Origin of the sequence: Flavobacterium panacis (assembly GCF_024649945.1) — a bacterium.
In the GTDB taxonomy this organism is placed as follows: Bacteria; Bacteroidota; Bacteroidia; order Flavobacteriales; family Flavobacteriaceae; genus Flavobacterium; species Flavobacterium panacis.
On the sequence record NZ_JANKMS010000004.1, the window covers coordinates 1 to 57,671 of the forward strand.

Annotated in this window: 51 protein-coding genes (1 of these 51 running past the window's edge); 35 read left to right on the forward strand and 16 right to left on the reverse strand. The window is 32.3% G+C overall.

The features are described 5' to 3' along the window. Positions 1–180: 180 nt before the first annotated feature. The 3 genes from NQQ59_RS10210 to NQQ59_RS10220 all read right to left on the reverse strand — a co-directional run bounded on the left by NQQ59_RS10210 (position 181) and on the right by NQQ59_RS10220 (position 10,366). Entirely contained in the window at positions 181–972 is a 792-nt protein-coding gene (locus NQQ59_RS10210) for a 4'-phosphopantetheinyl transferase family protein (protein WP_186296635.1), read from the reverse strand. Beyond that, positions 959–4,969, reverse strand: a complete 4,011-nt coding sequence (locus tag NQQ59_RS10215; RefSeq protein WP_144219040.1) for a non-ribosomal peptide synthetase — start codon at positions 4,967–4,969, stop codon at positions 959–961. Before NQQ59_RS10215 ends, NQQ59_RS10210 begins: the two co-directional genes overlap by 14 nt. 81 nt (positions 4,970–5,050) lie before the next feature. Beyond that, positions 5,051–10,366, reverse strand: a complete 5,316-nt coding sequence (locus tag NQQ59_RS10220) for a polyketide synthase (RefSeq protein WP_144219041.1) — start codon at positions 10,364–10,366, stop codon at positions 5,051–5,053. 992 nt (positions 10,367–11,358) lie between these two features. Here NQQ59_RS10220 and NQQ59_RS10225 point away from each other — a divergent pair. The 5 genes from NQQ59_RS10225 to NQQ59_RS10245 all read left to right on the forward strand — a co-directional run bounded on the left by NQQ59_RS10225 (position 11,359) and on the right by NQQ59_RS10245 (position 15,716). Continuing rightward, complete coding sequence (locus NQQ59_RS10225) at positions 11,359–11,781, forward strand: T9SS type A sorting domain-containing protein (RefSeq protein ID WP_186296636.1); 423 nt, start codon at positions 11,359–11,361, stop codon at positions 11,779–11,781. A 14-nt stretch (positions 11,782–11,795) separates the two neighbouring features. Continuing rightward, the gene (locus tag NQQ59_RS10230) at positions 11,796–12,524 is read left to right on the forward strand and encodes a hypothetical protein (protein WP_144219043.1); all 729 of its coding nucleotides are present in this window, start codon (positions 11,796–11,798) and stop codon (positions 12,522–12,524) included. After that, a complete protein-coding gene (locus NQQ59_RS10235) occupies positions 12,521–14,701 on the forward strand; it encodes a hypothetical protein (RefSeq protein ID WP_144219044.1) in 2,181 nt (726 codons plus the stop codon). Before NQQ59_RS10230 ends, NQQ59_RS10235 begins: the two co-directional genes overlap by 4 nt. Positions 14,702–15,204: 503 nt before the next feature. Further along, positions 15,205–15,435, forward strand: a complete 231-nt coding sequence (locus tag NQQ59_RS10240; RefSeq protein ID WP_144219045.1) for a helix-turn-helix transcriptional regulator — start codon at positions 15,205–15,207, stop codon at positions 15,433–15,435. Between the two features lie 77 nt (positions 15,436–15,512). After that, a complete protein-coding gene (locus tag NQQ59_RS10245; protein WP_144219046.1) occupies positions 15,513–15,716 on the forward strand; it encodes a helix-turn-helix domain-containing protein in 204 nt (67 codons plus the stop codon). An 89-nt stretch (positions 15,717–15,805) separates the two neighbouring features. Here the strand turns inward: NQQ59_RS10245 and NQQ59_RS10250 are convergent, their stop codons facing one another. Further along, positions 15,806–16,273: a UpxY family transcription antiterminator gene (locus NQQ59_RS10250; RefSeq protein ID WP_144219047.1), complete on the reverse strand. Its 468-nt coding sequence runs from the start codon at positions 16,271–16,273 to the stop codon at positions 15,806–15,808. Positions 16,274–16,886: 613 nt separating this feature from the next. On the opposite strand from NQQ59_RS10250, the gene NQQ59_RS10255 reads away from it, so the two are divergent. From NQQ59_RS10255 to NQQ59_RS10380, 26 genes are all read left to right on the forward strand, one after another. Beyond that, positions 16,887–17,321, forward strand: coding sequence for an adenylyltransferase/cytidyltransferase family protein (locus tag NQQ59_RS10255; RefSeq protein ID WP_109194230.1), 435 nt, complete (start codon positions 16,887–16,889; stop codon positions 17,319–17,321). Continuing rightward, positions 17,311–18,312, forward strand: a complete 1,002-nt coding sequence (locus NQQ59_RS10260) for a mannose-1-phosphate guanylyltransferase (RefSeq protein ID WP_144219048.1) — start codon at positions 17,311–17,313, stop codon at positions 18,310–18,312. The genes NQQ59_RS10255 and NQQ59_RS10260 overlap by 11 nt, the downstream gene beginning before the upstream one ends. 22 nt (positions 18,313–18,334) lie before the next feature. Next, the gene (locus NQQ59_RS10265; RefSeq protein ID WP_144219049.1) at positions 18,335–19,288 is read left to right on the forward strand and encodes a GDP-L-fucose synthase family protein; all 954 of its coding nucleotides are present in this window, start codon (positions 18,335–18,337) and stop codon (positions 19,286–19,288) included. Between the two features lie 103 nt (positions 19,289–19,391). Next, positions 19,392–20,516 (forward strand): GDP-mannose 4,6-dehydratase, encoded by a 1,125-nt coding sequence (gene gmd, locus NQQ59_RS10270; RefSeq protein WP_144219050.1) that lies wholly within the window; start codon positions 19,392–19,394, stop codon positions 20,514–20,516. 53 nt (positions 20,517–20,569) lie between these two features. Next, positions 20,570–22,015 carry a UDP-glucose 6-dehydrogenase gene (locus tag NQQ59_RS10275; RefSeq protein WP_144219051.1) on the forward strand — a complete coding sequence of 482 codons (1,446 nt, stop codon included), beginning with the start codon at positions 20,570–20,572 and terminating at the stop codon, positions 22,013–22,015. An 18-nt stretch (positions 22,016–22,033) separates the two neighbouring features. Then, positions 22,034–23,338 carry a lipopolysaccharide biosynthesis protein gene (locus tag NQQ59_RS10280; RefSeq protein WP_144219052.1) on the forward strand — a complete coding sequence of 435 codons (1,305 nt, stop codon included), beginning with the start codon at positions 22,034–22,036 and terminating at the stop codon, positions 23,336–23,338. Positions 23,339–23,468: 130 nt separating this feature from the next. Then, positions 23,469–24,581, forward strand: coding sequence for a glycosyltransferase family protein (locus NQQ59_RS10285; RefSeq protein ID WP_144219053.1), 1,113 nt, complete (start codon positions 23,469–23,471; stop codon positions 24,579–24,581). Positions 24,582–24,593: 12 nt separating this feature from the next. Then, entirely contained in the window at positions 24,594–25,184 is a 591-nt protein-coding gene (locus NQQ59_RS10290; RefSeq protein WP_144219054.1) for an acyltransferase, read from the forward strand. Then, positions 25,172–26,422 carry a glycosyltransferase family 4 protein gene (locus NQQ59_RS10295; RefSeq protein WP_144219055.1) on the forward strand — a complete coding sequence of 417 codons (1,251 nt, stop codon included), beginning with the start codon at positions 25,172–25,174 and terminating at the stop codon, positions 26,420–26,422. Before NQQ59_RS10290 ends, NQQ59_RS10295 begins: the two co-directional genes overlap by 13 nt. 22 nt (positions 26,423–26,444) lie before the next feature. Next, positions 26,445–27,761, forward strand: a complete 1,317-nt coding sequence (locus NQQ59_RS10300; RefSeq protein WP_144221577.1) for a hypothetical protein — start codon at positions 26,445–26,447, stop codon at positions 27,759–27,761. Next, positions 27,758–28,903, forward strand: a complete 1,146-nt coding sequence (locus NQQ59_RS10305; protein ID WP_144219058.1) for a glycosyltransferase family 4 protein — start codon at positions 27,758–27,760, stop codon at positions 28,901–28,903. Before NQQ59_RS10300 ends, NQQ59_RS10305 begins: the two co-directional genes overlap by 4 nt. Next, entirely contained in the window at positions 28,900–29,565 is a 666-nt protein-coding gene (locus tag NQQ59_RS10310) for an acyltransferase (RefSeq protein ID WP_257698195.1), read from the forward strand. Before NQQ59_RS10305 ends, NQQ59_RS10310 begins: the two co-directional genes overlap by 4 nt. Positions 29,566–29,594: 29 nt before the next feature. Beyond that, a complete protein-coding gene (locus NQQ59_RS10315; protein ID WP_144219059.1) occupies positions 29,595–30,677 on the forward strand; it encodes a glycosyltransferase in 1,083 nt (360 codons plus the stop codon). A 7-nt stretch (positions 30,678–30,684) separates the two neighbouring features. Next, the gene (locus NQQ59_RS25265; RefSeq protein WP_288251372.1) at positions 30,685–31,224 is read left to right on the forward strand and encodes an LbetaH domain-containing protein; all 540 of its coding nucleotides are present in this window, start codon (positions 30,685–30,687) and stop codon (positions 31,222–31,224) included. Positions 31,225–31,270: 46 nt separating this feature from the next. After that, a complete protein-coding gene (locus NQQ59_RS10325; protein ID WP_144219060.1) occupies positions 31,271–32,089 on the forward strand; it encodes a glycosyltransferase family 2 protein in 819 nt (272 codons plus the stop codon). Between the two features lie 44 nt (positions 32,090–32,133). Beyond that, entirely contained in the window at positions 32,134–33,015 is an 882-nt protein-coding gene (locus NQQ59_RS10330; protein WP_144219061.1) for a glycosyltransferase family 8 protein, read from the forward strand. A gap of 47 nt (positions 33,016–33,062) precedes the next feature. After that, a complete protein-coding gene (locus NQQ59_RS10335; RefSeq protein ID WP_144219062.1) occupies positions 33,063–34,007 on the forward strand; it encodes a UDP-glucuronic acid decarboxylase family protein in 945 nt (314 codons plus the stop codon). Positions 34,008–34,251: 244 nt separating this feature from the next. After that, entirely contained in the window at positions 34,252–34,998 is a 747-nt protein-coding gene (locus NQQ59_RS10340; protein WP_144219063.1) for a glycosyltransferase family 2 protein, read from the forward strand. A 233-nt stretch (positions 34,999–35,231) separates the two neighbouring features. Continuing rightward, on the forward strand, positions 35,232–35,999 hold the full coding sequence (locus tag NQQ59_RS10345) for a polysaccharide biosynthesis/export family protein (protein WP_257698196.1): 768 nt from the start codon (positions 35,232–35,234) through the stop codon (positions 35,997–35,999). Positions 36,000–36,092: 93 nt separating this feature from the next. Next, positions 36,093–38,432, forward strand: a complete 2,340-nt coding sequence (locus NQQ59_RS10350) for a GumC family protein (RefSeq protein WP_144219065.1) — start codon at positions 36,093–36,095, stop codon at positions 38,430–38,432. Positions 38,433–38,470: 38 nt separating this feature from the next. Continuing rightward, positions 38,471–38,887, forward strand: coding sequence for a VanZ family protein (locus NQQ59_RS10355; protein WP_144219066.1), 417 nt, complete (start codon positions 38,471–38,473; stop codon positions 38,885–38,887). Further along, positions 38,871–40,271: an exopolysaccharide biosynthesis polyprenyl glycosylphosphotransferase gene (locus tag NQQ59_RS10360; protein WP_144219067.1), complete on the forward strand. Its 1,401-nt coding sequence runs from the start codon at positions 38,871–38,873 to the stop codon at positions 40,269–40,271. Before NQQ59_RS10355 ends, NQQ59_RS10360 begins: the two co-directional genes overlap by 17 nt. Positions 40,272–40,330: 59 nt before the next feature. Beyond that, positions 40,331–40,534, forward strand: coding sequence for a hypothetical protein (locus NQQ59_RS10365; protein ID WP_144219068.1), 204 nt, complete (start codon positions 40,331–40,333; stop codon positions 40,532–40,534). A 623-nt stretch (positions 40,535–41,157) separates the two neighbouring features. Continuing rightward, a complete protein-coding gene (locus tag NQQ59_RS10370) occupies positions 41,158–41,610 on the forward strand; it encodes a hypothetical protein (protein ID WP_144219069.1) in 453 nt (150 codons plus the stop codon). Positions 41,611–41,856: 246 nt separating this feature from the next. Further along, on the forward strand, positions 41,857–43,035 hold the full coding sequence (locus NQQ59_RS10375) for an MFS transporter (protein WP_144219070.1): 1,179 nt from the start codon (positions 41,857–41,859) through the stop codon (positions 43,033–43,035). An 82-nt stretch (positions 43,036–43,117) separates the two neighbouring features. Beyond that, positions 43,118–43,939 carry a phospholipase A gene (locus NQQ59_RS10380; protein WP_144219071.1) on the forward strand — a complete coding sequence of 274 codons (822 nt, stop codon included), beginning with the start codon at positions 43,118–43,120 and terminating at the stop codon, positions 43,937–43,939. 19 nt (positions 43,940–43,958) lie between these two features. On the opposite strand, the gene NQQ59_RS10385 is transcribed toward NQQ59_RS10380, so the two are convergent. Then, positions 43,959–44,156, reverse strand: a complete 198-nt coding sequence (locus NQQ59_RS10385; protein WP_144219072.1) for a hypothetical protein — start codon at positions 44,154–44,156, stop codon at positions 43,959–43,961. Positions 44,157–44,198: 42 nt separating this feature from the next. Continuing rightward, positions 44,199–44,468, reverse strand: coding sequence for a hypothetical protein (locus tag NQQ59_RS10390; RefSeq protein WP_144219073.1), 270 nt, complete (start codon positions 44,466–44,468; stop codon positions 44,199–44,201). A gap of 121 nt (positions 44,469–44,589) precedes the next feature. Here NQQ59_RS10390 and NQQ59_RS10395 point away from each other — a divergent pair, with 121 nt between their 5' ends. Both NQQ59_RS10395 and NQQ59_RS10400 read left to right on the forward strand, forming a co-directional pair. After that, positions 44,590–44,919 carry a helix-turn-helix domain-containing protein gene (locus tag NQQ59_RS10395; RefSeq protein ID WP_144219074.1) on the forward strand — a complete coding sequence of 110 codons (330 nt, stop codon included), beginning with the start codon at positions 44,590–44,592 and terminating at the stop codon, positions 44,917–44,919. A gap of 170 nt (positions 44,920–45,089) precedes the next feature. Then, positions 45,090–46,193, forward strand: a complete 1,104-nt coding sequence (locus NQQ59_RS10400; RefSeq protein ID WP_144219075.1) for a fatty acid desaturase family protein — start codon at positions 45,090–45,092, stop codon at positions 46,191–46,193. Positions 46,194–46,204: 11 nt separating this feature from the next. Here NQQ59_RS10400 and NQQ59_RS10405 read toward each other — a convergent pair whose 3' ends face one another. After that, complete coding sequence (locus NQQ59_RS10405; RefSeq protein WP_144219076.1) at positions 46,205–46,774, reverse strand: hypothetical protein; 570 nt, start codon at positions 46,772–46,774, stop codon at positions 46,205–46,207. Between the two features lie 81 nt (positions 46,775–46,855). Next, positions 46,856–47,386 (reverse strand): hypothetical protein, encoded by a 531-nt coding sequence (locus NQQ59_RS10410; RefSeq protein WP_144219077.1) that lies wholly within the window; start codon positions 47,384–47,386, stop codon positions 46,856–46,858. 206 nt (positions 47,387–47,592) lie between these two features. Here NQQ59_RS10410 and NQQ59_RS10415 point away from each other — a divergent pair, with 206 nt between their 5' ends. Further along, positions 47,593–48,240: a M15 family metallopeptidase gene (locus NQQ59_RS10415; protein WP_144219078.1), complete on the forward strand. Its 648-nt coding sequence runs from the start codon at positions 47,593–47,595 to the stop codon at positions 48,238–48,240. Here NQQ59_RS10415 and NQQ59_RS10420 read toward each other — a convergent pair whose 3' ends face one another. From NQQ59_RS10420 to tsaD, 8 genes are all read right to left on the reverse strand, one after another. Continuing rightward, entirely contained in the window at positions 48,241–48,807 is a 567-nt protein-coding gene (locus NQQ59_RS10420; protein WP_144219079.1) for a hypothetical protein, read from the reverse strand. It lies immediately after the preceding gene. A 3-nt stretch (positions 48,808–48,810) separates the two neighbouring features. Next, positions 48,811–49,989 carry a class I SAM-dependent methyltransferase gene (locus NQQ59_RS10425; RefSeq protein ID WP_144219080.1) on the reverse strand — a complete coding sequence of 393 codons (1,179 nt, stop codon included), beginning with the start codon at positions 49,987–49,989 and terminating at the stop codon, positions 48,811–48,813. Between the two features lie 2 nt (positions 49,990–49,991). Continuing rightward, positions 49,992–51,083, reverse strand: coding sequence for an AI-2E family transporter (locus tag NQQ59_RS10430; protein WP_144219081.1), 1,092 nt, complete (start codon positions 51,081–51,083; stop codon positions 49,992–49,994). Between the two features lie 108 nt (positions 51,084–51,191). Next, positions 51,192–52,151 (reverse strand): zinc metalloprotease, encoded by a 960-nt coding sequence (locus tag NQQ59_RS10435; RefSeq protein WP_144219082.1) that lies wholly within the window; start codon positions 52,149–52,151, stop codon positions 51,192–51,194. 297 nt (positions 52,152–52,448) lie between these two features. Beyond that, entirely contained in the window at positions 52,449–52,946 is a 498-nt protein-coding gene (locus NQQ59_RS10440; protein WP_144219083.1) for a TrmH family RNA methyltransferase, read from the reverse strand. A 10-nt stretch (positions 52,947–52,956) separates the two neighbouring features. Then, the gene (locus tag NQQ59_RS10445; RefSeq protein ID WP_144219084.1) at positions 52,957–53,595 is read right to left on the reverse strand and encodes a DUF4159 domain-containing protein; all 639 of its coding nucleotides are present in this window, start codon (positions 53,593–53,595) and stop codon (positions 52,957–52,959) included. Between the two features lie 42 nt (positions 53,596–53,637). Next, positions 53,638–54,342 carry a 16S rRNA (uracil(1498)-N(3))-methyltransferase gene (locus NQQ59_RS10450; RefSeq protein WP_144219085.1) on the reverse strand — a complete coding sequence of 235 codons (705 nt, stop codon included), beginning with the start codon at positions 54,340–54,342 and terminating at the stop codon, positions 53,638–53,640. A gap of 2 nt (positions 54,343–54,344) precedes the next feature. Next, on the reverse strand, positions 54,345–55,367 hold the full coding sequence (gene tsaD, locus NQQ59_RS10455) for a tRNA (adenosine(37)-N6)-threonylcarbamoyltransferase complex transferase subunit TsaD (protein ID WP_144219086.1): 1,023 nt from the start codon (positions 55,365–55,367) through the stop codon (positions 54,345–54,347). Positions 55,368–55,562: 195 nt separating this feature from the next. On the opposite strand from tsaD, the gene NQQ59_RS10460 reads away from it, so the two are divergent. Beyond that, positions 55,563–57,671: the beginning of a translocation/assembly module TamB domain-containing protein gene (locus tag NQQ59_RS10460; protein ID WP_144219087.1), read on the forward strand. 2,427 nt of this gene lie beyond the right edge of the window; the window shows 2,109 of its 4,536 coding nt (coding positions 1–2,109); the start codon lies at positions 55,563–55,565; the stop codon falls past the right edge of the window.

The window sequence follows — 57,671 nt, forward strand, 5'->3', positions numbered from 1 at the left end:
ATCCTGCTTCTGAAAACAGAACATTCAAATATACCTAAGACTGCGTTAGTGATGGGAGCGGCATCCTTTTGCGGGCGCACAAAACCTCTTTTTATCCCTGAAACCTTATCCCGCAAAAGATACAGCGCACAGCACGACCCGCAGGGGAACGCCATAATCAAAATTATCTCTAAAATTAGGTTAGTTTCTTTTGGGAGTCATTTCAAGAAGTTCTTCCATATTGTTGGGAATGGTATATAACATTATGTTTTTAGAAATTTCTGGCAGATCTTCGAAAGCTACAGCTCCTAGATAGTTTTCTGCAAAATCAAAACTGTAAACCTGCCAGTTTTGAGTGTTTCGTAGGAGAGTTGAATCTATATGATATTGTCCGTCTAAACTGGGTAGATTTTTAAAATCTTCATCAATTCCTTTTCCTAGTGCTTTTACAAAGGCTTCTTTACGTGTCCAAGATGTGTAGAACGCATGCTTTATATTTGCTGAATTTTGAATTTGTAGCACTTCATTATCTTCAAATACATCAGGAAGAAGAGTTGTAAATTTGAAATCATTTGACATATATTCAATATCCAAACCTACTTTTTTTCTCGATATTGCTATAGCTGCAAAGTCTTCAGAATGGGAAACATTAAAATGCAACCACGGATGAGAGATTAAGTATGGTTTTTTATTAAAATTATAATCAAAATATACATCCTTTATACGTAAGTTGGAATGAGCTGCTAAAACAAACTTTAAAATTGCTCTATAGGTTATAAAACGATTTGTGTCCGTTTCCTTGTAATAACGCTTTGCCTTTTTTATTTCTTTGTCGCTAAGAAATTTTGATAATTCAGATTTTAAATCAGTGAAATCGGGTAAATAAATAGTATATATAATGATGTCATTACTGTCTAAAAAAAACTTTTTATCAGGGATCGATTCTGCACTTTTTACATTTGAAAAAGAAATAGATAGCTTAGATGTTTTCATGCTTCTCATCTAAAATGTCCTGAATTAATCTCGCTAATACTATGTCATTCGGTGGTGCTACAATGTCCAAATGATTTCCTGAAATATTATGAACGATAACACCTCCTAAAGCAGCTTTTCTCCAGCCTAGGTGAGTTGGGTCTAATTTGTAGTTTTCATCATCTTTTGATCTAAATAAATCTACCTCAAAATTCTGTGGTTTAAGATGATAGCGATCTACGATTTTTTTAACCATACCGTCTGCTATTATGAATTCTTTAAGGGCAAGTTCTTCTTGTTCTGACATTATTTTTTTCTTACCAAAATGTCTTTGTAAAATGTATTCTTTTTTTCCATTAATTCTCATTTTGAATGCTTTCCAGCTTAATAACATTTCTTTTAAGAAATCTAATCTTCTATAAGTGACATCCATATAACGAACGAGTTGTTTTCGTCGATAATTTCCATAGTAATAAGAAGAATCTAAATAAGAATCTAATAATGCCGTTAGACTTACTATTTTACCTTGTGCTTTTAGTTGTCGTGTCATTTCAAATGCAACAATTCCGCCAAAAGAGAAACCTGCTAATGCATAAGGGCCTTTCGGATTTACCTTGATAATAGCATCTATATAGTGTGCGGCCATAGCTTCTATTGATTCATACCATCCGTCAAAACCTTTTGGTTTAGTACCTTGGATACCATAAACAGGCTGATCTTCATCAAAGTGTTTACTAAGATTGATGAAATTTAGCACATTGAGTCCTGCGCCATGAACTATAAAAAGAGGCGGTTTGTTTCCTGTTGGTTTTATCGGAACTAAACAATCGGAATAAATTTCTGTACCTGTATTTAATAATTTAGCAAATTTTTCGACTGTAGAATATTTGAACAATGCTGATAATGGAATTCTTTTACCAGTATGTTTTTCTATCTCAATCATAACCTTTACACCTTTGATTGAATGACCACCCATTTCGAAGAAGTCACTGAAAATGTCAATGTTTTCAATATTTAAACTTTCTTTCCAAATAGTTGCGACTATATTTTCTTCTTCAGTACGTGGTGCGGTATATGTTATTTTTTTATTGACTTTGTATTGAGATAATGCTTTACGGTCTATTTTTCCATTTAGAGTTGTTGGTATCTTTTCTAATAGATTAAAATCATGTGGAATTAGTTGTGCTGGTAATTTCGCAGCTAGACTTTCACGCCATAACGTAATTTTTGTTTGTGCTTCTTCTATTGCTGAATCTGGTACAATATGAGCAATAAGGAAATTTTCATCAGCCAGTACAACAGCTGATTTTATACCCTCTAGAGAAAGAAGAGCTTGTTCTACTTCACCTGGTTCAATACGATGTCCTCTAATTTTTACTTGTTGGTCTAATCGTCCTAAACATTCTATTTCATTATTAGGGAGTAATTTTCCTAAATCACCTGTTCGGTAAAGTATTTCTTTTTCGTCGTCGGAGAATTTATTTTTGATGAATTTTTCGGCTGTCAACTCAGGTCTGTTCCAGTAACCTTTGGCAACACCATCACCTCCAATTGTAATTTCTCCTATGTTTCCTGGTGGAACAAGTTGGCCTTGTTCGTCCACAATATAAATTTGTGTATTTCCAATTGGTTTACCTATAGTAATTGTTTTATCATCGGCATTTATTTGTTTTAAAGAAGACCATATTGTTGTTTCTGTCGGACCATAAACATTCCAGAGTGTGTCGCATTTATTTAGAAGCTCTTTAGCTAGGTCAACTGGCATTGCCTCACCACCGCATAATGCTTTAATTGGCAATTTTTCAGACCATCCAGAATCTAATAGCATCGACCAAGTTGTTGGCGTAGCTTGTAAGAAGTTTATTTTTTCTTTTTTTACTAAATCAAGTAAAAGTCTACCGTCTCTGGCAGTTTCATGATCGGCTAAAATTAATGTTGCTCCTTTTATTAAAGGTAGATATAATTCTAATCCTGCGATGTCGAACGAAATCGTTGTGATAGAAAGAAGTCTGTCATCTTGCTTTATACCTGGTTCGATAGCCATACTGCACAAAAAGTTGACTAAGTTTTTATGAGTGATAGGTACTCCTTTTGGATTACCTGTTGATCCTGAAGTATAAAGTATATAGGCATTGTTTTCGGCGCTAAGAGTAAAAGGAAGTGGTGCTGTCGAATATTGATTTAATGACTCGATAATGTCTTCTATAAATAGCATTTGTGACCATGATGGTAAGGATGCAAACACCTCTTTACTAGTTAGTAAAACTTTTGCGGATGAATCGTTTAACATGAATTCTAAACGTTCTTTTGGATATTCTGGATCTAACGGTAAATAAGCAGCTCCACATTGCATAATGGCTAACAATGTATAAAGCAATTCAGGGCTTCTTGGGAAAGAAACAGCGATAAAATCACCCGATTGAATACCTTGTGCCTTTAAGTAATTTGCATATTGGTTTACTTTTTCTTGTACTTCGAAATAAGTCATTTTTGAATCGTGAAACTCTACTGCAATGCTTTCGGGCGTTTTTTCTGCCTGTATTTTAAATAATTCCGTTAAGGTAACATTTGGATAAGGCATTTCGGTATTATTCAACTCTGCGTAATCTGTTAGATAATTGCCTCCGATTAAATCAGATAGTGGATCGTTTGCGTTAGCTATTACATCTTTAATTATTCCTTCAAACGAAGTCATCATCTGACTGATAGTTTCTGGTTTAAAGAGTGTTGTGTTGTAGGTCCATTGAAATTCAGGACCATCTTTAGCTCTAAAAATATGAAGTTGAATTTCAAAAGTTCCAAATTGCCTTGGATTTGCATTAAAACTATGTGTAAGACCTGTATATGAAAAATCATTTTCTATAGTTCTTGCTAAATCAACCGTTAATATAACTGGTACTAAAGGAATTCTAGACGGATCTCTTGCAATGGCAAAGCTCTTTAAAAGATGTCCAAAACTAACTTGTTGATGTTCGTACGCATCAAACAATTCAGAATTTCTTTGTTTTAAATATGCTGCAAAACTAATGTCAGGAGTAATTTTACTGCGTAATGGAAGCAGGTTAACGCAATCGCCAACCAGCTGTCTCATATCGTATAATGTATTTCCTGAAGAAGGAAATCCAACAACTAAATCATTTTGCCCTGTAGTTTTGCATAAGAAAACTTCAAATGCTGCCAATAGCGTAGTAACCAGACTGCATCCAGAATTTATACCTATGTTTTTTAATTCATTTATGATACTGTCGTCTAACGGAAAATCAATTCTGTCACTATTGTAGGTTCGTAGAGCAGGTCTTGTGTAGTCTAGTGGTAATTCAATTGTTGGAACTGATTCTTTATAGATATTAATCCAAAAATCTTCTAGAGTTTTATATTCACTACTTTCCATAAATGAATTTATCCTTTCGGCAAATTCGCTAAAACGTTCTGGAGTTGGTAATTGAGGTTTTTCATTTTCGAAATAGGCAGAATAAAGTGTACCAAGCTCTTCTAGAATAACGTCAATACTTAATCCGTCTCCAATAATGTGATGGATTGTTAAAGTTGCAAGATGCTCAAAATTATCAATTTTAAGTAGGTTAACTCTAAATAATGGACCATTTACAAGGTCAAAAAGTTTGTTTACCTCTTCTTTAACTAATATGTCTATTGCATTTTTTTTGTCAATAACAGAAAGGTTAGAAAAATCATTATGCGAAATTTCGATTTTATAATCGTTATAGATGCACATAAAACGCCCGTCTGGACTAAAAACAGCTCGCAAACCCTCATGACGTTGTACTAGAGTATTTAGTGCTGTTTCGAAAATATCTACTGCTAAGTTGCCTTTGAATTTAATAGATACTGAAAGGTTATAAGCCTTGTTTGCATCGCTGCCTCCAAAAATGCAATCTGACCATATTTCCTGTTGGGAATTAGTAGTATGGATTACTCGTTCGATTTCAGGGGAAAATGGATTAAATTGAATTTCAGTTTCAGTTTCCATTTCTGTTTGTATTTGAGGTTGATTTTTCATTATTTTCCTATTTTAAATGTGATTGAACAGTTTTTTAAATGACAATTTAAAATATTAGTTATCTCTTGTGTGTGTCTGTTTTTACAGTTTGATCTTTATCAAATTTCCATTTTGATTAGGGTCTTCAATAAACCATGCTGGATTTCCATTTTCGTCCCGTCCTAGTTTACTGCCTTTTGTTGGTGGTTCATCTGCTTTTATCGTATATTTTTTTTCAGAAGGCTGTTTGTCGTTAACTTTTGAAGAATCAAGCAGCTGTTCTTTTTTCAGAAAACCATTAGTTCCATTGATATGTCCGTTAGCATGATTTATTTCTGTGTTTTCAGTAAGCTTAATGGAGTCAAAATGTTCCGCTTTTAAATTTGTAAATGAACCATTTCCATTAACTGAAGTAGTCTGGTAATTTTGCAATTGATCTACTTTCTGACTCAAAAGTTGGATCTGACGAACAATTTGCTCTAACGAAATCTGATTTTGATTGGATGATAATTGAATACTGGTTGAATTAATAGTTTGAACAGAAGTTACTTCAGGTTCTGTAATTGGTTCAGCTATTTGTTCTTCAGGAAGATTTGATTCAATATAATCAGCTAAAAGTGATGGTGTAGAATATGCTTCATTAAGTTGTCTAAAAGTTATTGGTAAATCGAACTCTTTTTTCAGTTTCCCTGATAATTGTGTAAGGGATAGCGAATCCAAACCTAATTCCAAGAAAGTATTATCTATTGCTTCAAATTCATAAGTTATTCCAGAAGCATTTTTTATGATCTCTGAAATCTTAAGTAATACAGAATCTTTTCTAGAATTGGTTGTTTTAGTGCTTACATTATCATTGTTTTGAGTATCAATTGAAGAAAAATCAAGATTGATAGGCTTTTGAATGGCTACGGTTTCAATAACTCCTAAAGGTTCAATCCAGCAAGGTTTACGGTCAAAAACGTAACTTGGTAGTTCAATTTTTTGTCTTTGCTCTCCATTGTAAAAAGCTTTCCAATCTGGATTTACTCCTCTTGCCCATAGATCACCCAAAGCATTTAAAAGGGTAGAATATTCATTGTCCTGTTCATTCTTAGGAAAATTTAAACTTGGAAAAACAGGAATTATTTTTCCAGCCGCTTGTTGACGAGCCAAGGTTGTTAATGTTTGTCCTGGACCAACTTCTAGTAAAATAAAATCCTCTAGCTCAAAAGCAGTATCCATAGCGTCTGCAAATCGAACAGTATTTTTAAGTTGGTTTACCCAATATGTTGTACTTGTAGCTTCAGTATCTGTAAGCCATGTTCCAGAAGCGGTAGAAATAATTGGTAATCTAGGAATGTTAAGTTTTACTTTTTCTAATTCATTTTTGAAATCCTCTAAAATAGGTTCCATCATAAAAGAATGAAAAGCATGACTTGTATTTAATAATTTATTTGGAATTTCTTTAGCATCTAATTCTTGATTGAAAGCTGCAATATCTTCTTTTGTTCCTGAAACAACGCAGAATTGGGTTGAATTTATAGCCGCAATCGAAATTGTACTTGGTAGCAATTCATTTAGTTGGTCAATCGGAACACGTACAATCAGCATAGATCCGCCAGGTAGTTCACTGATTAATTTTCCTCTAACTGTTACGATGTGCAATGCATCTTTTAAATTTAGGATGCCAGCCAAATGTGCAGCGGCAAATTCACCAATACTATGACCACATAAAAAAGTTGGTTTTATTCCCCAGCTCATCCATAATTGGGCTAATGCATATTCTGTGACAAATAAAGATGGTTGTGTTAATCGAGTGTTTTTTAACTGTTCTTCGGCTTCAGGACAATCATCTTTTGGGTATATGATATCTCGAATATCAAGCTTTAAATCGTCCATTAATAATTCAGCACATTTGTCTACGGCTTCACGATATACCTTTTCGTTTTCGTAAAGTGTTTTACCCATCTGTACATATTGAGATCCTTGTCCAGGAAATAGGAAACCTATTTCTGAAGGAGAACTTTTTAAAACTGAAGACTTAGTGGTTTTAGCTTTTAGACAAAGTAGTTTTTCTGCAGCATCATCTGTAGAGTTTGAGATCAGAAAACTTCTATGGTTAAAATCATCTCTTGTCATGTTTAATGAATAAGCAATATCTGCCAAAGGAATCTCTCTTGATTTATCAATAAAATGACCTAAAGCATTTTCGTATCCTAGTAAACTGTTTTGATTTTTTGCTGACCACATTAAGAGTTGTGCTGGCCTTGAAGTTGAAGATGGGGCAGGAGTAGCTTCATATTCTTCAATAATAGCATGAACATTTGTACTTCCAATACCAAATGAACTTACACCAGCTCTTCTTTTTCCATCTGCATTCCAATCGATTAAAGTATTGTTGACGTAAAAAGGACTATTGTCAAAGTCAATATTTGGATTTGGTTTTTCAAAATTTACCATTGGAGGTATCTTTTTATAACGCATAGCCAATAAGACTTTAATTACACCTGCAACACCAGCGGCAGCTGTAGTATGTCCCATATTACTTTTAATAGAACCTAAGGCACAATAGTTATTTTTCTCTTGTTTGCCATAAGCTATTTTAAGACCTTCAATTTCTATTGGATCGCCAATAGGAGTGGCAGTACCATGAGCTTCCATATAACTAATGGTAGAAGGTGATATTTGTGCATCATTAAAAGCATTGATTATAGCACCAGCTTGTCCTTTTGGACTTGGAGCCATGAAGCTTCCTTTGTCACCTCCGTCATTGTTTACACCAACACCTTTGATTACTCCATAGATAATATCTCCATCTTTTTCTGCTTCTTCCAATCTTTTAAGGACAACTACACCGGCTCCGTCACTAAAAACAGTTCCTTTTCCAGAAGCATCAAAAGATCTGGTAGAACCGTCAGGACTTTTAATAAATCCATCATCATAAAGATGTCCACTATTTATTGGCGCCGTTACACTTGATCCTCCAGCAAGGGCAATGTCACACATTCCAGTTCTTATTGCTTTTACAGCTTCGGCTATTGCCAATAATGAAGTTGAACAAGCTGAATGTACACTAACAGATGGTCCTTTAAGGTTTAAGTGATACGAAGTACGAGGCGCAATAAAATCTTTTCCGTTAACGGTGTAGATTTGTAAATCGCCTACAGAACTTTTTAATTCTTGGTTTGAAAAGATGTTATTTTCATAGTAAGAATTGATTTCACTGCCTGAATATACAGCAATGTTTCCTTTATAATGTTTTGGTAAATGTCCAGCTTGTTCTAATGCCTCGTATGAAATCTCCAGAAATATTCTGATTTGAGGATCCATTGCAGCAGCAAGTTGCGGATTTAATCCAAAGAAGGCGGCGTCAAATGTTTTTGCAGATGGAAGAATTCCTCTCGCGCCAATATAAAGAGGATCATTACGAAGACTTTCTGGTAAACTACTGTCTAATTCTTCTTTAGTAAATAGAGAAATGGTTTCTTTTCCATCTCTAAGATTTTCCCATAGCTCGTCTATAGTATCCGAGCCCGGAAATCTTCCTGCCATACCAATTATGGCAATATCTTGTGAGCTTGCTTGGTTGTTTGTATTTTTAAATGAAAATACGTCTTCTTTAATTGTATTTTCATTGTTGCTTTCTTCTAAAGTAATTGCTAATTCTCTAATTGTTGGATGAATGTAAATTTTTGAAACAGGTACCTCTTTTGATAACTGCTGTCTCATCAAGGTTGTTACTTTTTGGGCAAGAACCGAACTTCCTCCCATATCAAAAAAGTCATCATCGATACCAATACTTGCTATTTTTAATTCTTCACTCCAAATTTTAGCAATGTCCTTTTCTAATTGTGTTGTTGGTTTTTTGAAAAGAGGAGCAGAATCAGGTCGATTATATTCGGGAACAGGTAAATTCTTTTTATCAATTTTTCCGTTTGGAGTTATAGGGAATTCATCTACCCAAATATATTTTGAAGGCAATAATATTTCTGGCAACACCTTAGAAAGTGAATCATGAATTTGTTTTTCATCCTGTAATTGATCATCAGATTTTAGATAAGCTACAAGTTTATCTTCATTTCCAAGATGACGGCTTACAATAACTGCAGATTGTTTAACCCCAGATAATGTATTTAAAGTAGCTTCAATTTCACCCAATTCAATACGATGACCTCTAATTTTTACCTGATGATCGATTCGTCCTAAGCACTGTAACTCTCCATTTGGCAATAATTTACCCAAATCACCTGTACGATAAAGAGTGGCGTTTGGATCTGTTGAAAATGAATCAGCAATAAATTTTTCAGAAGTAAGTTCTGGACGTTTCCAGTAACCTTCTGCGACTCCGTTTCCGCCAATAACAATTTCTCCAACGGTTCCAGATTCAACAGTTTGACCCTTTTCGTCTAATAAATAAATCTGAGTATTAGCAATAGGAAAGCCAATTGTAATCAATTCATCATCACTTTTAATCTCTTTAACAGCAGACCAAATTGTGGTTTCAGTTGGGCCGTACATGTTCCAAAGTGATTCACATTTTGAAGTTAGTTGTCGCGCAAGATTTAGCGGCATAGCTTCACCTCCACAAAGCGCTTTTAAAGTTAATGGTTTTTCCCAACCCGAATCAAGCAACATTTGCCATGTAGTAGGAGTTGCCTGTAATATTGTGATTTCTTTTTCTTGTAAAAGTTTTAATAGAAGTTGTCCGTCTCGGGTAGTTTCATAATCTGCAAAAACTACTGAAGCACCTGTTAGTAAAGGTAAAAATAATTCTAAACCAGCGATATCAAAAGAAATTGTAGTAATAGACAATAATTTATCTTCTGGATCAATACCTGGCTCAATCGCCATACTGTACAAAAAGTTTACTAAATTTTTATGTGTAACAGTTACTCCCTTTGGTTTTCCTGTTGATCCCGAAGTGTACATCATATAAGCAACAGATGTATTACTAACTTCTATAGATATAGGTGAATTAGGATATTGGTTAAGTGAAGACAATACATCTTCTATATGTATAGTTGCAGAACTTTTTGGTAATGATGTTGAAAGCGATTTAGTCGTTAATAAAAAACTAGCTTCAGAATCTTCAAGCATAAACTCTAAACGTTCGCCAGGAAATTTTGGATCTAATGGCAAGTAAGCAGCTCCACATTGTAAAATCGCTAAAAGAGAAGCAACTAAATTAGAGTTTCGCTCCGTAGATACCGCTACAATTTGTCCAGGACATAAACCTTTATCTAAGAAATAATTTGCCATTTGATTTATGGTCTCAGACAATTCCTTATAGGTGAATTTTTCATTTCCAAATTCAAGAGCTAGTGAATCTGGAGTTGTTTCAGCTTGTCTTGTAAAAATCTCGTGCAATGCATTTTGAGGATAACTCATGTTTTTCCAATTTACCTCGTTGTCTAAACTATTTTTATTAGGTCTTTTCATTTTAAGGGAATTAAAATTAAAGTTGAGCAAAATAATGTGATAAAATCAGCGTTAAACTAAAAACAGAATCTTCTGTAAGGTTTTGTTATTTAGTTTGTTAGTGATAGATAATTGTCTTCTTTGTTTTACAATTAACAGCTTTGTCAATAAATTGGATGTAAGAATTTTAATTGGTTCTGGCTTTTATTTTGACTCAGTATTAAAATGGTATTTATTGCTTATTCTTCAATAAGCTGATCAAAAAAAGGAATTTTTTTTCAGTAAATCTTGCATATTCTATATAAAGCTATTATTCTCGATGAACAGCATATTTTAAATTATATAAGGCAAGTTTTATGAAAAAAATGATAAAGAATTTTTTGAAGTAGTTTTAGATTTTTAATACAATTTCGTTCAATAAAGTTTGTTTTTTGTCAAAATAAGTTCTGTTATGTTTAGAGATTGTAAAATATTTAATTAATTTTGCAATCTCTATGTCTTTGACTAATAACAAGGTACATTTTTGTTGATTAGGAGTGAAGGATCAATTATTAAAGCCCCTTATAATTGAGAAATAGAAAAAATATACAGCCCTGTATTGAAGATTAAATAAAAAGTTTATCGCAATGTAATTTCTAAAATAAACAGACGTTATTTTAGTAGTACAAATTTGTTTAGACCAAAGCCAAAAATATTTAATCTTTACACTTTAAAGTAATAATATACTATAGATATATTTTAAGTTCTTTTTAAGAATTTAAAAATAATTTTAACATTTTGAATGTAAGTAAAAAGTTATTAAAACAATGCTTTTCAGGTAGTTAATCGGAATTATAATTATTTTTATCGATTATTTTTTGAGATTAAATATTTTTGCAGTATTAAAAAATAGAGAATAAAATACGACTGTGAGGTATCTGAAATTAAAAAATATAAACCTACTAATAGTAACTATGTTATTGATTCCTTTTGTAGGAATTTGCCAAGCCAATCCCCCTAGTTCTCATGAAATTATGGAAACTATAATTCCTTCTGGAAGTAGTGCAACTGGTAGTTCTGGAACAGTAACTTATTCTATTGGACAAGTTTTTTATACCTATATAGGAGTAGAATCTGTTTACAACGTAGCGCAAGGGATACAGCATCAGGAAAATCAAGATAACTTAGGAACCCCAGATATCGAAAAACCTACTACAGAAATATTTGCATTCCCAAATCCAACAATTGATTTTGTTACCATAAGTATGACCGGATTAGAGTTAGATGGGCAAAAATCCTATAAACTTTATGATATACAAGGCAGGCTTTTGAAACAGAATGTAATAAATCAGACAGAAGCACAAGTCAGCTTCAATTATCTCAGTCCGTCTATTTATATACTAGTCGTATACAATGGCAGCCAAATTTTGAAATCATTTAAAATCATTAAAAATTAAAAAATAAAAATCTAATGAAACTTGCATATACCCTTTTATTATTGTTTGTGACCATTACGTTCAAGGTATTTGCACAATCACCTGAAAAAATGAGTTATCAGGCAATTATTCGAGCACAGGATAATAGTTTGGTTGTTAATTCTAGAATTAGTCTTAAGATTATAGTACATCAGGGTACTGCAACAGGAACTAATGTTTATCAGGAAACACATTCTGTAAATACAAACGCCAATGGCCTAGTTTCTCTTGAAATTGGAACCGGAACAATTATTACAGGTGAATTTAGCAAAATTGCATGGGACAAAGGTCCTTATTTTATAGAAACACAAGTAGATGTAAAAGGAGGAACAAATTATAATATCACAGGTGTTACTCAGCTTTTGAGCGTGCCATTTGCATTGTATGCCAAAACAGCTGGTTCGACAACCACAACAGCTGCGAGAGCGACAATCGTTTCCTTTACTTCTTCAAGAAATATTGCTGTTGCAGACATAAACAATACAATAGAATGTACAACATCATCTACCTTAACCTTAACTGCTGATTTTGGGAACATGCTTGTAGGAGAAACTATTAATTTAGAAGCTCACAACGGTGCAACACTTACTATTCAGGCTGCTTCTGGGGTAGCTATTAATTATACTGCTGCAGGAAGTGCAAAATTTGCAAGTACTGCAGGAAATGTGAGGTTTGGGTTTCTAAGAAAAACAGGAACAAATTCCTATATTATTTCAGGACAATGAAACATCTAATTTATTTTTTACTCTTTTCAACAGCAGTTTTCTCTCAGAACTATCAGTATGCAATAGATGAAGCTCCTGTGAAAACTACTCCGCCAGTAACTCCAGGTGTCAATAATCAAAAAGAAGAAATTGAATATTTCAATGCGTATTTATTGCCAGTAACTCAAAAAGCTACTATTCAAGCCGCTTTAGATAAGTATGGTTCTGTACGATTAGAAAAAGGAGATTATACAGGAGTTGATATTGTGATGAAAAGCAATCAAAGATTATATGGATATTCTACTTTAAGTCCAGTTTCCAATATCACCATTGCAGCAGGAAGTTCTAATGTGCTTTTGCAGGATTTATTACCAAATGGTAAAACGATAACTTTTCAAGCAGGAGGAGTTATTTCTAATTGTACTTTAAAGTCAATTAAATGGGCTACTATTAAAGCGACCAATGCTCAAATCGAAAACAACTTATTTATTAATGTAATGAGTGCCATACAATTTGATTGTAGTGCATCAGGATATTTTAGAAATAATAAAATCATAAAGCATCAGGTACATGGTACATCCAATCAGCTTGTAATGAAAGGAAACAGCACAACTCCAAGTTATGGAAATGTGCATTTACATTCTAATTTTTTAACGCCAGCTGGTGATGCTACAGATATTAATAATCTGCAGTCGATGACTTTTGTCGGATTGGATAGTGAAGCTTGGAATTTCAGCGGTACCGGTACTAAACCTATGTTGTATATGCAGAATATGGGAAATGTAAAGATTACAGATTTTGGAGGAGGAAACAGTTATTCTGCTGTTCAAACTCCAACTTTTGATATTACAGCTAATAATTTATTCTTTTTTAATAAGCTTATTCAGGGAGAGGGAACAAGCGGAGCGCCATCAGTTGCAGGAAAAACAAATGTACTTTATTTTGTTGGAGAGCATGATAATTATAAAAGAAGCACTTCGCCAGTCACAGGATTTGACTTAAAAGCACATTTTCGAGGAGTTGGACTTGACAAAGAAGTGACTTTAAATGCGACAGCTCAGAATACGGCTATTTCAGGTTCATCTGCTATTTCAACAGCTATTGTTGGTACAAAATATACACCATTCAGCCGTACAACGTGGGAAACATTGCCAGATCCATTAGGGGCTAATTGGGCATCAGATAGATCAGGAAAAACAGATAATACTAGTTATATCCAGAATTTAATAAATACTAAAGGTATTGCAGAACTTCCAGAAGGTACTTTTTATATTAGCTCAACCTTGAAAATGCCTGTAGATGGAACAAAAGGAATTATTGGGGCAGGAACAGGAAAAACTGTAATTGTGGGCCTAAAGGATGATTTTCCTTTAATAACTCTTTCAGAGTCTGCAACAGGGGATAATAATTTTGTGCTTTCGAATCTGACCCTACAAGGTGGAAGTGTTGGTGTATATGCTCCTGATGAAATGGATATGATTGCTTTTACAAATTTAAAATATGTTGTATTTAGAAATCAAAACTATGGTATTCATCTGTATCGAATTTTTGGTTTAGACAATTGCTTTTTTGATAGTTTAAGTTTTGTGAATTGTAATATAGGATTCTTTCAGGATCCCAATCCAGTATATAGTTTTAAAGACGCTGGATATGTAGATAAAGTTGTTTTCTACAACGGACAGTTTTTAAACTGCGGAACTGCAATATCTATGAAAGCAACTAGAGCAGATAATCTAAATGCATGGGTCAACTGTAAGTTTGATGGAAATAGTTTAGCTTTTGATATCTCAGGACATAATTTTCCTATAGCAGCCAATTGCGATTTTACAAATCATAAAGGACCTCATATTATAAGAGATTCTCCTTTATCGCTATACAGTTGTAATTTCTATAATAATGCCAGTACAGATGCTATAATTAGAGGACAAGGAAGTTTTATGGAAGGTTGTACTTTACAAGATAACATTCCAGTATTTTCTTCTACAGTGCATTATATTATGAGTAACTACATTCTTAATTCAACAATTAGAGGAACTGTTGCTAGAACGTATGGAATGACTCAAGGTGTTTATGTAAATAGTAATTTACAATCTAATACTGCTTTTAGTAAGTTGCTGGTAAACATGAAAGATAATGTTCCAATTATATTGATAAATGAAACACCAAATCCGTATCCGCAACTTTTAGTAACGCAGTAAAAAATAAAGATGCGATTGTTTTTTATTCGTTTTCAGTTTAAAAATTAATCTAAAAAATACTTCCCCAAAAGAGGTTGAGAATAGCTAAGCTAATTTCTCAGCCTCTTTTTTTTGTTTTTTAGCTAAGAGCACTGTTATTAGGTTATACGACGAGTAAAACTACGCGATTATTTTCTTACATGATAAGATTTTGTGGTAAATATTGGGCTTAACAGAGCGCCTTAAAACGAGCTATGTTGTATTTTATCGGATTTTAAAATCCGTTGAACAGATTTATTATTATATACTCTAAACATTATATATTTTTGATCAGAATTTAAAATGAATGATAAATAAAAATCGTCATTTAGCTTTAAACCTTGTTAATAATTGAATGGTTGCTGTAAAAAGGTGCGTTTTTTGTAAAATAATCGAAGAAAAATGATGATCACCTAATGCATAAATTTAATTAAGAGTTATGATAGTAGTTTCAGAGTACGAATTGTTTATGTTTTTTATTTTTTATGAAATATAGTGTATACGAAAATATTAGAAAGATAAGAGAATTAAAAAATTTTACCAGAGAATATGTTGCTGCCGAATTAAAAATGAGTACCAGCGGTTATGGTAAAATTGAAAGAGGAGATGTTGATTTAACTGTTTCTAAATTAATTGAAATTTCAAAAGTTTTAGAGGTGTCAATTGAGTTCATATTTAAATTCGATGTGTCAATTTTTTTTAGTGAAACAAGATAAAAATACCTTCCCATAATTTGTTGAATATTATAAATAAGAAACTTGAAAAGTTTAAAAAGTAATAAAAAAATTAGATCATGGAAAATTACTACTTAAGAATAAAAGAGTATCGGTTACAAAACAACCATACTCCGGAATATGTAGCTATTCAAATGGAAATGAGCGTAAAAACATATGAAAAAATTGAAAGCGGAATGATTGATCTTAAATTGTCAAAATTAGATCGATTGGTTAAAATTCTGGGGATCAAAAAAAGTCAAATCTTCGAACTGGAGAATTAATAATAGTAAAAGATATTTATTTTATCTGTAAAAAAAAGAGTTTTCAAATTAGATTATAATTTATTGAAAACTCTTTTTTTTTGTGCCACTCATTTATGTTTTACTTTTAAAACATATCCTAAAGATTCTAAAATTAATACATAATGCGTTTTTGTAATATCTTTAACAACCGCATTTTGATCGCAAAACGGACCAGAGTTTAAATGAATTTTATCTCCAATCTGATATTGCATAACAGATATTTCAGAAGCTGTATCTCCAGTATTAAGCCATTCTTTGATAGTCTCAATTTCATGGTCCTTAACAACAGCATGTTTTCCTAACCAAAATAAAAAACGAACAACACCAGGAGAGTGAAAGATAAGATTTCTGTCTTTTTCTGCCAATTGTACAAATATATAATGATTGAACAATGGCACTTCTACCTTTACTTTCCTATCAGATCTTTGTTGCACTTTTTTTATAACAGGACAATAACAGTTTATATTAAACTTGCTTAATTGTTCTGCTGCTCTTTTTTCCCATTTAGGTTTGGTGTACACTACATACCATTTCATAATTGTAACTGTATTAATTGTGTTTTTAAAATAGTTGTTTAAAAAAGATAAGCTCTTTGTTTTCGGAATCGTATTTCGTAAGAAAATAATATTCTGATATAGATAGTTTTGAGAATTTGAGTCTTGTTTCGAAAAAAAATTGTCCGGACAAATTAGTAACAAAGCTTGAAAAATTTTTCTTCAAAGAAATTCGGCATTTTATCTGTAAACTAAGTGGTAAATTTAATTCCAACACTCGAAAACTGCGGATGCTTTTTATGGTAAAATTTCCTTAATAAGGACATTTAGCAACAAAAAACAAATTTCTCATCAATCCTATTACTATAATTTTATCCTAAATTATTATTGTAGAAAAAGTGCTTTTATGAGTCTGAATTTTGAGTTTTTAAACAGTAAAATTTAGGTCGTTTTAGAATAATCACAAAATAATAATTTGAATTTTTTAAGTCATTTTTTTTCTTTTTTTTGAGTAGTTACAATGTAACTATTCACGGGGAACCCTTTTTTAAAAATGTAAAAAAAGCTTCGGAACCCCAGCAAAATGGCTTAACTCGATTTTTGAAAATCATACTACATTAACAAACATATTTTTTTAACTTAAAACATTAAGTAGATGAGAACTGGAATAACATTTAGTGCTTTTGATTTGTTACATGCAGGGCACGTTAAAATGCTTGAAGAAGCAAAACAACATTGTGATTATCTAATTGTAGGTTTACAAACAGACCCAACATTAGATCGCCCGACAAAAAATAAACCAACACAAACTGTAGTGGAGCGTTACATACAGTTAAAGGCGTGTAAGTTTGTAGATGAAATTGTTCCTTATGCTACAGAACAAGATTTGGAAGATATCTTGAAAGCATTTGCTTTAGATGTACGAATCTTGGGAGACGAATATAAAGACAGAGATTTTACTGGTAGAAAATATTGTGAAGAAAAAGGAATCGAATTGTATTTTAATACTAGAGATCACCGTTTTTCAAGTACTAATCTTCGTAATGAGGTATATCAGAAAGAAGTTTTAATGCATTCCAATGGTAACTAGTCCGGTAACACATGTAGTTTTAACAGGAGGAATTGGCAGCAGATTGTGGCCTCTTTCCAGGAAAACACTACCAAAGCAATATCTTGAACTTTTTGATGGAGAATCACTCTTTGAGAAAACAGTTGCTCGTAATCAAAATGTCGCTACTAATACAATTGTAGTAGGAAATATTGAAAACTACAAAATGAGTAATGCTATTATGGAAAAGTTCCATAAGCCTTACATACATATTGTAGAAGCTGTTCCCCGAAATACTGCAGCGGCAATTGCATTTGCGGCATTCGCATCAGATTCTGAAGATATTTTACTGATTACACCATCTGATCATATTATAGATGGAGGCGAATGGTATAGTGATGCTTTGCAAAAAGCAATCACATTAGCCAATCAGAATTATTTGGTCACTTTTGGTATAAAACCCACAAAACCAGAAACAGGATACGGCTATATAGAGTTTGAAGATGAAAATGTTATTGCATTTCATGAAAAACCAGATTTAGATACAGCAAAAGTTTATTTAGAAAATGGCAATTATTTCTGGAACAGTGGACTTTTTTGTTTTAAAGCGGGCAAGTTTTTGGAAGAGCTTGAAAAGCAAGAACCAGAAGTATATTGGGCTTCAAAAGCAGTTTGGGAAGAAACTCTAGATGGTTTTCTGGATTACGAATTGTCAATGAATATTCCTTCTATAAGTATTGATTATGCTGTAATGGAACGAAGCAATGACATTAAAGTGGTGCCTGCACAGTTTGAATGGTCTGATCTGGGATCTTTTGAATCGGTTTATGATTATTTAGTTCATAAAGGTCATCCAATAGATTCAAATCGTAATATTGTAATCGGAACTTCAATGCATACTACATTTATCGGAGTTAAAAATTGTATTCTGATTTACACTGCCGATGCATTGATGGTGTTACAAAAAGAAAATTCTCAAGAAGTCAAACAGGTTTATCAGCAATTAGAATCAATTGCTTCGCCATTATTATAATTCTAAACTAATATACTCAAATATGATCGATAAAAATGCTGTAATATACATTGCCGGACATAAAGGAATGGTAGGAAGTGCTATTTGGAGAGCTCTGACTGCAAAAGGTTACAACAATCTTATTGGAGCTTCTAGCAAAGAATTAGATTTAAGAGAACAAGATGCAGTTCGTGATTTTATTCAAAAAACTAAACCGGATGTAATTATAGATGCAGCTGCAAAAGTAGGAGGGATTCTGGCAAACAATGATTTTCCATATCAATTTTTGATGGAAAATATGCAGATTCAAAATAATCTTATTAACGAAGCTCATAATTCTGATGTCGCTAAATTTATTTTCTTAGGAAGTTCTTGCATTTATCCAAAATTAGCACCACAACCCTTAAGAGAAGAGTATTTATTAACCGCTTCTTTAGAAAATACAAATGAATGGTACGCTTTGGCAAAAATCACCGGAGTAAAATTGTGCGAAGCTATTCGTAAACAATTCGGAAAAGATTTTGTAAGCCTAATGCCAACAAATTTATACGGTACGCATGACAATTTCGATTTAACTAGTTCTCATGTTTTACCTGCTATGATTCGTAAGTTTCATGAAGCTAAAGAAAGTAATAATGCGCCAGTTATACTTTGGGGAACTGGAAATCCAATGCGCGAGTTCTTGTTTGTTGATGATATGGCAGAAGCTGTAGTTTTTGCTTTAGAAAACAAACTTCCGGAACACTTATACAACATCGGAACTGGAAAAGATTTAACCATTAAGAAGCTTGCAGCTACAATTCAAAAAATTGTTGGTCATACTGGAGATGTAATCTGGGATGAAAGCAAACCTGACGGCACACCTCGAAAATTAATGGATGTTTCTAAAATGCACCATATTGGCTGGAAACACCAAGTAGATTTAGAAGAAGGAATACAAAAAACTTACAATTGGTTTCTGGAAAACATTAAAAACCTAAAACAAAAGAGTTATTAATAGTTAATCTCTTTTATTCAGAAATCTCCAAAACATTTACAGTTAACACTTTATAAACTTTGCCACATGGCAATACAATGCCTTTGTGCCTTATAATAACATTATGACTCTATTAAAGAAAACAGCGTTCATTACGGGAGTGACAGGACAAGACGGAGCCTATCTAAGTGAATTTTTATTAGAAAAAGGCTATATCGTACACGGATTAAAAAGACGTACTTCGATGTTTAATACAGATCGAATAGACCATTTATATCAAGATCCTCATATAGAACATAGAGATTTTATATTACACTATGGGGACATGACCGATAGTACAAATTTAACTCGTTTAATTCAGGAAATTCAACCTGACGAGATTTATAATTTGGCAGCTATGAGTCATGTAGCAGTTTCATTTGAGACTCCTGAGTATACTGGAAATGTTGATGCACTGGGAACATTAAGAATTCTTGATGCAGTTCGTTTACTAGGATTAGAAAAAAAGACAAGAATATACCAAGCCTCTACTTCAGAGCTATACGGTAAAGTACAAGAAGTACCACAGACAGAAACAACTCCTTTTTATCCGAGATCGCCTTATGCAGTAGCAAAAATGTATGCCTTTTGGATTACAGTAAACTATAGAGAGGCTTACGGAATGTACGCTTGTAACGGTATTTTGTTTAATCACGAATCGCCTATTCGTGGAGAAACTTTCGTTACCCGTAAAATTACAAGAGCAACAGCAAGGATAGCTTTAGGATTACAAGATAAACTTTATTTAGGAAATCTAGACGCACAACGCGATTGGGGACATGCTAAAGATTATGTTAGAATGATGTGGATGATTTTGCAAGCTGAAGAGGCAGAAGACTGGGTTATTGCTACAGGAAAAACTACTCCAGTTCGTGAATTTGTGAGAATGAGTTTTGCAGAAGTAGGTATAGAATTAGAGTTTAGAGGAAAAGGTGTTGATGAAAAAGGTTTTGTAGTATCATGCAGTAATCCTGATTATCAAATTCCAGCTGGCACAGAAGTATTAGCTGTTGATCCAAATTATTTTAGACCTACAGAAGTAGATTTATTGATAGGCGATCCAACAAAAGCGAAGACTAAACTTGGATGGCAATGTCAATATGAATTGGAAGAATTGGTGCAGGAAATGATGCAGTCTGATTTAAAATTGATGAGAAAAGAACAGCTTCTTAGAGAATGTGGCTTTACAATAATGAATTACTACGAATAAGAAATTCCAAGAAAGTTAATACAAGTTTTTTTTCCTTCAAAAAACATATTTAAATGAAAATCAAAAATATTTGTTGTTTAGGTGCTGGTTATGTGGGCGGTCCTACAATGTCGGTTATTGCATTAAAATGTCCAGAAATTAAAGTTACTGTTGTTGATTTAAATGAAAGCCGTATTGCGGCCTGGAACGATGAAAATTTAGATAACTTGCCTGTTTATGAGCCAAGACTTGCAGAAGTAGTGGGTGAGGCCAGAGGACGTAATCTTTTTTTCTCTACAGATGTTGATAGCGCAATAGATGCTGCAGATATGATTTTTATAGCTGTTAATACACCAACCAAAACTTATGGTGAGGGAAAAGGTATGGCGGCTGATTTAAAGTTTGTGGAGTTATGCGCAAGACAAATTGCCAGAATAGCTAAAAATGATAAAATTATTGTAGAAAAATCGACTTTACCTGTTCGTACTGCTGAAACATTGCAAACCATTTTGGACAGTACAGGGAACGGTGTAAAGTTTGAAGTTTTATCCAATCCAGAGTTTCTGGCAGAAGGTACCGCAATAGAAGATTTGTTTAATGCAGATCGCGTTCTGATTGGAGGACAACAAACTCCCGAGGGTAAAGTAGCAATTCAGGCATTAGTAGACATTTATGCACATTGGCTAAAGCCAGAACAGATTTTGACTACCAACGTCTGGTCTTCTGAATTGTCAAAATTAACCGCAAATTCTTTTTTAGCACAAAGAATATCTTCTATAAATGCACTTTCTGCTTTATGCGAAGTAACAGAAGCAAATGTTGATGAGGTTGCTAATGCAATAGGAACTGATAGTAGAATTGGTCCTAAATTCCTTAAAGCTTCTGTAGGATTTGGAGGATCGTGTTTTCAAAAAGACATTTTAAATCTAGTCTATTTATGTCGTTTTTTTAATCTGCCAGAAGTCGCTAATTATTGGGAGCAAGTTATCATTTTGAATGATTATCAGAAGTATCGATTTGCTAAAAAAATTATAAGCTCTTTGTTTAATACTGTTAGTGATAAAAAAATTACTTTTTTAGGCTGGGCTTTCAAAAAAGATACTAATGATACGAGGGAATCTGCTGCAATTTATGTTGCAGAACATCTTATTGAAGATGGCGCCCAGATACATGTTTACGATCCAAAAGTTTCTGAAGCAAAAATTAAAGCAGACATGCGCTATTTATGGGAATTAAAAGGGTTTACAGATCAAAAAATAGAAAGAAAGCTAAATCAGATTTATGTTTACAATAATCCAAAAAATGCTTTAGATCAAGCTCACGCAGTTGCAATATTAACAGAGTGGGATGAATTTAAAACATATGACTGGGAAAGTATATACATCAAAATGTACAAGCCAGCTTTTGTTTTTGACGGACGAAATATTCTGGATGCTGAAAAATTAACAAACATTGGTTTTAGAGTAAAGGGAATTGGAAAAGCTGAAATTTTCAGTCTAAAAAGAGAATCTGTTTTTTAACTATTTTAATTTCATTTCTTGAAAGATATTTTGATAAAGTTTAAAGATCATCCCAAATACGATACGATTGTAAGTTGGGGGAAATTAATTTCCATAACAGGAAGCGCGCAGGTTATTGTACAAGGAGTTGGTTTCTTTTCTGGTATTTTAATTATTCGTTTACTTTCTGTTCACGAATATGCTTTCTATACTTTGGCTAATACAATGCTTGGCGCTATGTCGGTATTGTCTGATGGAGGAATATCTACAGGTGTATTGGCACAGGGCGGAAAGGTTTGGGAAAACAAAAAAGAATTAGGAAAAGTATTGGTTACAGGACTCGAAATGCGTAAAAAATTTGCAGCAGTAAGTTTGTTTGTATCTCTTCCGATTTTACTTTACTTGTTGCTTCACAATGGGGCAGGATGGATGACTTCTGTCCTGATTGTATTATCTATAATTCCTGCTTTCTATGCTACTTTGTCTGATTCTCTATTGGAGATTCCTTTAAAGCTAAATCAAAGTATTTTACCCCTTCAAAGAAATCAAATTATTGTTGGTTTCGGGCGATTGTTTATGGTCGCTTCAACTATATTCCTATTTCCTTTTGCTTATCTTTCAATATTAACCAGCGGAATAGCAAGGATATATGGAAATATTCGTTTAAAAAAACATACCAATGTTTATGCTGATACATCAGAAACTGAAGATCCAGTAATAAAGAAAGAGATTACTCTAATTGTAAAAAAAAGTTTGCCAGGACTTATATATTATTGTTTTTCTGGACAGATTTCAACTTGGATAATTTCAATTTTTGGAAACCCGGCATCGATTGCACAAATAGGAGCACTTGGAAGAATAAGTTCAATTATAACGCTTCTTATGGTCGTTTTTTCGATACTAATTGTTCCAAGATTTGCTAGAATACAAAATCAGCCACAAAAATTATTAAGGTATTATACTAAAATATTAATTGGTATTACAATCCTTCTCTTTTTTATAGTTGTCTGCACTTATTTATTTTCTGATCAGATTTTATGGATTTTAGGAAGTAATTATAAAAAATTAAATATTGAATTAGTTTTATTAATAAGTGGAACTGCAATTACGACCATAATGGCTGCAGCATTGCAACTTGCTTTAAGTAGAGGCTGGGTTTTAAAATATTATATTTCTATCTCAGGAAGTTTACTACCTATAATACTGAGCTGTTTTCTATTTAATATCTCAACTTTAGAAGGAATCCTATATCTAAATATACTTGTTGCATTGGTACAAATGCTAGTTCATGTTTCTTATGGATATTATAAAATTTTAGAATTAAATAAGAATCATAAAAGTTAGAATATTTTACTGAAATCAGATAAAAGTTGAATGAAAGAAATTAAAGTTTGAATAAGGGCTTTAATGAATATAAAACTTCAAAAACCTGCTAGAATTAGCATCAAAAAAATTCAATTTAAAAGCACAAATTATGGACATTTTATTTGTTTGTGGCTCCGCTGAAGCTGGAAAAGATGGTGTTGGTGATTACACTCGCCGTTTATGTGCTGAATTATTACACAGAAAACATGACGTTAGAATATTAGCACTATGCGATTATCAGTCTAATTTTTTTGTGACTGAGAACCAATTGATAGGAAAAGATCAGGTTACAGTTTATCGTATTCCTATCGCTACAGATATCAAACAACGATTTGTATGGACAAAGCAAGTAGTAAATGATTTTCAACCGGATTGGATCAGTTTGCAATTTGTCCCTTACAGTTTTAATCCAAAAGGATTACCATTTTGGTTGCCTTCATTTTTAAAGAATTTAAAAGGAAATCATAAACTGCACATTATGTTTCACGAATTGTGGATCGGAATGGATTTGGATGCCACAATTAAAAGTAAGTGCATTGGTTTGCTTCAAAAGCAACTAATCTCTAAAATTTTAAAAACAAAAAAAGAGATAGTCATTCATACACAAACTGATTTATATAAATCAAAAATATCAAAATTGGGTTACAATGCACAAATACTGCCTTTGTTTAGTAACATAGCCAAAAGTAATGAAACGGAACAGAAAGGAATGGTATATCATTCAGACTTGAGATTTTGTGTTTTTGGCAATATTCATTACGGAGCTCCAGTAGAACAATTTATATATGATCTAAAACTGGTATTATCCATTTCTAAAGAAGTAAGAACGTTAAAGTTTGTTTTTATTGGAAACTGTGGTGCTGAAATTGAAGAATGGAAGAAAGTTTTGAAGGCAAATCAAATCAGGTTCGAAGTGACAGGATTTGTAAATGATTTCGAGATAAGCGAAATTTTATCAAGCTGTCAATATGGAATTTCGACCACGCCTTATTTATTAAATCAAAAAAGTGGAACTCTGGCTTCGATGTTTGACCATGAATTGGCGGTTTTATGTGTAGCTAGAAATTGGAATGTAAGAGGATTTAAACCAAAAGTATCTTCAAATTTAGTGAAATACGAAAACCATAAAACGATTAATAGTTTTTTAGATAGAAAATTCACGGTTTTAAATGACAATAATTTAGAGTTTGTGGCTACAAAATTTCTAAGTGGTTTAAACTAAATTTTTTAAGATATGGCAAGCCTAAGATATTTATGGAAAAACCGAATCAAACACAGCCCGTTTAGCAAATCTTTTATTATTAGTTGGGCCAAACGCTTGTTGACTTTTCCAGAATTAGTTAAGAATAACAGAAGAAGAAAAAAACTTATTAATAACGGTGCCAATATCGCCGAAACAGCTGAAATAGGAATCGTTAATATTAATGGTAGAAAAGAAAATTTATCAATAGATGATTTTAGTACACTAGGCAAGGTTGAAATTGCTTTGCATGATAAAGTCAGCATTGGTAAATATGTCTGCATAAACGATGGTGTAATAATTCTAAGTGCTTCTCATGATGTTTCAGATCCTTTTTGGAGACATAAGAAAGCGCCAATTTCAATTGGAGATTATGCATGGATCGCAACAAATGCAATTATATTACCTGGAGTTACTATTGGCAAAGGAGCAGTTGTTGGAGCAGGAGCGGTGGTCAGTAAAGATGTTAAAGAGTATTCGATAGTAACTGGGAATCCAGCAAAAGAAATTGAAAAAAAGAGAACCGAGGTATTAAACTATAATCCTTGTGAATTTCTGGCAACAAATAACGCATGGCTAAAATGATCTTGTTTTCACATCCAACATTAAATGCAAATTCCAAAGCATTAATTAGTGGTTTGCTTAAAAATAAAACGTTGTATAAATTATATACGTGTATTGCTATTTTTCAGGGGCAATTGTTTTTTAAACTGGGAGAAAATCCTAAGCTGAAAGATTTAAAAAGAAGACGTTTAGATACGAATTGGAAAGATTTTACGGTTTCCAAATCTTTTTTTGAATTTGGACGTTTGATTGCTTCAAAACTACGTTTGGACTATTTGGTACAACATGAAAAAGGCTTCTTTTGTATTGATAACGTTTATCATAAACAAGATAAATGGGTAGCCGATAATTTGGCTAAAGCAAAAAAGAAAGGCGTTTTTGGAGTTTATGCTTATGAAGATGGTGCATTGGCTACTTTTTCGAAAGCAAAAAAAACAGGACTTTATTGCATATACGATTTACCGATTGGATATTGGAAAAGCGCCCGTTTATTGATGCAGAGAGAATTTGAAATTAATCCTGATTGGGCAGAAACGCTTACAGGTTTTAATGATTCGCCCGAAAAATTAAACAAAAAAGATCAGGAACTGGCTTTAGCTGACGTCATTTTTGTAGCCAGCACTTTTACCAAAAAGACTTTAGAAGAATACGCTGGAAAATTACCCGAAATAAAAGTTATTCCATACGGTTTTCCAGATGTAAAAAGTAAAAAAGAATATCTGCCACTTGTAAATAGAAAACTTAAAGTCCTATTTGTGGGAGGATTATCTCAGAGAAAAGGACTTTCTTATTTGTTTGAAGCGGTAGAAGGTTTACAGGATAAGATTGATTTAACCATTGTAGGACATAAAGCAGTTCCCAATTGCAAAGCTCTTAATCAGGCTTTAGAGCAGCATAACTGGATTCCATCATTATCTCACGATCAGATTTTGGCTTGTATGAAAGAACATGATGTCTTTGTTTTTCCATCACTTTTTGAAGGTTTTGGTTTGGTAATTACAGAAGCAATGTCACAGGGAGTTCCGGTTATAACAACAGATCGTACTGCAGGTCCCGACTTAATTGATAATGGAAATGACGGATGGATTGTTCCAGCAGGATCTGCACCAGCAATTAAAGAGGTACTAAATAACATACTTGAAAAACCAGAATTGCTCGAACAATTAGGATTTGCTGCTCAAACAAAAGCGCAGAATAGACCTTGGTCGGCGTATGGGCAAGAAATGGCTAACGAACTTTCTTTATTAAACACTTTTTAGACAATATCACTCAAGAATAACAATGAATGAACAAGAAGTAATTCCGAATTATAAATCCTTAAAAATAGCCATCTGGGTTTATTTTTTCCTTTGGATTTTTGAAGGGGCTTTGCGCAAATGGATCTTACCAAGTTTGGCTACTCCGCTGTTGGTTGTTCGTGATCCAATTGCTATTTATATATTGGTTAGAGCGATTTATCTGAATGTGAAATTCATGACTCCATACGTTGTGTTTAGTTTTATTTTCACATTACTAAGTCTAGCCATTACATTGACTTTTGGTCACGGAAATTTATTTGTTGGTATTTATGGAGCGAGAATTATGTTGCTTCATTTTCCTCTCATTTTTATCATTGGAAAAGTTTTTACAAAAGAAGATGTGCTCAAATTGGGACGTGTTCTTTTAGTGCTGAATATATTCATGACTATCATTGTATACTTTCAATTTAGCAGCCCGCAAAGTGCTTTTATAAATGTTGGTATCGGAGGAGAAGGTAGTGCTGGATTCTCTGGAGCTATGGGATACAGCAGACCGCCGGGAACATTTTCTTTTATTTCAGGACTGTCCATTTTTTACACAGCGGTCTCCGTTTTTGTCTATTATTTTTGGTTGTCTAAAGACTCTTGTTCCAAAATTTTGCTATGCGCCAGTACAATTGCTTTAGTTATTGCTTTGCCACTAACAATAAGCCGTGGTGCGGTAGTAGCAGTACTTATAGTAGGGCTTTTTGCTGTTATGGCATCTGTAACGAGTGCAAAAATGTTAGGTAAATTGATCTTTACAATTGTTGTTTTTGTTATAGCATTTTGGGTTTTACAAAACTACGTGACGGTATTCAGCTTAGGGACAGAAGTTTTTATGGATCGCGTTGATAGCGCAAACAGATCTACTGGTGCAGGTGGAGGTTTAAAAGAATCTATCCTTTTGCGAATTGTTGCCGATTTTTTAGGCCCCTTTATTGATTTTTTTGGTCGTCCAATGTTCGAGGGTAACTTGGGAATGGGGACAAATGCTGGTGCGCAAATGCTGACAGGAAAAGCTGTTTTTCTGGTATCAGAAACAGAGTTTGGTCGTTTAGTTGGTGAGCAAGGGATAATTTTTGGAGGCGGAGTGATATTAATACGTTTAATATTAGCCTTAAGAGTTACCGCTAAATCTTGGAAATTGCCAAAAGAAGAAAGACTTCTTCCTTTTACTCTTTGTGGTGCTGCCTGTCCAGCATTATTTCAAGGGCAATGGGCACAACCATCTGTATTAGGTTTTGCAATTATTATGGCAGGCTTAGTTATGGCAGCTTTAAATAAAGTGGATACATCTTTAGAAAATAGCACATTATGATTAAAGATATAATCTTAGTTGGCAATTATGCGCCAGATAAGCAGTACAGCATGCAGATTTTTGAAGTATTAATGGCTGAAGGATACAGAAAAGCAAAATTTAATGTCAGTACAATTCGACCTGATGAGATTTTCAGAAAGTTATCTTTCAACAAAAACAGTTTAATAAAATGGCTGGCCTATATAGACAAGTTCGTTTTATTTCCTATAAAACTATTATTGCTGAGATTTAAAAATTTCATTTTGTTTAAATCTGTCAGTTATCATATTTGTGATCATTCCAATGCCTTTTATCTGTATTTTTTACCTAAAAACAAAACGATAATAACCTGTCACGATGTTTTGGCAATACGAGCTGGTTTAGGATTTTCTGGTACTTACTGCCACGCAACAAAATCGGGTCAGGTATTGCAGAGAATAATTTTGAAGGCATTATCCGGAGCTAAAAAATTAGCCACTGTATCTGATTTTACTTTGAATCAATTGATTGAAATTGATAACAAACCTAGAATAACCAAAAATTGGATTACCATTCACAATGCGATTTCTGAAAAATTTACGCCATCGTCTGAAGATGAGGTTCATAAGGTTCTGAATAAATTTCAGCAGTTAAAAAATAAAGATATTATTCTGCATGTTGGTTCAGATTTGGAACGAAAGAACAGGAAATTATTAATCCACATGATTGCAGAACTGAAGAATGATTGGGATGGGATATTAGTTCTGGCAGGCGAACCACTAAACTCTGAATTATTAGACTTAATTAAAGAATTAGAGGTTTCTGATCAAATTGTACAGATACACAATCCAACAAATAATGAAATCATTGCACTGTATTCGATATGTCAAGCCATGATTTTCCCGTCTTATTCAGAAGGATTTGGATGGCCGATAATTGAAGCACAGGCTTGCGGAGCGCCAGTTATTACAAGTAACAAAGCGCCAATGATGAATGAAGTTGGTGGTAATGCAGCACTTTATGCCGATCCAGACAATCCAAGTTCTTTTTTAGATCAGTTTCAAAAAATAAGAAATAAAGGATTTAGAAATGAAATAGTCTTGAAGGGTTATGAAAATGCCAAACGATTTGATTTTAATAATACGGTAAATCAATATGTTCAATTAATAAAAAACGAAGCGTGATAGTATTAAAAATTTTAGCCGTTTTAATGCCTTGGCCAATTAAAAGATTCATTCTCGTTCAGTTTTTTAAATATAAAATTGATCCTTCGGCAAGAATTGGATTTTCGTGGATTTATCCTCAAAAACTTATTATGGATTCTAATTCCAGCATCGGAAATTTTAATGTGGCAGTGCATTTGGATTTAATGAAAATTGGAAAGCATTCCAGCATAGCAAGAGGAAATTGGATCACTGGATTTCCTACTAATACAGATTCGAAGCATTTTGCTCATCAAAAAGACAGAAATTCAAACCTGATTATTGGCGAACATTCTGCCATTACAAAAAATCACCATATCGATTGTACTAATATTATTGAGATTGGAAATTTTGTTACTGTAGCAGGTTACGCAAGTCAATTGCTGACGCATTCGATTAATATCGAATTGAATATTCAGGATAGTCATCCAATTACAATAGGAGATTATTGTTTTGTCGGAACAGCGTCTACCATTTTAGGCGGAGCTTCATTGCCTCCTTACTGTGTATTAGGAGCAAATTCATTATTGAATAAATCTTTTACGGTTCCTTATCGCTTATACGGTGGGAATCCAGCAAAAGAAATCAAAGAATTGTCAAAAGACTTTAAGTACTTTAATAGAGAAACGGGTTTTGTTTATTAAAGAATAGAAAAAAACAAAATAGTTTTAGAATGAAAGTAATCCACTTTATAGCAGGTATTGATAAAACAGAAGGAGGAACTACAGAGTTTATGAGATTGTTAAGTTCTGAATTAAAAAATCACATTGAACTTGTTGTTGCTACAAGATTTTCTTCTTTCCCTATTGAAATGGAGGGAGTAAGAGTTGAATTTTTCGATACCAATATTACGCGATGGTTTGCTATGGGAAATGAGTTTTATCATTTTTTAAAAGCAGAAAAACCAGATTTAGTTCACGTTAATGGAATATGGAATCCTCAAAATTGGGGTTTTCAAAAAGCGGCTCAGAAACTAGGAATCAAAGTAATTGTTTCTCCTCACGGCATGTTGGAACCTTGGATTATGTGTAATAATTCTTGGAAAAAAAAACTAGGCTTGTTTCTGTACCAAAAAAATGCGCTTAAAAAAGCAAATTATATTCACGCAACAGCCAGTATGGAATCGGCAAATATTAAGGCATTAGGCTTTAAGAATAAGATTTGTATTATTCCTAACGGCATCGATCTTAGTGATGTAAAGGATATTAAAATCAATTACGGAACTAAAAGAATGATTTTTCTATCGCGAATTCATCCAAAGAAAGGTATTGAATATTTACTGGAAGCATGGAGAAACAGCAATACCGAAGACTGGACACTTGAAATTGCCGGAAATGGCGACGAAAATTACATCCACAGCTTAATTCAAAGTGCTGAAGACTTAGAAAATGTGCATTTTGTTGGAGCAATTTATGGTAATGAAAAATGGGAATTTATACGATCTGCAGATATCATGGTATTGCCTACACACAGCGAAAATTTTGGAATCGTAATAGCTGAAGCTCTCGCAAGTGGTGTTCCGGTAATCACCACAAAAGGAACTCCTTGGGAAGATCTGGAAACTCATAAATGTGGTTGGTGGATTGATTTGTCAGTTTCAAATCTAGAAAAAACAATAAAAGATGCTTTGGAAACACCGACTCCTGTTTTGGAACAAATGGGATGGCAGGGCAGAAAACTGGTTAAAGAAAAATACGAAATAAAAACCGTAACAAACCACATCGTTGATTTCTACAAAAAAATTATAATCAAATAAAAACATTTTGGACTTATCTACTTATAATCATTCTTTTAGTTTAAAAAACAAAATTTCAAGATTGATTTGGAATTGTGTTTCTATAATCGTGTTTCGTCCATTTGTTTCTCGACTATTTAAAAAGTGGAGAGTTTTTGTACTGAAATGCTTTGGTGCAAAAATAGAATGGTCTACCCATATTTATGCTTCTGTTAAAATATGGGCTCCATGGAATCTGCAAATGGGAGCTAATTCTAGTTTAGGACCTAATGTTGATTGTTATAATCAAGGTCATATAACGATTGGTGCTAATACAGTGATCTCTCAGAAAACCTATTTATGTGCCTCTTCTCACGATTATACAAAAACTGATTTCCCTTTAATCTTAAAACCTATTACAATCGGAAGCGGTGTTTGGGTTGCTGCAGATGCCTTTATAGGACCAGGAGTTTCTATTGAAGACAATGCTGTAATTGCAGCCAGATCGGTTGTAAATAAAAAAGTCGAAAAAAACGCAGTTATGGGAGGGAATCCCGCGACGCTAATTAAACTTCGAACTGTAGAATAATCAAGATTTTCTTTAAATAAATATATAACCTCAAGAATATAAAGCTTTGGAAAATAAATTTAGTATTGTCATTTTAACGTACAATGAAGAAGATACGCTTAGAGGCTGTTTGGATTCTATAAAATGGTGCGATGATATTGTTGTTATCGATAGTTTTAGCAGCGATGCGACTGTTACAATTGCAAAAGAAAATGGTGCAAGAGTTTTTCAGAATAAGTTTTCAGATTTTGCACAACAACGCAATTTTGCAAATGATACCGTTGACTTTAAACACGAATGGGTATTTCACCTCGATGCAGACGAACACTTCACAGATGCTTTGAGATCAGAATGCAACAAAGCCATAGAAAGTTACCATTATGGAGCGTTTTTAGTACCTGCAAAAGAAATTCTTTGGGGTACCTGGTTAAAACATTCTGCAGGAATCGTTTATCAAATGCGTTTTCATAAACTAAGTGATGCCCGATTTGAACAATACGGTCATGGCCAAAGGGAATGTGATCTTAAAAGAGGACTAGGAAAATTGGAAAACTCATACGAACATTATTTTTTTAGTAAGGGAGTTAACCAATGGTTTGTCAAACATTTACGATACGCCGCCGAAGAAGCCGAAAATGAAAAAAATGTAAGTCTCAAAGAAATACCTTTTGGAAAATTGATTTCTGGAGAATCTCATGAGAAAAGAAGGGTTTTAAAAGCTTTAAGCTATAAAATACCATGTAGACCTTTATTCAAATTTTTATACATGTACATATTCAAACTGGGTTTTTTGGATGGTAAAGTTGGCTTTAAATTCTGTGTGATGAAAAGTATGTATGAGCAATTTATCATTTTGAAAAAATTCGAATCAGAATGGAATAGCTAATAAGTTTTAAAAGCAAAAAAAGATAAACAATTAACAAACTAAACATGAATATAGGATTTAATGTAAATAGATTAGGAATGATTGGTCTTGGTGTAACCTTGAAATCTTTATTAGACAACTGTTCTGATCCTAGTAAAATCAATATTTATATACTATGTTCAGATTTAAATATAGAGGATAAATCAAATATTCAAAAATTGCTTTTGAAGTATGGTTTAAATGAAATTAAGTTGATTGACTTTGATGTAAATGAACATTTTGGCACTTTTAGTTCTTTGCAAGGAGATTTGACGACGTACGGAAGATTGTTGTTGCAAGATTATGTAACAGGAGATTCTGTTTTATACTTGGATGCAGATTTAGTAGTCGAATTAGATGTTTTATCATTAGAAGGTTTTGATTTTCAGGGAAAAGGAATCGCTGCTGTAGATGGAGGAAAGATGAGCGCAGCACTCGATCATCCGTTTTTATGCAATGAGATTGGGTTAGGTATGGATTTGACGGTGTTTAATGCAGGTATCATTTTGTTTAATCTAAAATTTTGGCGCGAGCAAGATATTAAAAATCAATGTTTAGCTTTTGGTAAAAAATACGAAACTAAATTAATATCACACGATCAAACCATATTAAATGCATTTTTTGCCGGCAATTTTGCTTTTCTCCCTTTAGAATTTAACATGCCCTGGTTTGCTCAAAATAAAAGACCAGAAGGAAAGAAAGCTATTCTTCATTTTTTTGGATCTCCAAAACCTTGGGATGTCCTTGGAAAATATGTTCACAGAGGATATGCAGTTTGGAAAAGTTACTTAAACGCCGATTGGGAAAAAGCTTATTACCATTATAACCAAGGCGAATTTTTAAGAACGTGGCATATAAGAAGATCATATGCTAGATTGTTACTCTTAAAAATGAAATCAAAAAATTAAAAGGTTTTAGAAATAGAAATTTTATATAAGTTTTTAAAAAGATTCGAATGAAAAAAATACTGATAACCGGTGGTGCCGGATTTGTAGGTTCACATTTATGCAAAAGATTATTGAATGAAGGAAATGAAGTAATATGTCTTGACAATTATTTTACAGGAGCTAAATCTAATATTGTTGATTTATTAGATAATCCGTATTTCGAAATGGTTCGTCATGATATTACAGAACCTTATTATGCTGAGGTTGACGAAATTTATAATCTAGCATGTCCTGCCTCTCCAGTGCATTACCAATATAATCCAATCAAAACAATCAAGACATCGGTGATGGGCGCTATAAATGTTTTAGGATTAGCAAAACGTGTTAATGCTAAAGTGCTGCAGGCAAGTACAAGTGAAGTTTATGGCGATCCTCTTGTACATCCTCAAACCGAAAATTATTGGGGACATGTTAATCCAATCGGTATTCGCTCTTGTTATGATGAAGGAAAACGGTGTGCCGAAACTTTATTTATGGATTATCACAATCAAAATAAAGTGGCTATTAAAATCATCAGAATTTTTAATACCTACGGTCCAAACATGAATCCGGCAGACGGGAGAGTGGTTTCTAATTTTATTGTACAAGCCTTACAAGGAAAAGATATTACCATTTTTGGAGATGGTACGCAAACACGTTCTTTTCAATATGTTGATGATTTAGTTGAAGGAATTGTTAGAATGATGAATTCAGATCCTGCTTTCCTTGGACCAGTAAACCTCGGAAACCCTAATGAGTTTACAATGTTGGAATTAGCAGATGCTATTATTGAATTGACAGGATCAAAATCAAAAATTATTCATCTTGATTTACCAAAAGACGATCCAAAACAAAGACAACCTGATATTTCTTTAGCAAAAGATAAACTTAACGGCTGGGAACCTAAAATTCAATTGCGTGAAGGTTTAATTTCTACGATAAATTATTTTGACAAGCTTTTATTGAACCAATAAAATGCTTTTTTCTTTAACAAAATCCCTCAATTTCTTTTAACTGCTTTTTTTCTCAATTTCCTTATTCAGGAAACAGATTTTGCCACACTTTATCTTCAAGCTGCCTTTTTTGTGCTTTTAACGAGTTTTGTGGTGCTTCATCGAGAACTTTTTTTAGTAAAATACCTTTGTTTTAATTTTATCTTGAAATTGTGAAACAGCAGTTAACTACACAAGAATATTTATACAAGAAAAAATAACTATTATGAGAGTTACTATAATCACAGTATGTTACAATCGCAAAAACACGATTGAAAAAGCGATCAAAAGTGTATTGGAACAAAATTATAATAATATCGAATATATTATTATAGACGGCAATTCTAAAGACGGAACAAAAGATATTATTGAGTCCTATAAAGATAGAATAAGCCAATACATTTCCGAACCTGATAAAGGAATGTACGACGCCATAAATAAAGGATTAAGATTAGCCACAGGAGATGTGATTGGGTTAATGCATTCTGATGATGAGTTTTTTGACAAAAAAGCGATTTCAAGAATTGTAGCCCGTTTTGAAAATGAAGCCAATATAGACGGAGTTTACGGTGACGGAGTTTATGTATCAAATGATGAAGAGGAACGTTTGATCAGAGATCGAATAGGAGGTGCCTTCAACATAAAGAGAATAAAAGAAGGCTGGTTGCCATTGCATCCGACAGTTTATTTAAAGAAAAGTATAATTGAAAAACATGGTTTGTATAATCTTGATTTTAAAATTGCTTCGGATACAGAGTTCTTACTTCGCTATTTGTACAAATATAGAATCAATATGAGTTACATCGATTCTTATATCGTAAAAATGAGAATGGGAGGTATGAGCACCAGTTTTAAAAGAGCTTTCGAAGTTTTAAAAGAAGACTATAGAATTTATAAGTACCATAATTTATCTGCCGTGGAAACAGTATTTCGTAAAAAAACAATTGCGTTAAAACAATATATAGTTCAATAAGAAATACAGCTGGTTTTTTAATTTTTTAGAAAGTACAAAGTAGAATTAAAAAGGTTACGAAGACAATTTATCCGACGATCATTTAAGACAAACTATTATAAATAGAAAAAAAGTGAAGGCAGGTTTAGTTTAAGACACATATCATAAAGGGGTTATTGAGCGCTGAATAGTTTTCATTTTATTTCAATTCAATTAAGAGTAAGCAAAGAATACTAATATATACCACAATTAACATGAAGAAAATTTTCCTTTCGATAATCGTATTGCCTTTATTGATGCTTGAATCTTGCACTACCAAAAAACAAATGTTGTATTTACAAGATTTAGATAAGTATGCAAATTCAACGATAAATTATACTTCGCCAAAAATACAGCCTAACGATATCTTAAAAGTTGAAGTAGGTGATCTTAATCCGTTAGTAGCGGCACCTTTTAATATCAATAATGGAAATGTCGGTACACAAAACACTGTAGATATGATGAAATTATCAGGCTATCTGGTAAATCCTCAAGGAACTATAATGATGCCGATTTTAAATGAAGTTAAAGTAGGAGGTTTAACACCAGCCAACGCCGAAATCAAGATAAAAGAACGTCTTATAAACGAGAATTATTTAGTAAATCCAACCGTACAAGTTAGAGTTCTGAATAATAAATTCACCATTCTGGGAGAAGTTAATAGTCCTGGGGTAAAATCTTTTACAGAAGAATCAATCAGTTTTCTGGATGCATTAGGAATGGCAGGAGATTTAACTTATTCAGCCATTAGAACAGACATGAAATTGATTAGAGAAGTAGACGGCAAGCGTTTGGTTTTTCATGTTGATTTAACTAGTGCTTCCTGGATGTCTAATCCGAATTTTAGAATCAGACAAGGAGACGTAATCGTAGTAACTCCAAATAAATTGAAAGCAAATAGTGGAGGATTAATCAAAGATCCATTGCAGTTGATTGGTATCGTAGCTTCAGTTGCAGCACTTGTGATAGTAATTGCAAAATAAAAAATAGAGAGAATATAAAACAGCATTTCAGAATTAGATTTAAAAACATACTCACGGTTATTAATGCGACTGTGTCTTATTAATTGAATAGTTATGGATTTGAAAAAAGAATTTTTAAAGTACTTTCAGTACTGGCCTTGGTTTTTACTTAGCTTGATTATATTTATGGGATCTGCCTATATTTTTATCAAAATAGTACCGCCGACATACGAATCTTCAGCTATGATTTTTATTGACAAAAAGCAAGAAGATGAAACAAAAATAATTAGGATTAGTACAGATAAAAAAAGCGGTGAAGAAAATCTTGAAGATGAAATAAGATTAATCACTTCAAATGAATTTTTATTGGATGTAGTAAAAAATCTAAATCTAAACTTTGACTATTTCGAAAAAGTATTTGCTGTACAAAATAATTATGTAAATGAAGTTCCTTTTGTATTGACATCTACAGTTTCCAGAGATTCACTTCCACACGTTTCTTATGAAATTAAAGTACAAAAAGGAGGTTTTACCTTAACAAATCCAGAAACAGAAAAAACGTATACTGCAAATGGATATGACGGCAAAGAAGCAATTCCTGGATTACCTTTTAAAATTCAATTATCAGCTAAGGCTAAGAAAAATCCATCTCTTTATTTTGATAACGAATACAAAGTAAATATTGTACCAACAGGTGAAGCTCTAAGAAATTTAAAGTCATCTCTTGTTGTAATGGCTGATGAAAATGCAAAAGGTGTAATCGAATTAAAACATACAGGTTCAAGTCCAGATCGTTCTAGAAAAATATTGAGCGAAATTATTGTTGAGCTTGACAAAAGTATTGTAGTCAACAAACAAAAAGTATTTAGAAATACAGTTTCCTATTTAAATCAGAGAATAAAAAGCTTTAGTAAAGAAAAAGATTCGATTGAGAGCGTAAAGGAACAGTATTTACAAAATAATGATATCGGGGTAATGGAGAATTACATTACCGAAAAAACGGCAGATAGAAGTCAGAAAAAAGAGAGTTCTATGCTAAACGAAAAACAAATATCGCTTGCGAGTTTTGCTTTAAACGATATCAAACAATCTGGTGCTACACAAACTTTAGGAACCGACTATAATTTAGAATCTCCTATTGTGAATCAAATGCTGGTGAATTACAATACCAAGCTTATGGACAGCCAGTTAATATTGCAGAGAGCATCAAGTAACAATCCTGCATATATTGCTTTAATGACGCAGTTAAAGGTTCAGAAACAAGAAATAATAAATACTCTTGCAGGATATTTAAACTTTCTGAATCAAAACAATAAAGCCAATAAAACGGAGCAAAGTATTGCCGAAGCAAAAGTAAAAAGCATTCCGACAAAAGATAAGGTACTGGGTAACATCAACAGTAATCTTAACATGAAGGAAGAAACTTATGTGGCCTTATTGCAAAAGAAAGAAGAAGCGGTTTTAAATGGTGCAATCTTAGAGTCTAATTTGAAAACGCTGAATGCACCTGAAACGAATTATTCAGCAATTTTTCCACAGCCTAAAGCTTTTATGTTAGGAGCCTTTATGTTTGGTTTATTGCTTCCTTTCGGAGTTACTTATATGCGTTTGTTTTTAGATACCAAAATTCATAACGAAGAAGATATTCAAAAGATAATCAAGGATATTCCGATTCTAGGGCATATTCCTAAAATAAGCCTTAATGATAAGTTAGACAATACAGCAACTTCTCGTTCTTTGATTGCCGAAGCATCTCGCGCCTTGGTTTCTAATATTTCTTATTTGATGCCTAGAAAGAAAGAAAGTAAGGGAAGTGTCATACTTTATACATCATCAATTCAAGGAGAAGGAAAATCATTCTGTGCTTTTCATAACGCGATAACAGTAAGTAATCTTAATAAAAAAGTATTGCTTATAGGTGTCGATTTAAGAAACCCACAATTACATGATTATTTCAGTGTAAAAAGAAATGTATCTGGACTTTCTGATTTCTTAGCCAATAAAGATGATGACTGGAAAAAATTCCTTCAGAAAGACGATAAATTTTCTAAAAATCTGGATGTTTTGTTTGCGGGAGAAGCTCCTCCAAATCCTTCTCAATTGATCACCAATTCGAATTTCGAATCACTGATAGAAGAAGCTAGAACAATTTATGATTTTATCATATTAGATTCAGCTCCAGTACAAATAGTATCAGATACACTTAATTTTAGTTATCTGGCAGACGTAACGGTGTTTGTTGTAAAATATGATTATACAGATAAAAGTAATTTAGTTCACGCAGGTAATTTTATTAAAAAAGAACAGCTTAAAAACGTTGGAATTGTAATTAATGGCGTAAACATGAAAACGGCATACGGATATGGTTATGGCGCAAGTTATGGTTACCAATATCAGGAAGCGAAAGTAAAGAAACCTTGGTACAAAAGAAATCTTACTGTAAAAGAAGCTTAGGAGTACAAAGACTATTTACTAAAATTAAATAATATAAAATGTTTCATAAAATAGTTCTGGTACTATTGTTTTTGGTTGTTTGTATGGTCTTTTATTTTTCGTGGCTTTCAGATCCTAGTTTGTCTACTGAGAGCTATTTGCCCGGATGGCTTTTAAATTGGAGTAATCATTACTACAATTTGCGTACAGCTGTTCCTTTTGTGGCGGTGGGGTTTCTATTAGAATTATATACAGAACAGAATACTATAAATGAAGTAAATAATAATAAAAAATCAAATTTCATACAAAACATAATCATTGCGGCGGTAATCGTTAGCGTAGCAGAAGGAGGGCAGTTTTTAATTCAGAGAAGAAGCCCAGATTTAATGGACGTTTTTTATGGAATTGTTGGAAGTTTAATAGGAGCGTTAAGTTACAATTTATTGAAAAAGATAAAAAATGCGAAACAGACATAAATTTACTTTCATAATGTGCTGTGCTATTGCCGATATGATTGCGATGGTAATTGGGACAATGATATTTTTGAATTTTGCAACTGAAGAAAGTGTGGGTTGGAATGGTTTGTTTCTCAATAAAATGATTCCAATAACGATTTTAGGATGGCTGTTTTCAGTTACTTATTTTCAGTTATATAGAGTAGACGTTCTTTTTAGTTTAGATGAATTTTTCCGCAACAGCTGGAGAGCCTTCTTTACACAGAGAATTTTATGGCACAGTTACATTTTTATTTTTCAGGATGATGTGCTGTACAATTTTGGAAGCAAGGCAAATTTATTTCAACTGAGTTTTTTATTGTCTTATTTTCTCTTATCCAGAATTTTGTTTACGCTGGTGATTGGAAAAATAAAAGGTTGGGTTTTTAAACAATATACCGTTGCGATATGGGGGTTTAATAAAACGAGTATCGAATTGGCTTCACATTTAGAAAACAATTCTTTCTTTATCAACTTTCTAGGAATTCTGAACGAAAATTCATCAGTAGAATTTAGAAGTAATAAGGAATTTACTTTAGCACTGTCAGAAGCAATTAATGATGCATCAAGAAATGAAATCAACGAATTGTACATTGTCTCTAAACCTGATTTTATTTCAGATCTGAATTATTTCTTCGAGCTGGGTGATAAACATTGTATGCGTTTAAAGTTTGTTCCGGATTTTTCGTCCATTTCAAAGAAACATTTTAATTCGACGCATTTAAACAATTTTCACGTAATCAAGCCTCGTTTTGAGCCTTTGCAAAATGCTTACAACAGACTTGCTAAGAGAATATTCGATCTTGTATTCAGTATTTTGGTTATTGTTTTCATCTTGTCGTGGTTGTATCCTTTATTGGCTTTTATAATTAAGAAACAAAGCAAGGGACCAGTTTTATTCAAACAAATGCGAACAGGAAAAAAGAATCAGGAATTCTGGTGCTATAAATTTCGAAGCATGTATGTGAATATGGGTGACGAAACCCAACAAGCACAAAAAGGAGACAGCAGAGTAACACCAATAGGAAAATTTATTCGCCGAACCAGCTTAGACGAAATGCCTCAGTTCTTTAATGTATTGATAGGAAATATGAGTGTCGTAGGACCACGTCCTCATATGATCAAGCACACATCTGACTATAATGACCATATCAATAATTTTATGGTACGTCATTTTGTGAAACCAGGAATTACTGGTCTGGCTCAGGTTTCGGGCCTTAGAGGAGAAACCAAAAAAGTATCTGATATGAAACGACGCGTTACAACCGATATCGAATATGTACAACGCTGGAGCTTGATAAAAGATATTAAAATCTGTTTCTTAACGGTTATTGTAACCCTGAAAGGAGATAAAAATGCTTTTTAAAATAAACTCAAAAATAAACTCAAGATTAAAACTTAAAAATAAACTAATAACTAATAATCATGGACATTACTAATTACCTTATAGGTTTACTTACTGGAGTTTCAGTAACAACCTTTTTCATTGGAAAAGAGTGGTATAAATATTATACTAAATACACTATCCAACAGAAACAATTAGATCGAGTTCTGAAATTGAACGATAAAATTAAAAAACTGAAAGATTACAGCCCAGCAGAAACACAAAACATGAATGTTGGTGTTTAAACTGATTTTCAATTTTAATTTTAAACAAACGCTTATGGATTTAAAAAATCCAATAAGTCTGATACTTTCATGAATTGAAAGCATGTATCTATTTTTTTAATTTTTGCTAAAACATTTTAGTAAAATCGGCTTTGATCAAAAAGTTAAAACCATTATATAGTTAACTTTGATGATGAGTCTGATGTTTGTCGGACTCATCACTTTTTGGTTGTATTAAAAGCTATTAAGCTCTTCTAAATTTTAGAGCTGCTTATTTTTTTGTCCATTTAAGATACACCTACAATCTTAAATTTATAATGGACCTTCTTTTTCTATTTCCCCAAATCGAATTTTTGTTGTTTAAGGTTTAGGTTAAAACCTAAATCATTTAGTTGTATTATATCTTGTAATTAAAGTTCCTTTTTTCTTGAAAGATTCCTTTACATATAGGCGGTTAGCTCATATTTGGATCATTTTATTCATTCACCGGATAAAATGGAAAACCAACATAATAAAATACTTTTTGCTCTTTTCTTCGAAGAGTAAAGGGCGTATTTTATTTGTGACCAAAGTTCCGACATGACCAATAGCGGAACTAAAAACCAATATGACTTAGTAAAAAAGTAAAAGCTAATTTTTAAGAGATGATTAAAAAAGAAAAAGTTTTAGTTCGCGATAACAAAGGGATTTTTTTAAAGATGTTTAAACGAAAGTTCAAAAATGAATTTGAATTTTGCGAAGAATCCTTTTTGCTACAAAATGAGAAAACATCAAAAGGTTTTGATCATTCTGTATTTGTGGTTTATGAATATTCTGAACTATTGGATTTTTTTGAATTAGATGGTATCAATACCAATTTTATGGTTTGTCTATTTAGTAAACATCTCTACAATAGTTTATCTCGAATAGAAGAAATCAAGGATTTAATTTTGATTGATGCTTCGAAAACAAAAACTGAAATTTTTGAAGATCTTAAATTATGTTTTAAAAATTCTTCAGGTTTAATTCCGCAATTATCCAATAAAAACTTTTCAAAATCAAAGATGCCTAAAAAGCAACTGGAAGTATTGCAAAGAGCTTTATATTTTATGATGTAAAAAGAGATGCTGAATGCATAGCTCAGCAGGTTAGAGTCCCCGATTTTATATTGGGGCGGTCGAAGGTTCGAATCCTTCTGCGTTCACAAAAGTCACTCCAACGAGTGGCTTTTTTATTTTGTGGCAGGTTGTAAACGGTAAAAATGATTTTAGAAAAATATAAAAGTGTAACGGAATAGAAAGTATATTTGCAACTTGTAATTTATTGCTGTCTTCTTTAGCAGAAATTATTTCAATACCTTCATAATGTCACAAAAAACAAAATCCATCTATACGCTGCAATTCATATTGCTTTGTATGAGTTCTCTTTTATTCTCATCCAGTTTTAATATGATTATTCCAGAGCTGCCAAGTTATTTAACTAGTTTAGGCGGTGCAGAATATAAAGGGTTTATTATATCGCTTTTTACGCTTACAGCTGCAATATCGCGACCTTTTAGTGGTAAACTGACAGATAAATGGGGACGTGTTCCTGTGATGGCTATAGGATCTGTCGTTTGTTTGATTTGTGGATTCTTGTACCCGATTTTAAGTTCGGTTTCGGGATTTCTTTTTTTACGCTTAGTTCACGGTTTCTCAACGGGATTTAAACCAACAGCAACATCAGCTTATGTTGCAGATATTATTCCGCAGGAACGTTGGGGAGAAGCATTAGGAATGCATGGTTTGTGTTTTAGCATCGGAGGAGCTTTAGGACCAGCTTTAGTAGGTTGGGTGGTAAATGCTTACGGAATTGATGTTATGTTTTACAGTTCTTCGTTTCTGGCTTTTTTGTCAATTGTCATTGTAATGAATATGAAAGAGACTTTAGAAACAAAAGAAAAGCTTCATAAATCAATGTTTTATATTGGTAAAAAAGACATTATCGATCGTGGGGCACTTCCTGCGGGCATTATAACATTCTTTTCCTATACCGCTTTTGGACTTATACTAACTTTAATTCCGGATTGGAGCGAACATTTGGGAGCAGAAAATAAAGGAATATTTTTTACTGCTTTTACTGTTGCATCAGTTATGATGAGGTTTGGAGCAGGAAAAGTTTCTGATAAACACGGAAGAACAAATGTAATGCTGGTAGGTCTTGTCATAACTTCTATTGCATTATTTGTTATTAGTGAAGGAACCAGTATCAATATGCTTTTAATTGGCGCAGGTCTTTACGGAATGGGAACGGGAATATTATCACCAGCAATAAACGCTTGGACTATTGATTTAAGTAATCCGGAACATCGTGGAAAAGCAATTGCAACCATGTATATCTCAATGGAAATCGGAATTGGTTGCGGTGCCTTGTTAGGAGGCAGTTATTATAGCGATCATATAATGCGTATTCCACAGATATTCAAAATTGATATTTTAATCTTGTTAGCCGGAATACTGTATCTTTTATATTGGAAAAGAAAAAATGTAAAGCAAAAAATGTAGAAATAAGTAGTTTTTAAAATTCGGTAAAAAAACGTACATTAGTATAAAAGCTTACTATTAAGCTCTAATTTAAATGATAAAAATGTACTTTAAATACCTATTCACTTATTTCCTTTTGTTTTCAATCACAGTAAATTCCCAAATTGTAGAAGAAAAAAAGAACTTTCGGGCAGCAGATTCACTTTTAAAAGAACATAGTTTTTCTGTTCATAGAGACAATTACTTTTTAACTGGTATCCCTTTAAATGAAGCCGTTACACGCAATTCTGCAGATGTAAAATATCAGGTTAGTTTTAAGCTTAGACTCAACTCAAAACCATTATGGGGAGGCTTTTTCCCCTATCTAATGTACACGCAAAAAGCCTTTTGGGATATTTATGCAAGTTCAAAACCATTCTCAGAAATTAATTTCAATCCAGGAGTTGCTATTGTTCGCCCTTTTTATTTAAAAGGAGGAAGACTTACTTACGGAACAATTTCAATGGAACATGAATCAAACGGACGTGATTCTATTTACTCTAGAACCTGGAACATGCTGGCTTTTTCTCTAAAATCGCAAGTTTCTCCAAGATGGACCGTTGGTATACGAGGATGGATTCCATTAGTAGATAAAGAAGATAATCCAGGATTGACTAAATATGTTGGTTATGGAGAAGCAAGTGCCACATATCAAATACAACCGGGAAGATGGAGTGCAGATGTTCTTTTTAGAAAAGGAAGCGGCCTCATTAATTATGGCTCTTTACAAACGCAGCTCAACTGGAGACCATACAAAGATGAAAATTATTACATCACTTTGCAATGGTTTGTCGGTTATACAGAAAGTTTAATAGATTATCAGGAACATAAAAGTATGCTTCGATTGGGATTTACGATAAAACCCGAAAACATGGGGATTTTCTAAATTTGATAATTCCTCTAAATTATAAATCAGATAAAACTTTTACCATTTTAATTTGATCAAAGCATTTAGAGTGAATTTCTACACCTTCCTTATATTCTTCAATTGTCATTCCATACAAAAAAGGAATAATCGTCGAATCATCGTTTTTCAGCAAAACACTAAAATGATTTTTAATGGATTTGGTTTGTTGTTTGTTATTTTTATTTCTTTCGGTCATATATTTAAGTTTTGATTTTAGAATTTTGGAAAAAATCACCCTTTAAGAAGTAAGAAGTTTTATTCTTTCAATAGCTTCTTTATTTTCATATGCTACTTCTACTAACGCCAATAAAATGTCATTTCGTACAATAGTTTTGTTTCTTACATTTCTAACCAGTGCTTTGCTTGGTGCAACAGCTCCTTTTTTAATTAAACATGAAATTGTAAGATCAACATAGGTTACTGGTAAATGCTTGTCAATAAATTCATAAGCTTTTTCGTTGTGAGAATTATCTTCTTTAAAATTGCTATTTTTGATTAATTTTGACATATATTTGCTAATTATTAAATGGTGTTTTTATAAAAATGTAAATGTAAGAATAATATTATATTATTTATTCTTTTTAATGTTAAAAAATATATTTAAACTATATTTTTTTTTGATTTAGGAAATGATGTATAACGAGAAATTAAGCAAATTCTTTAAGGCTAAAGGATTAAAGCAAAAGGAGGTGGGTGAAATTTTAGGATTTAGCCCCGCAATGATTGGGAGATATTTACATGGTACGGCAAATATAGGCTCTGAATTTATTCTTAGTTTAAGTAAAAATTTTCCCGACGTAGATTTAAATGATCTTTTTGCTCCAGAAGATGGGCAAAATATGGTTAATGAAGCCGGAGCAGTTTATGAAAAGCAAAATATGCTGAATGATTTAGAAGATATCGAAGATCGTATTCATAATATTAGACTGAAACTGGCAGAGAAAAAATTTGAGGAATAATCTAAATATTTTTCCAAAAATATCTAAACCTTACAAATGTAACCAAACAATCTAACCACTCTTTTAAGAGTGGTTTTTTGTTTAATAAGGATTGTTTTAAACGCTTGTATTGTAATTGGTTAAGTTTTTTTTTATTAAATTTGATAGAACAATTTCTAGCCAGTAACCATATGGAAAAATTAAAACGACCAGTTTATGCAAAATCTGGAACCGATGATTTTTTTAAAAAGATGCGTTTAGAAGTGAATGAAACCGTCTTAAATAACTCATCGCTGTATCTGTTGAATGTTGTCAAGTCTTTAGGACTTTTAGCTGTTTTCTTTCTGTTTTACAGCTGTATCTTAATCTTTGGAAACCAGACATCTTTACTTTTTCTATTTTACATTTTGTGTGGAATTACAATGATTGTTCTATTTATTAACGCCTTTCATGATGCTGCCCACGGAGCTTTGTTTAAAAAGCCAAAACACAATCAGTGGTTTTTGTATGTTTTAGAATTGTTTGGTAGCAATCACTGGCTCTGGATGCGACGACATATTGGGCTTCATCATGCTTATCCAAACGTTCCCGATTGGGACGTAGATATCAAACAAAGCAATATCATTAGAATTTTTCCTAATAGCCCATTATTTGATTATCATAAATATCAGCATATTTATATGTGGTTTATCTATCCGCTTTACAGTCTTAACTGGATTTACATTAGAGACTTCAAAGATTTTTTTGGTAAGAAAGATAATTATGTAAAAAAAGTAGTAGAGAAAATTCCGAGACAAGAAATCTATCGTTTATTTGCAGCCAAAATTATCAATCTGCTTTACATACTTTTTATTCCTATGATACTTTTAAATCAGCCTTGGTATACAGTTCTTTTTGCTTGGCTCTTGATGCACATGTGCGGAAGTGCTCTTGGAGTTGTCGCTTTGGTTTCTACACATGTTGACGAAGATGCCAATTTTCCGGGCACCGATGAAGAAGGTAATCTTTCTGCCACGTGGGCACTGCATCAAATGATTGTAACCAAAGATTTTAGTACAGAAAGCAAATTAGCTAATTTTCTCTATGGTGGATTTACACATCATGTGGCACATCATCTTTTTCCTGGGGTAGGGCATACTTATTATCCATACATTACACCAATTATAAGACGTTATGCAAAAGAATACAATCTGCCTTACACTTCTTATCCCTTTTATCATGCAGTACGTTCGCACTTTAGAATGTTGAAAAATAAAGGCGTAAAAGAAAATATTTTGATGATGGGAGAAATCTAAATTTTTAAAGATTATTTGAAAAAATCTTTCATTTTTATATTGCCCGATTGATCCGCTAGTTTTTTACTAAGCTCAGAAATTTTACCCTCCCATTTTTTCCAATCTTCTGTATTAGGATTAGAAACAGTGATGAATGTATCAATATGGTTTGCAATAATTCTGATCGTATAATTTATTCCATGCGTGAGATAATCACTAGTTTCAAATAAATTAAAATTAAAAGATTTAATCATTTCATTAGACGCATCATTTGTGGTTAAGGTGAAAATTTCAGACTTATTATCCGAAAAAAGAAGTAGACCTTGTATTAGTTTTGCTGGGTTTTCCTTTTCACGAAATGTATTGTTTTTAAATTTTACCTCAAAAACATATCCCCAGCCAACAAAAGATTTGGCTATGTTAACAATCCAGACATGATCTATTTCTATTTCATTTTCGCGAATTCCTTTTTCATTTCTGATAATCAGTTTACCACTTTTCAATTCAGAAAGACCTAGGTTTGTAGCAAGTACTTTTTCTACATTTTGAAAATAACTATGTTTTTGAAGATAAACTTCGCTCCATGTTTCTGGTTCTGACATTGATATTTGAAATTGAATTTAGCTACAGCTAATATAAAAAAACGCAAAGAAGAAATGCTGAATTAATTAGTAAAGCAGATTTTATTTCTTATCCTTAGTAACGGCGTTTTCTTTTTTAATATTCAAATCTTTCAAAAAGTTGTCTTTTATTTCAATATCAAAATTATCTTCCTTAAGAACAGTAAGTTTCGATTCAGTGAACTTATAGACATTTATTTTATTGTTTTTAACATCAATATAAAGATCGTAAGAATAAGTATTGCAATCGTGTTGTTTACATCCCCACGCATGAAGTATATTTTCTTGTTTTTCAAAAGGCGTTTCTGTATTCCAGTATTTTACCATTTGATCGTAATCTTCAGTTCCCATTAACTTTTTTAATCTTGGAGCTAGGCTGCTTTTGGTTAAAAACTGAGTGCCAATCACGCTTTTATCTACTAAAGTATATAGAGAATCTGTCGGATTCATTACAGTACTGTCGGTTTTTAAAGCTTCTGTTTTGATGGAAGTAGAATCGGTTGTAGGAACACTTTTTATAATTTCTTTCTTGCAGCAAACAAATAAGAAACTACTCAGTAAGACTAAAGAAATATATTTGGTTTTGAAATTCATAATAACTGTTTTTAGAATTAATACTGTGATTTGTAAACCTATAAGGGGCTGGTTTTTATAAAGATATTAAAATTATATTTCTTTTAAAAGAAGATTTAGACGTTTGTAAAAATCAAAACAATAATTTTTTAATGGAAAGAAGACTTAAGAATAGCCACCTTTTTGAGTTTTTTTGCTTAATTTCAATTTTTAAAAATTAGGAAGAAATGAAGCGTTTTTCAAAATTAGTAATTGGTTTTTTATTCTGTTTTTCATCATTACAAGCACAACATGAGGCTTATACAAGTGAGGCAGATTCGCAGATTTCAGATACAACATTTGTAAAATTAAGAGATTACAGCAATGATTTTATCTATGATATGAAATACGCGACTGAGGATAATTTTTTGAAAGCAAAAGTCTATGATTGTGCAGAATGTATGCTGCGTCTAAAAACGGTCAAAGCCTTAATTGCAGCCAACAAAGATTTTTTGAAAAAAGGATATCGGATAAAATTATACGATTGTTACAGACCTTTAGACATTCAGAAAAAGATGTGGGAGATTGTATCGAATCCTGAATATGTTGCAGATCCAAAAAAAGGCTCCATCCATAATAGAGGAGGAGCCGTTGATATTTCTATAGTTGATATAACCGGAAAAGAAGTGGATATGGGAACTCCTTTTGACTTTTTTGGAATTCAGGCCAGTCACAATTTCAAACAACTTTCTAAAGAAATCCTTTCTAAAAGAGCTTATTTGAAAAGTACAATGATAAAAAATGGCTTCAATTCATTCGATTCAGAATGGTGGCATTATAATTTAAAAACAGGTTTAAAAGATAAAGTGGCCAACCAAAAATGGAAATGTGATTAATTATTCAACACATCTTATGTTTTCCATGAAATAAGTATTCGGATTTGTAACCTTGCCGGTAAGCTCAGAAGTAAGTTCACGTTTTACAATATAATCTTCTATGTTGGTAAGATATTTAATTCGCATGAGTGAAATCGGTGATTTTTTAAGCTCTTCATAATTGTCTTTCATGAACATGAAAATTCCGGTGTTAATTCGATTGTCAAAACCTTTTTCATCACGAACCAATGTTCCGCAATTTTCCTGATTGATGTGCATTAGTGTTACAATTTTTCCGTTTTCTAATTGTAAAAAGATTTTTGAATTTTTATCAAAACAATTGGCCTTAATAAAATCTTTACTTTTTTGAATAGATTGAAGATTCAAAGTTGGCAATCCGTCCGTTTGAGCTAGAGAGAAGAAAATATAATTAAAGCTTCCGCCAAAATATTTCTCACTCATTAGGTATTCATTTGTTATTTTATAAGATCCGATTGAATCGTTTACATTTACACTGTATTCACATGGTTTTTGTGCAAATGCGGTAAGGGTTAATAAGAAAATAGTTAGTGTAAATAGTTTTTTCATTGCTTAGATTATTTTGGTGCAAATTAAAACTATTTTGTTATCTTTTACATCTGTTGTAAAAAAACAATACAAATTACCTCCATTTTTTATTTTCCATTTTTTTCTAATGTTTTCTACAGTTTCAGGAAAATTACGAGTTGTGATATTGGCCTGCTGATTTAAGAGTTCATTTTTCATTTCATTTTTATTGTATGAAATGACTTTTTGAATCTCAAATTTTCGTCCAGGAAAATCAATTAAATTTTCTGATGTATATAAATGAGAATGTTTATGCAATTTATCAATTTGAAAAGCGGTACTTATTTCATCAAAGCCTCCAGATTTCATAATTGCCGAATTGGGTTCGTAAAGATATTTTTTGGGAAAATCGTAAAGAGAGAAAGAATCTTCGCCTAAAATAAACTCAAAAGTTTCAATACTTTCTTTTAAAATATTGGCAGTTTTGATTTTTATTTCGCCCGAATAATTTTTGTGAATTTCAAACAAAAGCTCTTTTACTTCATTTTCCAGCGCAATGATATGAATATTCTTTACATTTTTAAGTTCTGATAATCCTGCTGAAATATCTAGTAATGGAGCAGTTTTAATTAAAATACGCTCTGCTTTTTCAAAATAAAAATCTAATAATTCAGGAACATTTGGAAGACAGTCTTTAAGCATAAAAACTTTGCCTTTTACATCATTTCTTCGTGAAGGATCAATATAAATCCAATCGTATTTTTGGTTGGAATCTTCCAATAAATGAATAGAATCTCCTGAATAAAAAGTACAGTTTTTAACTTGAAGCCTTTCGAAATTCTGTTTTACAATTTCGGATAATTCTTCATTTATTTCACAATGTGTTATGGACTTAAATTTCTTCGAAAAATAATAATCATCAATGCCAAAACCACCCGTAAGATCAATTAAAGTTTCTCCAGAAATTAAATCGGCTTTGTAAGCGGCAGTTTTTTCTGAAGAAGTTTGTTCGACCGAAACTTTACTAGGATAAATAATATTTTCTGCAGCAAACCAAGTCGCAAGCTTATCTTTTGCTTTTGATCGGGCTTCAATTTGATTTAAAATTAAAATCCAGTCGACTTCAGGAAAAGGGTTTTTCTGAAGCGCCAATTTTTTAAGGTCTGCACCAGTATTCTGAATTATAAATTTCTGAATATCCGGATGCAAAATAGAAGTGTTCAAAACTAAATTCTTTCGGTTAATACGGAGACAATTTTATTGTTAGGAAAAAATTCTTTTAAAATTACTTTAATCATGGTAAACGCCGGAACTGCGATAATCATTCCGACAATTCCAAATGTGATACCACTAATTAAGATAATCAAGAATATTTCTAACGGGTGCGAATTTACACTTTTTGAGGAAATTATCGGCTGACTAATATTATTGTCAATTGCCTGAACCAATAAAAAGCCAACTACAACATAAATTGTTTTTGGAAGTATTTCCGATTGAAAATCCATTCCAATCATGCTGATCATAGTCAAAATTGCGGCTAATGTAGTTCCGATAATTGGTCCTAAATAAGGAATGATATTTAAGATTGCACATAAAAAAGCAATTACAAAGGCATTTTTATTTCCAAAGATTAATAAGACAATCAAATAAAGAATAAAGACCACAATTAATTGCAATAGCAAACCAATAAAATAACGAGTCAGTAAATGGTTGATTTTGGTAATAGAATTTAAAATTTTATCTTCATTAGAATCAGGAAGTATTCTTCTGGCTTGATCTTTAAAAATGGCTTGATCTTTAATAAAAAAGAAAGTAATAAAAAACACAGAAACCAATCCCATTCCCATATCAGCCATAAAATTGATAATAGAATTGATAAATCCTGTAAAATAACTGAAATCTAATACAGAAGTAAGTTTAGAATCTTTTATAACTTTATTTAAATCAATATGTTGAATGTTGAAATATTCTTCAAGATGAGTTTCTGTTTCCATAAATTTTGCCTGAAGATGTGCCGTATCTAATAACGCTAAATTATTGGCCTGCGAAATAATTAAAGGAACAAACAACAGAATAAAACCAACAATTAAAAAAACAAAAAGAATAATTGTAGTTGAGGCTGCCATAGTATTGCTGAATTTTAGTTTATTTTTTAAAAATAAAATCAGCGGATTTGAAAGTAGGCATAAAAGCAATGAAACGCATAAGTATACAATTACGGTCTGAATGCTGTATAAAAAATATAAAACGATACCAATTATTAAGATGGTTGCTAATGCTCTTAAAATTCCGTTCGAAATAGTTTTTGACGTGATCATGTTTAAAATTTAGAATATAAATATAGCAAAAAGCATTTTAAAATTATAGTCTAAACAAAAAAAGCGAGATCTATTAAATCTCGCTTTAAGTAGTTATTTTGTTAGCAATTATTGTGCAAATGCAGCTCTAGCACCTCCAGATGTAAATATTGCCGCAATTCTGTTTTTTTGACCTGTTGAAAACATATACATGGCAGCATCATCCACATAATCCATGTAGTTCATTGTCATTTCTACAGGTGTTCCTGAACAAGTACTGTAATGTGGGTAAGCTGGTACACCATAGTTTTCTTCATTATGAGTTGGAGTATCTGCTACAAGATCACTTCCGCAAGTTGCATCTCCCCAAATGTGGCGTAAATTCATCCAGTGGCCTACTTCGTGAGTTCCAGTTCTTCCTAAGTTAAATGGAGCGTTTGCAGCACCAGATAATCCAAAATAGCGAGAATCGATTACGACTCCATCAGTAGAAGAAGCTCCGCCTGGGAATTGAGCGTAACCTAAAATTCCACCTCCAATATTACAAGACCAAAGGTTTAGTTTTGTAGTTGGAGAAGTAGGAGCAATTCCGCCTTGAGCTGTTTTTTTCATAGCATCATTTGTTCCCCACGAAGTTTTGGTAGTTGATTTTCTAATAATTTGATCCAATTTAAACGTAATCCCAATATTTGCTTTAACTCCAGAAAATAAAGCAGGTACATTATTGTAATCGGAGTTTAAAGCATTAAAATCTTTGTTTAATACATCAATTTGTGATTGAATTTGTGCGTCTGAAATGTTTTGTGCAGTTGTTCTGTACAGCACATTTACGACAACAGGAATTTCGATTTTACCATTTACTAAACGGCCTGTAAAATTGCCAATAGAATGTTTGGCTGTAAAAGCTTCAATTTCATTCATTTTAATGGCTAACGCAGGATTGGCTTTTAATTGTGCTTCCAAAACTTCCTGAGTTGCACATCCTCTTCTTGATGCTGCAACTGTATCTGAGCCAGCAGATTCAGATTGTTCATTTTGACAAGCAAACAGCATTAAAGCTGCAAATGTGGTAATAATAACTTTTTTCATAATAATTTGGGTTTTTGTTATAAAAATGTTGATTAGTTAAATATTAACACAATTTTATAACAAAAATAAATTACAGAAAAATTTTATAACAGTTATTTTGTAAGAATTTTTAGAACCCCTTGTAATTGCTGGTTTTTACAAAAAAGCAATCAGTAGTATTAATAAGATTTTTCTTTTATTTTGTTTATTTAAATGTATTTTGTCGTAAATATTTGCATTTAAACGATAATTTAAATAAAAGAAACTCTTTAAAAATTAAAGAATACGTTTAGAAAAAAGGTAAAAAGTTCGATTTTTTTATAAAGAAGTAAGCTCGTAAAGTGCAATACTTGTTGCTTGTACTACATTCATACTGCTGTTTTTACCAAACATATTAATGTGAACGATTTGATGAGAAAGTTGTAGCAGTTCGTCTGATATTCCGTTTATTTCGCTGCCAATTAAAAGGGCTATTTTTTTATTTTCCGGAATGATAACTTCTTTTAAAGGTTTACTGTTTGAAGCGATTTCAAGAGAAATAATTTCAAAATCTTGATCTAGAAGAAAAGATTTTAATTCGGTAAATTCTTCAATTACAGAATGAGAAACATGAAGATGTGTGCTTCGAGAAGTTTTATTTATTTTGCGAGGTGTCATCGGAATGTCTTTTCCGAAAAAGATAATATTCTCTACTCCAAAAGCTTCGGAAATTCTAAATAAAGAACCAATATTTTGCTGAAAATAAATATGATCGCAAACTAAAGTAATAGGAAAAGTTTTTCTCTCAAATTGATTTTCTTCGTGAGTTAACTGCACTTTTTAAAATTTAATTGGTAAAAATATAATTAATAATGTTAGCGCCCATTTTTAAAGCTTTATCTCTGACATTTGCAGGGTCATTGTGCACTTCAGCATCTTCCCAGCCGTCGCCTAAATCGCATTCATACGTATAAAGTAAAACTAATTTATTGTCGATAAAAATCCCAAAAGCTTGTGGACGCGTCCCGTCATGCTCATGAATTTTCGGCAATCCGTTTGGAAAAGGAAATGGTTTCTGAAAAATAGGGTGATTAGCAGGAATTTCGACTAAATTATTATTTGGAAATATTTTTTTGATTTCTTTTCTAATAAATTGATCCATTCCGTAATTATCATCAATATGAAGAAATCCTCCTGCAGTAAGATAATTTCTAAGATTGGTCACATCAGAATCACTAAAAACGACATTTCCATGTCCAGTCATATGAACAAAAGGATAAGAGAGTAAATCAGGATTACTTGGCTCAACCGTAGAAGGTTTGTTTTTTATACGGGTATTAATATTGGCATTGCAAAAACTAATAAGATTTGGTAAAGAAGTAGGATTGGCATACCAGTCGCCACCTCCACTGTATTTAAGCAAAGCAATTTCTTGTGAAAAAGAAGAAACAGAAATTAGTAAGAGTAAGTAAAATATTTTTTTCATAATAATTTAAATGGTCTTGTACATTGCTTAAAATGCTCTTTTTTATTCGTTGAAGAATACAACGCTATGACAAGCTACAACCGCAGCTGTTTCTGTTCTTAAACGTGTATTTCCTAACGTTACAGGCTTGTAATTATTTTCTAATGCCAATGCAATTTCCTTTTCAGAAAAATCACCTTCAGGACCAATTAAAATGGTAACATCTTCATTTGGTTTTAAAACCTCTTTCAATGATTTTTTATCGGTTTCTTCGCAATGTGCAATTAACTGTAATCCGTTTATTTGCTGTTTAACAAACTCTTTAAACGAAATAGCTTCATTCAATTTCGGTAAAAAAGTTTCGTTACATTGTTTCATTGCTGAAAGAATGATTTTTTCGAAACGGTCTCTATTGATTACTTTTCGTTCAGAACGATCACAGAAGATTGGCGTTATTTCCTGAATTCCAATTTCGGTTGCCTTTTCCAAAAACCATTCAAAACGATCATTCATTTTTGTTGGCGCAACGGCCAGATGCAGATGAAATTTTGGTTTTTCTGCATTGGTTATAGAAAGTACTTCAACAGTACATTTATTGTCAGAAGCCAAAGTAATCTGGGTTTCAAACAATAATCCAAAACCATTGGTAACATGAAGAATATCAGAATCTTTTTTTCGAAGCACTTTTATAATGTGACGGCTTTCTTCTTTATCAAAAGAAAAACTTTCGGTATTTTCGTCTATATTCGGATTGAAAAATAACTGCATGATTAAAATTGAATTCTTGCTTTAGAAACCACAGCAGAAGTTTCAAAACGATTTGATAAGTATTTTTGATAGCCTACAATTCCAATCATGGCCGCATTATCTGTAGTATATTCAAATTTTGGAATAAAAGTTTTCCAGCCATATTTGCTTTCAGTTTCTTTTAAAGTACCTCTAATTCCTGAATTTGCAGAAACACCTCCACCAATGGCAATTTGTGTAATTCCGGTTTCTTTTACTGCCAATTTTATTTTATCCATTAAAATTTCAATAATAGTATGCTGAATTGAAGCACAAATATCATTCAGGTTTTCCTCAATAAAATTAGGATTTGCCTGTTTGTTTTTTTGAATGAAATATAAAATGGCTGTCTTTAATCCTGAGAAACTAAAGTCTAATCCTGGAACTTTTGGTTTGGTAAAAGAAAATGCTTTTGGATTTCCTTCTTTGGCATATTTATCAATTAAAGGTCCTCCTGGATAAGGAAGTCCAAGAATTTTAGCGCTTTTATCGAATGCTTCACCCACAGCATCATCTGTCGTTTCTCCGATAATTTCCATGTCAAAAAAGCTATTCACTTTTACAATCTGAGTATGACCTCCGCTGATTGTTAAAGCTAAAAAGGGAAATTCGGGTTTGTCATATCCTTCTTCATCAATAAAATGAGCTAAAATATGGGCATGCATATGATTTACAGCAATTAACGGAATTTGTAGTGCTAATGATAAAGATTTACTAAAAGAAGTTCCAACCAATAAGGATCCCATTAAGCCCGGACCCTGCGTGAATGCGATTGCGCTTAACTGTTCTTTTTGTACATTTGCTTTACGAAGTGCAGCATCTATTACAGGTACAATATTCTGCTGATGTGCTCGCGAAGCCAATTCGGGAACAACACCCCCGTATTGATTATGAATTAATTGATTGGCCACAACATTTGACAATACTTTGTCGTTATGTAAAACCGCGGCAGCAGTATCATCGCATGAACTTTCGATGGCTAGAATAAAAACCTCTTGATTTTGCATATAAAGGCACAAATTTTGAATTATATTTGACAAATCAAATTATTAAATTTATTTGATTTAAGCAGTGGCCCAAAATTAAAGAATTTTTATCAAAAACAGCCGTTCTTTGTCTGTTCAAAATAAATTTAAAAGAAAACTAAAATTAAAGAAGCTATCAAAAAAGTACAGAAAATAATATCTAGAACCCTAATTGGGTTGATTTTACTTTTGTTGGTAGTGGCTATCACATTATCTCTTCCTGTAGTTCAGACTCAAATTGCGAACTACGTCACCAATAGATTAAACGAAGATTATAAAGTAAATATTAATGTTGAAAAAACAGCAATTAATATTTTTGGAGGGGTTAAACTAAAGAAAGTTGCCATTCTCGATCACCATAAAAAAACATTGATTTATTCTGATATTATCACCACAGATATTGCCAGTTTCAGTAGATTGCTTGACGGAGATTTAATTTTTGGAGATTTACGTTTGACAGGTTTGATTTTTAATTTGAAAACTTACAAAGGCGAAGACGAAAACAATATCAATAAGTTTATTAAAGCTTTTGAAGTGGACAATACGCCTAAGAAAAAATCAACAAAACATTTCCTTTTAACTGCAAAAAATGGTTACATCGAAAGAGGAAGATTTTCTGTAGTCGATGAAAACAAAACAACTCCTAAATTTCTAGATTTTACAAAGCTAAATGCTTATATAAGTGATTTTAAATTGTATGGACCAGATGTAAATACGACCATTCACCGTTTTTCATTTATGGATCATCGTGGTTTGTATGTTTCAAATTTTGCTGGGAAATTCAGTTATACTAAAAAACAGATTAAAGTTGAAAATCTTGCCATTAAAACCAAAAGATCTTCTATTTATGGTTTGGCAGTTTTAAATTACAAACCAGAAGATTTTCTTGATTTTACAGATAAAGTTCGATTTGATGTGGCAATAGATTCCTCTTCAATTGCGACGAATGATATTCGTCATTTTTATGATGGATTAGGGAAAAATCAGCATTTTAAGCTTAAAACAAAACTAGACGGCCCGTTGAATAATATGACGCTTTCTAAATTGAGATTGAGCGATACTAACGGATCAAAAATCAACGGAACTATTAATTTTAGAAATCTTTTAGGTAGTAAAACACAAAAGTTTTCTATGGATGGAAAGTTTGATAAACTACTTTCCAGTTATGATGATTTGGTGGTTTTGCTTCCTGAAGTTTTGGGTAAAAAACTTCCAATTGAACTTAAAAGAATCGGAAAATTTAATATTGTCGGAAAAGCAAAAGTTTCGACAACTGCACTAGAAACAGACTTTAAAATTGGAACAGACCTCGGAGATGGACAGGTTGATCTTCATATGAATAATATGGATTTCATCGATAAAGCCTCTTATTCTGGAAATATTATTCTGAACAATTTTGATGTAGGAGCTGTCTTAAATCGAAAAGATGTTGGAAGAACAACATTAAATCTTGACATTGATGGAGTTGGTTTTACAGAAAAATATCTCAACACCATTGTTAAAGGAGATATTTCTAAACTAGATTATAATAAGTACACTTATAATAATATCGTAGTTAATGGAAATTTCAAACTGCCTTATTATAAAGGGCAAATTGCGGTTAATGATCCCAATCTGAATTTAACTTTTGATGGTTTGCTTGATTTAAGTAAAAGGGAGAACCGTTACGATTTTCATATTAATGTAGAAAATTCAGATTTAAGAAAATTGAAGTTTGTCAACGATTCGATTTCTAATTTTAAAGGAGATGTTGTAGTTCAGGTCACAGGGAATTCTATTGAGAATCTTCAAGGAAATATATACTTGAATGATGTTGTATATCAAAATCCAAAATCGAGTTATGTTTTTGATGATGTAACAGTGAGCTCTAATTTTGATGCCGATCGACTAAGAACCATAACCATTAGTTCCAATGATGTTGTTGATGGAAAAATCGTTGGTAAATTCAGATTCGATCAGTTAGATAAATTGGTTATGAACTCTGTTGGAAGTTTGTATACTAATTATAAGCCTTATAAAGTACAAAAAGGACAGTTTTTACGATTCAATTTCCGTGTCTACGATAAAGTGGTAGAAATGCTTTATCCAGAAATTAATATTGATTCTTCTACCGTTGTAAGAGGGAAAATTGATTCTGATTTGCAGGAGTTTAAATTCCGTTTTAGATCTCAAAAAATTACAGCTGCAAAAAATACTTTCGATAATATTCGTATCAATATTGATAATAAAAATGCACTGTATAATGCGTATGTCGAGTTAGATAGTATAAAAACACCGTATTATAAG

What these genes read in the sequence shown, in the direction of transcription:
- NQQ59_RS10210 (WP_186296635.1), bottom strand. Translation starts at nt 972, where the DNA reads ATGAAAACATCTAAGCTATCTATTTCTTTTTCAAATGTAAAAAGTGCA.
- NQQ59_RS10215 (WP_144219040.1), bottom strand. Translation starts at nt 4,969, where the DNA reads ATGAAAAATCAACCTCAAATACAAACAGAAATGGAAACTGAAACTGAA.
- NQQ59_RS10220 (WP_144219041.1), bottom strand. Translation starts at nt 10,366, where the DNA reads ATGAAAAGACCTAATAAAAATAGTTTAGACAACGAGGTAAATTGGAAA.
- NQQ59_RS10225 (WP_186296636.1), top strand. Translation starts at nt 11,359, where the DNA reads ATGGAAACTATAATTCCTTCTGGAAGTAGTGCAACTGGTAGTTCTGGA.
- NQQ59_RS10230 (WP_144219043.1), top strand. Translation starts at nt 11,796, where the DNA reads ATGAAACTTGCATATACCCTTTTATTATTGTTTGTGACCATTACGTTC.
- NQQ59_RS10235 (WP_144219044.1), top strand. Translation starts at nt 12,521, where the DNA reads ATGAAACATCTAATTTATTTTTTACTCTTTTCAACAGCAGTTTTCTCT.
- NQQ59_RS10240 (WP_144219045.1), top strand. Translation starts at nt 15,205, where the DNA reads ATGAAATATAGTGTATACGAAAATATTAGAAAGATAAGAGAATTAAAA.
- NQQ59_RS10245 (WP_144219046.1), top strand. Translation starts at nt 15,513, where the DNA reads ATGGAAAATTACTACTTAAGAATAAAAGAGTATCGGTTACAAAACAAC.
- NQQ59_RS10250 (WP_144219047.1), bottom strand. Translation starts at nt 16,273, where the DNA reads ATGAAATGGTATGTAGTGTACACCAAACCTAAATGGGAAAAAAGAGCA.
- NQQ59_RS10255 (WP_109194230.1), top strand. Translation starts at nt 16,887, where the DNA reads ATGAGAACTGGAATAACATTTAGTGCTTTTGATTTGTTACATGCAGGG.
- NQQ59_RS10260 (WP_144219048.1), top strand. Translation starts at nt 17,311, where the DNA reads ATGGTAACTAGTCCGGTAACACATGTAGTTTTAACAGGAGGAATTGGC.
- NQQ59_RS10265 (WP_144219049.1), top strand. Translation starts at nt 18,335, where the DNA reads ATGATCGATAAAAATGCTGTAATATACATTGCCGGACATAAAGGAATG.
- gmd (WP_144219050.1), top strand. Translation starts at nt 19,392, where the DNA reads ATGACTCTATTAAAGAAAACAGCGTTCATTACGGGAGTGACAGGACAA.
- NQQ59_RS10275 (WP_144219051.1), top strand. Translation starts at nt 20,570, where the DNA reads ATGAAAATCAAAAATATTTGTTGTTTAGGTGCTGGTTATGTGGGCGGT.
- NQQ59_RS10285 (WP_144219053.1), top strand. Translation starts at nt 23,469, where the DNA reads ATGGACATTTTATTTGTTTGTGGCTCCGCTGAAGCTGGAAAAGATGGT.
- NQQ59_RS10290 (WP_144219054.1), top strand. Translation starts at nt 24,594, where the DNA reads ATGGCAAGCCTAAGATATTTATGGAAAAACCGAATCAAACACAGCCCG.
- NQQ59_RS10295 (WP_144219055.1), top strand. Translation starts at nt 25,172, where the DNA reads ATGGCTAAAATGATCTTGTTTTCACATCCAACATTAAATGCAAATTCC.
- NQQ59_RS10300 (WP_144221577.1), top strand. Translation starts at nt 26,445, where the DNA reads ATGAATGAACAAGAAGTAATTCCGAATTATAAATCCTTAAAAATAGCC.
- NQQ59_RS10305 (WP_144219058.1), top strand. Translation starts at nt 27,758, where the DNA reads ATGATTAAAGATATAATCTTAGTTGGCAATTATGCGCCAGATAAGCAG.
- NQQ59_RS10315 (WP_144219059.1), top strand. Translation starts at nt 29,595, where the DNA reads ATGAAAGTAATCCACTTTATAGCAGGTATTGATAAAACAGAAGGAGGA.
- NQQ59_RS10330 (WP_144219061.1), top strand. Translation starts at nt 32,134, where the DNA reads ATGAATATAGGATTTAATGTAAATAGATTAGGAATGATTGGTCTTGGT.
- NQQ59_RS10335 (WP_144219062.1), top strand. Translation starts at nt 33,063, where the DNA reads ATGAAAAAAATACTGATAACCGGTGGTGCCGGATTTGTAGGTTCACAT.
- NQQ59_RS10340 (WP_144219063.1), top strand. Translation starts at nt 34,252, where the DNA reads ATGAGAGTTACTATAATCACAGTATGTTACAATCGCAAAAACACGATT.
- NQQ59_RS10345 (WP_257698196.1), top strand. Translation starts at nt 35,232, where the DNA reads ATGAAGAAAATTTTCCTTTCGATAATCGTATTGCCTTTATTGATGCTT.
- NQQ59_RS10350 (WP_144219065.1), top strand. Translation starts at nt 36,093, where the DNA reads ATGGATTTGAAAAAAGAATTTTTAAAGTACTTTCAGTACTGGCCTTGG.
- NQQ59_RS10355 (WP_144219066.1), top strand. Translation starts at nt 38,471, where the DNA reads ATGTTTCATAAAATAGTTCTGGTACTATTGTTTTTGGTTGTTTGTATG.
- NQQ59_RS10360 (WP_144219067.1), top strand. Translation starts at nt 38,871, where the DNA reads ATGCGAAACAGACATAAATTTACTTTCATAATGTGCTGTGCTATTGCC.
- NQQ59_RS10365 (WP_144219068.1), top strand. Translation starts at nt 40,331, where the DNA reads ATGGACATTACTAATTACCTTATAGGTTTACTTACTGGAGTTTCAGTA.
- NQQ59_RS10370 (WP_144219069.1), top strand. Translation starts at nt 41,158, where the DNA reads ATGATTAAAAAAGAAAAAGTTTTAGTTCGCGATAACAAAGGGATTTTT.
- NQQ59_RS10375 (WP_144219070.1), top strand. Translation starts at nt 41,857, where the DNA reads ATGTCACAAAAAACAAAATCCATCTATACGCTGCAATTCATATTGCTT.
- NQQ59_RS10380 (WP_144219071.1), top strand. Translation starts at nt 43,118, where the DNA reads ATGTACTTTAAATACCTATTCACTTATTTCCTTTTGTTTTCAATCACA.
- NQQ59_RS10385 (WP_144219072.1), bottom strand. Translation starts at nt 44,156, where the DNA reads ATGACCGAAAGAAATAAAAATAACAAACAACAAACCAAATCCATTAAA.
- NQQ59_RS10390 (WP_144219073.1), bottom strand. Translation starts at nt 44,468, where the DNA reads ATGTCAAAATTAATCAAAAATAGCAATTTTAAAGAAGATAATTCTCAC.
- NQQ59_RS10395 (WP_144219074.1), top strand. Translation starts at nt 44,590, where the DNA reads ATGATGTATAACGAGAAATTAAGCAAATTCTTTAAGGCTAAAGGATTA.
- NQQ59_RS10400 (WP_144219075.1), top strand. Translation starts at nt 45,090, where the DNA reads ATGGAAAAATTAAAACGACCAGTTTATGCAAAATCTGGAACCGATGAT.
- NQQ59_RS10405 (WP_144219076.1), bottom strand. Translation starts at nt 46,774, where the DNA reads ATGTCAGAACCAGAAACATGGAGCGAAGTTTATCTTCAAAAACATAGT.
- NQQ59_RS10410 (WP_144219077.1), bottom strand. Translation starts at nt 47,386, where the DNA reads ATGAATTTCAAAACCAAATATATTTCTTTAGTCTTACTGAGTAGTTTC.
- NQQ59_RS10415 (WP_144219078.1), top strand. Translation starts at nt 47,593, where the DNA reads ATGAAGCGTTTTTCAAAATTAGTAATTGGTTTTTTATTCTGTTTTTCA.
- NQQ59_RS10420 (WP_144219079.1), bottom strand. Translation starts at nt 48,807, where the DNA reads ATGAAAAAACTATTTACACTAACTATTTTCTTATTAACCCTTACCGCA.
- NQQ59_RS10430 (WP_144219081.1), bottom strand. Translation starts at nt 51,083, where the DNA reads ATGATCACGTCAAAAACTATTTCGAACGGAATTTTAAGAGCATTAGCA.
- NQQ59_RS10435 (WP_144219082.1), bottom strand. Translation starts at nt 52,151, where the DNA reads ATGAAAAAAGTTATTATTACCACATTTGCAGCTTTAATGCTGTTTGCT.
- NQQ59_RS10445 (WP_144219084.1), bottom strand. Translation starts at nt 53,595, where the DNA reads ATGAAAAAAATATTTTACTTACTCTTACTAATTTCTGTTTCTTCTTTT.
- NQQ59_RS10450 (WP_144219085.1), bottom strand. Translation starts at nt 54,342, where the DNA reads ATGCAGTTATTTTTCAATCCGAATATAGACGAAAATACCGAAAGTTTT.
- tsaD (WP_144219086.1), bottom strand. Translation starts at nt 55,367, where the DNA reads ATGCAAAATCAAGAGGTTTTTATTCTAGCCATCGAAAGTTCATGCGAT.